At 69.7% G+C, this 56,490-nt stretch carries 55 protein-coding genes and 1 tRNA gene (1 of these 56 only partly in view); 20 read left to right on the top strand and 36 right to left on the bottom strand.

Annotation, left to right across the window (positions count from 1 at the left end; all coding sequences use genetic code 11):
- Together meaB and AU194_RS19590 are read right to left on the bottom strand one after the other, a co-directional pair.
- A protein-coding gene (gene meaB, locus AU194_RS19595) for a methylmalonyl Co-A mutase-associated GTPase MeaB (RefSeq protein ID WP_059090925.1) crosses the window boundary here: on the bottom strand, nt 1-14 show its beginning. 892 nt of this gene lie to the left of the window's left edge; only the first 14 of its 906 coding nucleotides appear in the window; it begins with the start codon at nt 12-14; its stop codon lies off the left edge, out of view.
- Between the two features lie 27 nt (nt 15-41).
- Nucleotides 42-1,193: a thiolase family protein gene (locus AU194_RS19590; RefSeq protein WP_059090924.1), complete on the bottom strand. Its 1,152-nt coding sequence runs from the start codon at nt 1,191-1,193 to the stop codon at nt 42-44.
- 78 nt (nt 1,194-1,271) lie between these two features.
- Between AU194_RS19590 and AU194_RS19585 the strand changes: the two genes are divergently transcribed.
- Both AU194_RS19585 and AU194_RS19580 read left to right on the top strand, forming a co-directional pair.
- Entirely contained in the window at nt 1,272-2,036 is a 765-nt protein-coding gene (locus AU194_RS19585) for an SDR family NAD(P)-dependent oxidoreductase (protein WP_059090923.1), read from the top strand.
- Entirely contained in the window at nt 2,033-2,782 is a 750-nt protein-coding gene (locus AU194_RS19580) for an SDR family NAD(P)-dependent oxidoreductase (RefSeq protein ID WP_059090922.1), read from the top strand. Before AU194_RS19585 ends, AU194_RS19580 begins: the two co-directional genes overlap by 4 nt.
- An 11-nt stretch (nt 2,783-2,793) precedes the next feature.
- On the opposite strand, the gene AU194_RS19575 is transcribed toward AU194_RS19580, so the two are convergent.
- From AU194_RS19575 to AU194_RS19560, 4 genes are read right to left on the bottom strand one after another with little or no spacing between them, the layout of a single operon-like run.
- Nucleotides 2,794-3,561 (bottom strand): enoyl-CoA hydratase/isomerase family protein, encoded by a 768-nt coding sequence (locus AU194_RS19575; protein WP_059090921.1) that lies wholly within the window; start codon nt 3,559-3,561, stop codon nt 2,794-2,796.
- A 29-nt stretch (nt 3,562-3,590) separates the two neighbouring features.
- Entirely contained in the window at nt 3,591-4,682 is a 1,092-nt protein-coding gene (locus AU194_RS19570; RefSeq protein WP_059090920.1) for an acyl-CoA dehydrogenase family protein, read from the bottom strand.
- A complete protein-coding gene (locus tag AU194_RS19565; protein ID WP_059090919.1) occupies nt 4,669-5,484 on the bottom strand; it encodes an acyl-CoA dehydrogenase family protein in 816 nt (271 codons plus the stop codon). The genes AU194_RS19570 and AU194_RS19565 overlap by 14 nt, the downstream gene beginning before the upstream one ends.
- Complete coding sequence (locus AU194_RS19560; protein ID WP_059090918.1) at nt 5,462-6,865, bottom strand: class I adenylate-forming enzyme family protein; 1,404 nt, start codon at nt 6,863-6,865, stop codon at nt 5,462-5,464. The genes AU194_RS19565 and AU194_RS19560 overlap by 23 nt, the downstream gene beginning before the upstream one ends.
- A gap of 124 nt (nt 6,866-6,989) precedes the next feature.
- On the opposite strand from AU194_RS19560, the gene AU194_RS19555 reads away from it, so the two are divergent.
- On the top strand, nt 6,990-7,295 hold the full coding sequence (locus AU194_RS19555) for a 2Fe-2S iron-sulfur cluster-binding protein (protein WP_059090917.1): 306 nt from the start codon (nt 6,990-6,992) through the stop codon (nt 7,293-7,295).
- Here AU194_RS19555 and AU194_RS19550 read toward each other — a convergent pair.
- The 4 genes from AU194_RS19550 to AU194_RS19535 all read right to left on the bottom strand — a co-directional run bounded on the left by AU194_RS19550 (nt 7,283) and on the right by AU194_RS19535 (nt 11,358).
- The gene (locus AU194_RS19550; protein ID WP_059090916.1) at nt 7,283-8,329 is read right to left on the bottom strand and encodes a CaiB/BaiF CoA-transferase family protein; all 1,047 of its coding nucleotides are present in this window, start codon (nt 8,327-8,329) and stop codon (nt 7,283-7,285) included. The two genes, AU194_RS19555 and AU194_RS19550, sit on opposite strands and share 13 nt — an antisense overlap.
- A complete protein-coding gene (locus tag AU194_RS19545) occupies nt 8,326-9,282 on the bottom strand; it encodes an LLM class F420-dependent oxidoreductase (protein WP_059090915.1) in 957 nt (318 codons plus the stop codon). Before AU194_RS19545 ends, AU194_RS19550 begins: the two co-directional genes overlap by 4 nt.
- A gap of 84 nt (nt 9,283-9,366) precedes the next feature.
- Nucleotides 9,367-9,765, bottom strand: coding sequence for a cobalamin B12-binding domain-containing protein (locus tag AU194_RS19540; RefSeq protein WP_059090914.1), 399 nt, complete (start codon nt 9,763-9,765; stop codon nt 9,367-9,369).
- Nucleotides 9,766-9,780: 15 nt separating this feature from the next.
- The gene (locus AU194_RS19535) at nt 9,781-11,358 is read right to left on the bottom strand and encodes a methylmalonyl-CoA mutase family protein (protein ID WP_059090913.1); all 1,578 of its coding nucleotides are present in this window, start codon (nt 11,356-11,358) and stop codon (nt 9,781-9,783) included.
- A gap of 212 nt (nt 11,359-11,570) precedes the next feature.
- Between AU194_RS19535 and AU194_RS19530 the strand changes: the two genes are divergently transcribed.
- From AU194_RS19530 to AU194_RS19505, 6 genes are all read left to right on the top strand, one after another.
- Nucleotides 11,571-12,422 (top strand): NAD(P)-dependent oxidoreductase, encoded by an 852-nt coding sequence (locus AU194_RS19530; protein WP_059090912.1) that lies wholly within the window; start codon nt 11,571-11,573, stop codon nt 12,420-12,422.
- Nucleotides 12,419-13,933 (top strand): class I adenylate-forming enzyme family protein, encoded by a 1,515-nt coding sequence (locus tag AU194_RS19525; protein ID WP_059090911.1) that lies wholly within the window; start codon nt 12,419-12,421, stop codon nt 13,931-13,933. The genes AU194_RS19530 and AU194_RS19525 overlap by 4 nt, the downstream gene beginning before the upstream one ends.
- Nucleotides 13,930-14,232 (top strand): hypothetical protein, encoded by a 303-nt coding sequence (locus AU194_RS19520; RefSeq protein WP_059090910.1) that lies wholly within the window; start codon nt 13,930-13,932, stop codon nt 14,230-14,232. The genes AU194_RS19525 and AU194_RS19520 overlap by 4 nt, the downstream gene beginning before the upstream one ends.
- A gap of 13 nt (nt 14,233-14,245) precedes the next feature.
- Nucleotides 14,246-15,697: an adenylate/guanylate cyclase domain-containing protein gene (locus tag AU194_RS19515; protein ID WP_059090909.1), complete on the top strand. Its 1,452-nt coding sequence runs from the start codon at nt 14,246-14,248 to the stop codon at nt 15,695-15,697.
- A 70-nt stretch (nt 15,698-15,767) separates the two neighbouring features.
- Nucleotides 15,768-17,078, top strand: coding sequence for an MFS transporter (locus tag AU194_RS19510; protein WP_059090908.1), 1,311 nt, complete (start codon nt 15,768-15,770; stop codon nt 17,076-17,078).
- A gap of 41 nt (nt 17,079-17,119) precedes the next feature.
- Nucleotides 17,120-18,409, top strand: a complete 1,290-nt coding sequence (locus AU194_RS19505) for an MFS transporter (protein ID WP_059090907.1) — start codon at nt 17,120-17,122, stop codon at nt 18,407-18,409.
- Here the strand turns inward: AU194_RS19505 and AU194_RS19500 are convergent.
- From AU194_RS19500 to AU194_RS19475, 6 genes are all read right to left on the bottom strand, one after another.
- On the bottom strand, nt 18,406-19,479 hold the full coding sequence (locus tag AU194_RS19500) for a phosphotransferase (protein ID WP_059090906.1): 1,074 nt from the start codon (nt 19,477-19,479) through the stop codon (nt 18,406-18,408). The two genes, AU194_RS19505 and AU194_RS19500, sit on opposite strands and share 4 nt — an antisense overlap.
- Nucleotides 19,476-20,678, bottom strand: a complete 1,203-nt coding sequence (locus AU194_RS19495; RefSeq protein WP_059090905.1) for a cytochrome P450 — start codon at nt 20,676-20,678, stop codon at nt 19,476-19,478. Before AU194_RS19495 ends, AU194_RS19500 begins: the two co-directional genes overlap by 4 nt.
- A gap of 85 nt (nt 20,679-20,763) precedes the next feature.
- Nucleotides 20,764-21,705, bottom strand: a complete 942-nt coding sequence (locus tag AU194_RS19490) for a LacI family DNA-binding transcriptional regulator (RefSeq protein WP_157576247.1) — start codon at nt 21,703-21,705, stop codon at nt 20,764-20,766.
- Between the two features lie 52 nt (nt 21,706-21,757).
- Complete coding sequence (locus AU194_RS19485) at nt 21,758-23,086, bottom strand: MFS transporter (RefSeq protein ID WP_059090903.1); 1,329 nt, start codon at nt 23,084-23,086, stop codon at nt 21,758-21,760.
- 45 nt (nt 23,087-23,131) lie between these two features.
- Nucleotides 23,132-23,599 carry a DUF309 domain-containing protein gene (locus AU194_RS19480; RefSeq protein ID WP_157576241.1) on the bottom strand — a complete coding sequence of 156 codons (468 nt, stop codon included), beginning with the start codon at nt 23,597-23,599 and terminating at the stop codon, nt 23,132-23,134.
- Nucleotides 23,600-23,653: 54 nt separating this feature from the next.
- Nucleotides 23,654-23,737, bottom strand: a tRNA-Leu gene (locus tag AU194_RS19475).
- Between the two features lie 73 nt (nt 23,738-23,810).
- Here AU194_RS19475 and AU194_RS19470 point away from each other — a divergent pair.
- Together AU194_RS19470 and AU194_RS19465 are read left to right on the top strand one after the other, a co-directional pair.
- Entirely contained in the window at nt 23,811-24,182 is a 372-nt protein-coding gene (locus AU194_RS19470) for a hypothetical protein (protein WP_059090901.1), read from the top strand.
- On the top strand, nt 24,179-24,538 hold the full coding sequence (locus AU194_RS19465) for a DUF3817 domain-containing protein (protein WP_059090900.1): 360 nt from the start codon (nt 24,179-24,181) through the stop codon (nt 24,536-24,538). Before AU194_RS19470 ends, AU194_RS19465 begins: the two co-directional genes overlap by 4 nt.
- Here AU194_RS19465 and AU194_RS19460 read toward each other — a convergent pair.
- From AU194_RS19460 to clpS, 12 genes are all read right to left on the bottom strand, one after another.
- A complete protein-coding gene (locus tag AU194_RS19460; RefSeq protein WP_059090938.1) occupies nt 24,516-26,408 on the bottom strand; it encodes an MFS transporter in 1,893 nt (630 codons plus the stop codon). The genes AU194_RS19465 and AU194_RS19460 overlap by 23 nt on opposite strands.
- 53 nt (nt 26,409-26,461) lie before the next feature.
- Nucleotides 26,462-27,064, bottom strand: coding sequence for an RdgB/HAM1 family non-canonical purine NTP pyrophosphatase (gene rdgB / locus AU194_RS19455; RefSeq protein WP_059090899.1), 603 nt, complete (start codon nt 27,062-27,064; stop codon nt 26,462-26,464).
- Complete coding sequence (rph, locus tag AU194_RS19450) at nt 27,061-27,843, bottom strand: ribonuclease PH (RefSeq protein WP_059090898.1); 783 nt, start codon at nt 27,841-27,843, stop codon at nt 27,061-27,063. The genes rdgB and rph overlap by 4 nt, the downstream gene beginning before the upstream one ends.
- A 25-nt stretch (nt 27,844-27,868) precedes the next feature.
- Nucleotides 27,869-28,642 (bottom strand): cyclic nucleotide-degrading phosphodiesterase, encoded by a 774-nt coding sequence (locus AU194_RS19445; RefSeq protein WP_059090897.1) that lies wholly within the window; start codon nt 28,640-28,642, stop codon nt 27,869-27,871.
- Nucleotides 28,643-28,729: 87 nt separating this feature from the next.
- Nucleotides 28,730-29,536 (bottom strand): glutamate racemase, encoded by an 807-nt coding sequence (gene murI / locus AU194_RS19440; RefSeq protein ID WP_059090937.1) that lies wholly within the window; start codon nt 29,534-29,536, stop codon nt 28,730-28,732.
- Nucleotides 29,537-29,556: 20 nt separating this feature from the next.
- Nucleotides 29,557-30,243 (bottom strand): rhomboid family intramembrane serine protease, encoded by a 687-nt coding sequence (locus tag AU194_RS19435; RefSeq protein ID WP_059090896.1) that lies wholly within the window; start codon nt 30,241-30,243, stop codon nt 29,557-29,559.
- A complete protein-coding gene (locus AU194_RS19430; protein ID WP_059090936.1) occupies nt 30,234-31,205 on the bottom strand; it encodes a cysteine synthase in 972 nt (323 codons plus the stop codon). Before AU194_RS19430 ends, AU194_RS19435 begins: the two co-directional genes overlap by 10 nt.
- 2 nt (nt 31,206-31,207) lie before the next feature.
- A complete protein-coding gene (locus AU194_RS19425; protein WP_059090895.1) occupies nt 31,208-31,489 on the bottom strand; it encodes a MoaD/ThiS family protein in 282 nt (93 codons plus the stop codon).
- A 13-nt stretch (nt 31,490-31,502) separates the two neighbouring features.
- On the bottom strand, nt 31,503-31,916 hold the full coding sequence (locus AU194_RS19420; protein ID WP_059090894.1) for a Mov34/MPN/PAD-1 family protein: 414 nt from the start codon (nt 31,914-31,916) through the stop codon (nt 31,503-31,505).
- A gap of 5 nt (nt 31,917-31,921) precedes the next feature.
- The gene (locus tag AU194_RS19415; protein ID WP_059090893.1) at nt 31,922-32,950 is read right to left on the bottom strand and encodes a P1 family peptidase; all 1,029 of its coding nucleotides are present in this window, start codon (nt 32,948-32,950) and stop codon (nt 31,922-31,924) included.
- A complete protein-coding gene (locus AU194_RS19410; RefSeq protein ID WP_059090892.1) occupies nt 32,947-33,531 on the bottom strand; it encodes a DUF2017 domain-containing protein in 585 nt (194 codons plus the stop codon). Before AU194_RS19410 ends, AU194_RS19415 begins: the two co-directional genes overlap by 4 nt.
- A gap of 13 nt (nt 33,532-33,544) precedes the next feature.
- Nucleotides 33,545-33,856 carry an ATP-dependent Clp protease adapter ClpS gene (clpS, locus tag AU194_RS19405; protein ID WP_059090891.1) on the bottom strand — a complete coding sequence of 104 codons (312 nt, stop codon included), beginning with the start codon at nt 33,854-33,856 and terminating at the stop codon, nt 33,545-33,547.
- Nucleotides 33,857-33,891: 35 nt separating this feature from the next.
- On the opposite strand from clpS, the gene AU194_RS19400 reads away from it, so the two are divergent.
- Genes AU194_RS19400 through AU194_RS19390 form a run of 3 tightly spaced genes read left to right on the top strand, consistent with a single transcriptional unit; the run spans nt 33,892 to nt 38,679 of the window.
- On the top strand, nt 33,892-35,211 hold the full coding sequence (locus AU194_RS19400; RefSeq protein WP_082698715.1) for a nicotinate phosphoribosyltransferase: 1,320 nt from the start codon (nt 33,892-33,894) through the stop codon (nt 35,209-35,211).
- On the top strand, nt 35,208-37,205 hold the full coding sequence (locus AU194_RS19395; protein WP_059090889.1) for an ATP-dependent DNA helicase: 1,998 nt from the start codon (nt 35,208-35,210) through the stop codon (nt 37,203-37,205). The genes AU194_RS19400 and AU194_RS19395 overlap by 4 nt, the downstream gene beginning before the upstream one ends.
- A gap of 40 nt (nt 37,206-37,245) precedes the next feature.
- The gene (locus AU194_RS19390; protein WP_059090888.1) at nt 37,246-38,679 is read left to right on the top strand and encodes a hypothetical protein; all 1,434 of its coding nucleotides are present in this window, start codon (nt 37,246-37,248) and stop codon (nt 38,677-38,679) included.
- 3 nt (nt 38,680-38,682) lie between these two features.
- Here the strand turns inward: AU194_RS19390 and AU194_RS19385 are convergent, their stop codons facing one another.
- The gene (locus AU194_RS19385) at nt 38,683-39,525 is read right to left on the bottom strand and encodes a hypothetical protein (RefSeq protein WP_059090887.1); all 843 of its coding nucleotides are present in this window, start codon (nt 39,523-39,525) and stop codon (nt 38,683-38,685) included.
- On the bottom strand, nt 39,522-42,104 hold the full coding sequence (glgP, locus tag AU194_RS19380; RefSeq protein WP_059090886.1) for an alpha-glucan family phosphorylase: 2,583 nt from the start codon (nt 42,102-42,104) through the stop codon (nt 39,522-39,524). The genes AU194_RS19385 and glgP overlap by 4 nt, the downstream gene beginning before the upstream one ends.
- A 173-nt stretch (nt 42,105-42,277) precedes the next feature.
- Here glgP and AU194_RS19375 point away from each other — a divergent pair, with 173 nt between their 5' ends.
- On the top strand, nt 42,278-44,374 hold the full coding sequence (locus AU194_RS19375; protein WP_059090935.1) for an alpha-1,4-glucan--maltose-1-phosphate maltosyltransferase: 2,097 nt from the start codon (nt 42,278-42,280) through the stop codon (nt 44,372-44,374).
- 7 nt (nt 44,375-44,381) lie between these two features.
- Nucleotides 44,382-46,658 carry a 1,4-alpha-glucan branching protein GlgB gene (gene glgB / locus AU194_RS19370; protein ID WP_059090885.1) on the top strand — a complete coding sequence of 759 codons (2,277 nt, stop codon included), beginning with the start codon at nt 44,382-44,384 and terminating at the stop codon, nt 46,656-46,658.
- A gap of 71 nt (nt 46,659-46,729) precedes the next feature.
- Here the strand turns inward: glgB and AU194_RS19365 are convergent, their stop codons facing one another.
- The 3 genes from AU194_RS19365 to AU194_RS19355 are packed head-to-tail and all read right to left on the bottom strand — an operon-like array spanning nt 46,730 to nt 49,262.
- Nucleotides 46,730-47,629 (bottom strand): tetratricopeptide repeat protein, encoded by a 900-nt coding sequence (locus AU194_RS19365; RefSeq protein ID WP_059090884.1) that lies wholly within the window; start codon nt 47,627-47,629, stop codon nt 46,730-46,732.
- A gap of 13 nt (nt 47,630-47,642) precedes the next feature.
- The gene (locus tag AU194_RS19360) at nt 47,643-48,026 is read right to left on the bottom strand and encodes a DUF3817 domain-containing protein (RefSeq protein ID WP_059090883.1); all 384 of its coding nucleotides are present in this window, start codon (nt 48,024-48,026) and stop codon (nt 47,643-47,645) included.
- 54 nt (nt 48,027-48,080) lie between these two features.
- Nucleotides 48,081-49,262 carry an acetyl-CoA C-acetyltransferase gene (locus AU194_RS19355; protein ID WP_059090882.1) on the bottom strand — a complete coding sequence of 394 codons (1,182 nt, stop codon included), beginning with the start codon at nt 49,260-49,262 and terminating at the stop codon, nt 48,081-48,083.
- A gap of 93 nt (nt 49,263-49,355) precedes the next feature.
- On the opposite strand from AU194_RS19355, the gene mce reads away from it, so the two are divergent.
- Nucleotides 49,356-49,832 (top strand): methylmalonyl-CoA epimerase, encoded by a 477-nt coding sequence (gene mce, locus AU194_RS19350; RefSeq protein WP_059090881.1) that lies wholly within the window; start codon nt 49,356-49,358, stop codon nt 49,830-49,832.
- Between the two features lie 4 nt (nt 49,833-49,836).
- Here the strand turns inward: mce and AU194_RS19345 are convergent, their stop codons facing one another.
- Nucleotides 49,837-50,133: a hypothetical protein gene (locus tag AU194_RS19345; protein WP_059090880.1), complete on the bottom strand. Its 297-nt coding sequence runs from the start codon at nt 50,131-50,133 to the stop codon at nt 49,837-49,839.
- Between the two features lie 17 nt (nt 50,134-50,150).
- Complete coding sequence (nucS, locus tag AU194_RS19340; protein WP_059090879.1) at nt 50,151-50,822, bottom strand: endonuclease NucS; 672 nt, start codon at nt 50,820-50,822, stop codon at nt 50,151-50,153.
- Between the two features lie 50 nt (nt 50,823-50,872).
- On the opposite strand from nucS, the gene AU194_RS19335 reads away from it, so the two are divergent.
- Entirely contained in the window at nt 50,873-52,477 is a 1,605-nt protein-coding gene (locus AU194_RS19335; protein ID WP_059090878.1) for an adenylate/guanylate cyclase domain-containing protein, read from the top strand.
- Here AU194_RS19335 and AU194_RS19330 read toward each other — a convergent pair whose 3' ends face one another.
- Complete coding sequence (locus AU194_RS19330) at nt 52,478-54,295, bottom strand: fatty acyl-AMP ligase (RefSeq protein WP_059090877.1); 1,818 nt, start codon at nt 54,293-54,295, stop codon at nt 52,478-52,480.
- A gap of 116 nt (nt 54,296-54,411) precedes the next feature.
- On the opposite strand from AU194_RS19330, the gene AU194_RS19325 reads away from it, so the two are divergent.
- Nucleotides 54,412-55,896 carry a DNA-3-methyladenine glycosylase 2 family protein gene (locus AU194_RS19325; RefSeq protein WP_197417674.1) on the top strand — a complete coding sequence of 495 codons (1,485 nt, stop codon included), beginning with the start codon at nt 54,412-54,414 and terminating at the stop codon, nt 55,894-55,896.
- Nucleotides 55,893-56,393: a methylated-DNA--[protein]-cysteine S-methyltransferase gene (locus tag AU194_RS19320; RefSeq protein WP_059090875.1), complete on the top strand. Its 501-nt coding sequence runs from the start codon at nt 55,893-55,895 to the stop codon at nt 56,391-56,393. Before AU194_RS19325 ends, AU194_RS19320 begins: the two co-directional genes overlap by 4 nt.
- Nucleotides 56,394-56,490: the final 97 nt, after the last annotated feature.

The raw sequence follows: 56,490 nt of genomic DNA, 5'->3' as shown, positions 1-56,490 counted from the left end.
TCGTCTACGTCCATGGGCACCCCAGCCTAGGCGTCACCGACTCAACTGCCGGGCACTTCGATCACGGTCGCGGAGCCCATCCCGCCGCCGGCGCACATGGCCGCCACCCCGACACCACCACCGCGGCGGCGCAATTCGTGCACCAGCGTGACCAGCATGCGGGCGCCGGTGGCGGCCACGGGGTGGCCGAGCGAGCAGCCGCTGCCGCTGACGTTGACCTTCGCGGGGTCGATGTCGAGCATCTTGACCGTCGCCACGCACATCGCGGCGAACGCCTCGTTGATCTCGAACAGGTCCACGTCCGCGATCGAGATCCCGGCCCGTTTCAGCGCTTTGGGGATCGCCTCGACGGGCGCGAGTCCAGTGAACGCGGGGTCGACGCCGACCGAGGCCCAGGCGCGCACCGTGCCGAGCGCGGGCAGGCCGAGCCGGTCGCTGGCGAGGGCCAGTACCGCGGCACCGTCGTTGGCGCCGCAGGCGTTCCCCGCGGTGATCGAGAAGCCCTCGATCTCCGGGTGCAGCGGTTTGAGGGCGGCGAGCTTCTCGAGGCTGGTGTCGCGGCGCGGGTGTTCGTCGGTGTCGAAGACGCCGTGGGGCGTGTCGATGGGGACGATCTCCTCCTTGAAACGCCCCTCGTCGATGGCCTGGATCGCCTTGCGGTGCGAGTCGAACGCCCACTGGTCCATCTCCTCGCGGCTGACCCCGGCCCGCACCGCGGCGTTCCACCCGACCGTGATCGACATGTCCATGTTCGGGGCGTCGGCCCGGTCGGGATGGGTGGGCGGGAACCAGTCGAGCACCGCGGCGTCCTTGGCGCTGTTCGCGCGCCGGGTGAAACGCGGTGAGGTGGAGGCGGAGTTGACGCCGCCTGCGATCACGAGGTGATCCATACCGGCGCGGATTCCGGCCGCGGCGCTCTGCACGGCGGCCTGGCCTGCCGCGCAGTGCCGGTTGTTCGACAGCCCGGGTACCGACGTGAGACCGGCGGTGATGGCGGCGTGACGGGCGATGACGCCGCCGCCGTAGAGGCCTTCGCCGAGGACGACGTCGTCGATCTGGGCCGTGGGGAGGTCATCGGCGGCGGCTCTCACGACGTGCTCGGCCAATTGGTAGGCGTCCGTGTCGCGGAGGGTGCCTTTCATCGCGGTGCCGATGGGCGTGCGCAGCGCGCTGACGATGACGGCTTCAGGCATGGATTGACTCCGTTTCGGCGACGTATGAGAATACTATTCTCTCAGCACGAGAGTCTTAGTTGCAAGAAGGGGAACCGTATGCAAATCGTCGGCAGCTCAGCGATCGTCGTCGGAGGTGCTGGTGGGCTCGGTGAGGCCACCGTGCGCCGGTTGCAGACCGCCGGTGCCAAGGTGGTCGTCGCCGATCTGGCCGACGAGAAGGGCGCCGCACTCGAGAAGGAACTCGGCGTGCGGTACGTGCGGACCGACGCGACCTCCGAGGAGTCCGTGAACGCCGCGATCGCCGAAGCCGAAGCGCTTGCGCCGCTGCGCATCTCGGTGGACACCCACGGCGGACCCGCGAGCGGCGGACGGCTGATCGGCAAGGACGGCTCACCGCTGGACCTCGACGGTTTCAAGAAGACCGTCGAGTTCTACCTGACCGCGGTGTTCAACGTGATGCGGCTGACAGCAGCGTCGATCGCGAAATCCGAGCCGCTCGAGGAGGGCGGGCGCGGGGTCATCATCAACACCGCGTCGATCGCCGGCTACGAGGGTCAGATCGGCCAGCTGCCGTACTCGGCGGCCAAGGGCGGTGTGCTCGGCATGACACTGGTCGCCGCACGCGACCTGTCTCCGTTGGGAATTCGGGTGTGCACGATCGCGCCGGGCACCATCAACACCCCGGCCTACGGCAAGGCCGCCGACCAGTTGGAGCAGTACTGGGGTCCGCAAGTGCCGTTCCCGAAGCGGATGGGCCGCTCGACCGAGTACGCCCAGCTGGCGCAGAGCATCGTGGAGAACGACTACCTCAACGGCGAGATCATCCGCCTCGACGGGGCGCTGCGGTTCCCCCCGAAATGAGGTCGCTCGAGGGTCGGGTCGCCTTCGTCGCCGGTGCCAGTCGAGGTATCGGCGCGACGGTGGCCAAGGCCCTTGCCGCCGACGGCGCCGCGGTGGCGGTGGCGGCCCGCTCGGAGACCGAGGGCAGGCTGCCGGGGACCATCGGTTCGGTCGCCGACGCGATCACCGCCGCGGGCGGGCGCGCACTGCCGGTCGCGTGCGACGTCACCTCTGAGGCGTCGGTCGAAGCCGCTGTCACGCAGACGGTTTCGGAGTTCGGCGGCATCGACATCCTGGTGGCCAACGCCGGGGTGCTGTGGCTGGGACCCATCGAGTCCACCCCGCTCAAGCGGTGGCGACTTTGCCTCGACGTCAACACCACCGGCGTCTTCCTGGTGACCAAGGCCGTCATCCCGCACGTGCGGGCGCGCGGCGGTGGCTCGCTGATCGCGGTGACCACCACCGGGGTGACCATGACCGATCAGGGCGCGAACGCCTACTGGGTGTCCAAGGCCGCCGCCGAACGGCTCTACCTCGGCCTGGCCGCCGATCTGCGCGCCGACAACATCGCGGTCAACTGCCTGAGCCCGTCGCGGGTGGTGCTCACCGAGGGCTGGCAGGCCGGCGGGGCCGGGATGGAGATCCCACCGGAGATGGTCGAACCGCCGGAGGCCATGGCCCGCGCGGCGGTGCTGCTGGCGGGCCAGGACGCCGGCGGTATCACCGGCACGGTCCAGCGCTCCGAGGAGCTGATCGCCTCGCGTTGACTTCGCGTGAGTCAGTTCTTCTTGGCGTTGAGCTTCGTCACGATCGTGCGGAAGTCCTCGGTCAGGAACGACTGCTCCTCGGCGTTGTTCGCGTAGTCGAGGCTCGCCAGCACGGCCCGCTCGAGATGGATGTTGAGCAGCCGCTTGGTGGCCTCCAGCGCCTGGCGCGGCATCTGCATCATCTTCTCGGCGCACGCGATCGCCTCGCCCACCGGATCATCGACGATGTGGTTCGCCAGGCCCAGCTCCGCTGCCCGCTGCGCGGGGATGCGGGTGCCGGTCATCGCGAATTCCTTGGCCAGCAACAGGCTGATGTGCAACGGCCACGTCAGCGGACCGCCGTCGGCGGCGACCAGGCCCACCTGCACGTGCGGATCGGCGAAGTACGCCGTCGGCGCCATGTAGACGATGTCGCTCAACGCGACCAGGCTGCAGCCCAACCCGACGGCGGGCCCGTTCACCGCGGCCACCACCGGGATCCGGGTGCGGCACATGCCCAGCACGATCTCGCGGCCGTGCAGGATCGTCTTGCGCCGCAGCTGCGCATCCCCGGCCAGTTCCTCGAGGTAGGCGAAGTCGCCGCCGGCCGAGAACGCCCGTCCCGCACCGGTGATCACCGCGGCGCGGGCGTCGAGGTCCTCGTTCAGTTGCGGCCACAGCCGCGCCAGACCGCAGTGCAGTGAATCGTTGACCGCGTTGAGCGCATCCGGGCGGTTGAGGGTGATGATCCGCAGCGGCCCGTCCGCCGTCACCTGGATCTCGTCCGGCATGTCGTACATACAAACTCCTCTGCTCTTCGCGCGAGCGCTCATCGCACTCCCAGGCCCAAGATTCTCGACGCGATGATGTTCTTCTGGATCTGCGACGTCCCACCCATCACGCTCTGCGCGCGGCTGTAGAGGTACGCGCTGAGCAGGTCCGGATCCTTGGTGCCGCTGACCGCGAGCGCGGCGTGCCCGACGGACTGTTCGGTCCACGTCATCAGCAGCTTGTCCAGCGAGCCCTGCGGGCCGTGGGTGATGCCGTCGAGTTGTTCGGACAGCCGCCGCCGCACATGCAGGCGCAGCATCTCGGCCTCCACCGCGGCCCAGACCAGATCCTCCGGCGGTCTGCCGTCGACGCGGGCGGCCATCTGGCGCACCAGTTTTCCGTACCGGGCGGAGTATCCGAGCGTCGAGGGTTCGCGTTCGTGGCTGACCACGGTCATCGCCAGCGCCCAGCCCTCCCCCGGTGCGCCGATCATCTGGTCGGCGGGTACCACGGCGCCGTCGAACGCCACCTGGCCGAATTCGGTGGTGACGCCGTTGATCATCTTGAGCGGCCGCTGCTCGATCCCGGGCTGGTGCATGTCGACGATGAACGCCGAGATGCCCTTGTGCCGCTTCACGTCCTTGTCGGTGCGTGCGAGCACCAGACACCAGTCGGCGATGTCGGAGTAGCTGGTCCAGATCTTGTGGCCGTGGATGAGGTAGTTGTCGCCGTCGCGGGTCGCCGTGGTGGTCAACGACGCGAGATCCGATCCGGCGCCGGGCTCGCTGAAACCCTGGCACCAGCGTTCGGTGCCGTTGATCATCCCGGGCAGGAACCGTTGCTGGAGTTCCTTACTGCCGTGGTGGCCGAGGCCGACGACGAGGTAGCCCAGGCTCGGGCGCGGCGGTGCGCCGGCCCGGGCGAGTTCCTCGTCGACGATGACGTCGTACACCGGGGGCAGGTCCTGCCCGCCGAACTCGCGGGGCCACGACGTGCCGAAGAACCCCGCGCTGTACAGGGCCCGATGCCACTCCCCCTGCCGGGTCCAGTAGTCGTCGCCGGAGACCGCGAACTGTCCGGCGTTGTCGGCCAACCAGTTCCGCAGCCTGTCGCGGAAGGCGGCCTCTTCGGGTGAGTCACGAAAATCCAAGATCGATGTCCTCCAGACGTACCGGCCACAATTCGCTCGAAGTCAGCACACGTCGCAGGTACACGTGCGCAAGGCATTCCCAGGTGTTGCCGATGCCGCCGTGCACCTGGATCGCGGTTTCGCAAACGGTACGGGCGGCGCGGGCGCAGTAGAGCTTGGCGTAGCGGCCCGCGCGCACCGCCTCGGCGCCGGGTAGTTCGTCGACGGCCCAGGCGGCGTGGCGCTGGATCGACACCGATCCCTCGATCAGCGCCAGGCCCTCGGCGAGCAGATGCGCGACGGCCTGGTAGGAGCCGATCGAGTTGCCGTACTGCTCGCGCACTTTCGCATAGTCGACGGCCAGCGCGTGCGCACCGCGGGCCGCGCCGAGGATGTCGGCGGCCGTCGTCGCCAGCGCCAGCGCGTGCCACCGCTGCGCATCCTCGGAAGAGAGCTCCGCGAGCTCGGCCGGCGACTCGGCGACTCCCGCCGCACTCGCGGTCAGGTCCACCTCGCTCGTGCTGTCGGCCGGCGTCGAGGGGGCGCGCCCCAGCAGCCTGGCAAGATCGTCCGACAGGGCGGGGCCCAGGAACGGCACGTCGACCAGGCCGCGGCCGAATTCCTCGGCCACCACGGCGACTTCGACGCCCGAGGCGCCGTCGGACCGCAGCGCCCGCCAGCCCGTCGACTCGACGGTCCTCTCCAGGCGCGCCCGCCTAGCCTCGTCGGCCAGGTCGGCGACCGACCCCGGCCCGAGATCGTCCGCGAGTTTGGCTGCGGCGTCGCGTAATTGCTGTTGTTCAGCGCTCAGGCGTACATCCATGCTGCTCCTTCAGCACTCGGCGCAGAACCTTCCCGGAAGGTAAGCGCGGTATGGCCGGGACGAACACGACCCGGCGGGGACGTTTGTACGAGGCCAGCCTCTCGGCGACCAGCTCGATCAACTCCTCGGCGGTGACGTCACCGATGACGCTGACGGCGGCGACCACGGCCTCACCGTCGACCGGATGCGGTTCGCCGAACACCGCGCAGTCCTCGACCGCGTTGTGGCCGTGCAGGACGGCCTCGATCTCGGCGGGCGCCACCTGGAAGCCACGGACCTTGATCATCTCCTTGGAGCGGTCGGTGATGCGCAGCCAACCGTCGGCGTCGAGGCGTCCGACGTCGCCGGTGCGGTACCAGCCGTCGGCGAACGCCGCCGCCGTCGCCGCCCGCGGCAGGTAGCCCGCCATCACCGAATCCGAACGCACCTGAATCTCCCCGACCTCGTCGGGCCCCACCGGCGTCCCGTCGTCGAGAGAGACGATCCGCACCCCTACACCGGGCACCGGCCTGCCGACGGTGTCGAGCCGGGCGCCGGCGACCGGGTTGGCGGCGATGACCGGCACTTCGGTGGTGCCGTAGGCGGCCACCCACCGCACCCCGGCCCGCCGGGTCACCTCGTCGGCGACGCTCGTGGTGACCGGCGTGGCGCACCACATGACGTAGCGCAGCGAAGACAGGTCGTAACTCTCGAGTTTCGGGTGCGCGGCGAGCGCGAGCGCGATCGGAGCGACGGCCATCTCGATGGTGATCCGGTCGGCCTCGATGTGGTGCAGCATCGTGTCGATGTCGAGGCGGGGGTGCAGGCGGATCCACGTACCCGTCTCGAGCGCCATGACGATGTTGAGCAGTCCGAGGATGTGCGACGGGGGCGTCATGATCTGCATCCGGTCGGCGGCCGACAACTTCAGCGCATCGCGCCAGTGCTGGACCGCGACCGCGAACGCCCGGTGCGTGTGCCGCACCGCCTTGGGCATCCCCGTCGTGCCCGAGCTGAACACGAACAGCGCATCGGAATCCGTTTCGGGCGAATCGAATTCGCGACGCCCCGGTGCGACGGGTTCGTCGAGGTGCAGCATCGGCATGTGCTCGGCGAGGACGGGGTGGTCGCCGACGGCGAAGCCGGGCCGGGTCAGCTGCAGTGCGTGGGCAACCTCGGTGTGCTTCCACGCCGGGCTGATCAGCACCGCCGCCGCGCCGAGATGCCAGATGCCGCGCAGGGCGGCGACGAATTCTGGGCGGTTCGACGACATGATCGCGACCCGGTCCCCCGCGCGGACCCCGCGCAGCTCCAGGGCCGTAGCCATCCCGCCGGCGAGGGCGTCGAGATCGGCGAGTGTGTACTCCCGATCGCCGAATGCGAGGGCAGCGGCATCGGTCATGCCTCGGCCATCACTCACCGCCGCCGGACCCTCCTGGACGCCGTAAACTGCTCTTGAGAAGAGCCTATCATTTCGGGAGAATAGAGTTCTCCGTTTATCAGAATCATCATGCCGAAGGAGTCACATGACGGCCGAACCGATGTCCGCGACGCCTGCCGCGGAGGTGACCATCGTGCTCGACCGCAAGACGGTGACGGTGACGCCGGCGGCCGGTGAAACGCTGCTCGAGAGCGCCCGCCGGGCCGGGATGGCGCCGCCGTTCTCGTGCGAGGCAGGCAACTGCGGCACCTGCATCGCCAAGCTGACCGAGGGCACCGCCACCATGCGGGTCAACGACGCGCTCGATGACGACGAGGTGGCCGACGGGTATGTGCTGACCTGCCAGGCGGTGCCGGACACCGCGCGGGTGGCGGTCACCTACGACGACTGACCGGTCTCCGGCTGTGGAAACGGCGGCGGCGGACGGTAATCCGGTTCGTAGCCGGCGATGTGGATCGGGCTGCCCACCAACCGGAACTCACCGGCGGTGACCAAAACCTCGGGGGTGCGCTCGAGCGCGTCGGGTAGGTCCCGCACGGCCGCGGCCGGAATCCCCAGCGCCCGCAGCCGGGTCTCCCACCCCGCCGCGGTGTCCTTGCTCAACGCGGCGGTGACGAGCGCGAGCACCTCGTCGCGGTGCGCCGCCCGCTCCGCCATCGTCGGATAGCCCTCGATGTCGGCCTCCGCGGCGAACGACCGCCAGAACCCGTCGTGGGTGACGAACAGCGCGAGGTACCCCTCGGCGGTCGGAAACAGTTGCGCGGGAACGTAGAACGAGTGGGCGCCGTTGGGATGACGGCGCGGCGCCACCCCGTCGTTGAGGTAGGCCGCGGCGCGGTAGTTCAGCTGCGAGAGCATCACATCGCGCAACGACACGTCGACCTGACCGCCGCGACCGGACACGATCATCGCCAGCAGCCCGAGCGCGGCGGTCAGCCCCGTCGAGTTGTCGGCGGACGAGTAGCCGGGCAGCGTCGGCGGACCGTCGGGGTCTCCGGTCATGGCTGCGACGCCGGTCGCCGCCTGGATCACGTAGTCGAACGCCGGGTCGTCGCCGCCGTCGAGGCCGAAGCCCGTCATCGCGACGCAGACGATCTTCGGATTGAAGCGCCGCAGGTTCTCGAAGGTGAGCCCGAGTTTGCGGATCACCGACGGCTTCATGTTCACCAGCAGCGCATGGGATTCCGCAACCAGCTCACCGAGACGGCGTTGTCCGTCGTCGGACTGCAGGTCGAGGCAGATGCTGTCCTTGTTGCGGTTCAGGCTGGCGAAGTAGCTGTCGCTGACCTGCCGGGAGATCTCGCCGCCGGGCGGCTCGATCTTGACGACCTCGGCGCCGAGGTCGGCGAGCATCATCGTGGCGTAGGGGCCGGCGAGCATGACGCCGACCTCGAGGATGCGGATGCCGGCGAGCGGTCCGCTCATCGTATTGATTTGGCGAGCTCGGCGATCACCTCACGCGTCCGGTACTTCGAGGCGATCAGTTCGTCGCGGGTCTCCCCGATCGGCAGCAACCGCACCGACAGATCGGTCACGCCGGCGTCGGCGAACTGCTTGAACCGCGCCAGAATCGAATCCTCGTCACCGGCCGCACACAGGTCGCCGACGTTGCGGGCGTCGCCGCGGTCGAGCAGGCGCTGGTAGTTCGGCGACGTCTCGGCCTCGGCGAGGATGCGGTTGGCCCGCTCCTTGGCCGCATCGATCTCAGAGTTGGCGCACAGGCACACCGGGATACCGGCGACGATCCGCGGCGCCGGACGCCCGGCGTCGGCGGCGGCCTTGGTGATCTTCGGCGCGATGTGCTCACCGATCGCCTTCTCGTCGGCCATCCACAGCACGGTGCCGTCGGCGAGCTCCCCCGCCAGCTGCAGCATGACCGGTCCGAGCGCGGCCACCAGCACCGGCATCGGCGTATCCGCTTGCAGCACAGTCGGATTGTGCACGGTGAACGAGTCGTTCTCGACATCGACGTCACCGGGACCCGCCAGCGCGGTGTTGAGCACCTCGAGGTAGTCGCGGGTGTAGGCGGCGGGTTTGTCGTACGGCAGGCCCAGCATGTCCCGCACGATCCAGTGGTGCGACGGGCCGACGCCGAGCGCGAGGCGCCCCGCGGCCACCGCATGCACCGACAGCGCCTGGCGCGCCAGCGCGATCGGGTGCTGGGCCTGCAGCGGCACCACGGCCGTGCCCAGTTCGATGCGCGAGGTGTGGGCGGCCATCAGGGCGACCATCGTGAGGCAGTCGAAGTCGTTGGGCACCTGCGGCATCCACGCGGTGTCCATTCCCGCGGACTCCGCCCATTCGATGTCTGAGACGAGTTTGGTGACCTTGCGCGCCATGTCGCCGCGTTCGGCGCCGATCATCACACCGAGTCTCATGTCAGCCTTCCCTCGCCGAACGTGCGGTCAGTGCGAAAATCCGGCCGAGTTGTCGCAGTACGCGCACGTTCGGCGACGGCCGGGTCACTGCGCCACCTCACCGGTCAGCTTGCGCACCTCGGTGACCAGCGTCTCCAACGGTGTGCCGGTCGGGAACACCGCCGCCGCACCGGCTTCCAGCAGCTTCGGCACGTCGGCCTGCGGGATGGTGCCACCGACCACGACGGCGATGTCACCGGCGTCGGCGGCCCGCAGCGCATCGACCGTACGCCGGGTCAGCGCGAGGTGCGCACCGGAGAGGATCGACAGCCCCACCAGCGCGACGTCCTCCTGCAGCGCGATCGAGACGATGTCCTCGATGCGCTGGCGGATCCCGGTGTAGATGACCTCGAAGCCGGCATCGCGCAGCGTACGTGCCACGATCTTGGCACCACGGTCATGGCCGTCGAGGCCGGGTTTCGCGACGAGAACTCGAGTGGGCATCAGAACACCCCCTTTCTAGAAGACGACAGGCTGCTGGAACTCGCCCCACACCGCTTTGAGCGCCGAAACCATCTCCCCCACCGTGCAATACGCGTTCGCGCAGTCGATCAGCTTGTGCATCAGGTTGTCGTCACCTTCGGCCGCACGGGAGAGGGCGGCCAACGTCGCGGCCACCGCATCGGGGTCGCGTTCGGCCTTGACCTTCGACAGCCGCTTGAGCTGCAGATCGCGGCCCTCCGCGTCGAGTTCGTAGGTGTCGATGTCCGGGGGCGGTTCGTCGGTGACGAACGTGTTCACCCCGACCACCGGGCGTTCACCGGACTCGATCTCCTGGTGGAGCTTGTACGCCTCGTCGGCGATCAGACCCTGCAGATAGCCGTCCTCGATCGCACGGACCATCCCGCCGTGGGTCTCGAGGTCGTGCATGATCTCGATGATCTTGGCCTCGGTGGCGTCGGTCAGCGCCTCCACGAAATAGGACCCGCCGAGCGGATCGGCCACCCGGGTCACCCCGGTCTCGTAGGCCAGGACCTGCTGGGTGCGCAGCGCCAGCGTCGCGGACTCCTCGCTGGGCAACGCGAACGGTTCGTCCCACGCCGCGGTGAACATCGACTGCACCCCGCCGAGCACCGACGCCATCGCCTCGTACGCGATCCGCACGACGTTGTTCTGCGCCTGCGGGGCGTAGAGCGACGCGCCGCCGGAGACGCAGCCGAACCGGAACATCGACGCCTTGTCGGTGGTCGCGCCGTAGCGCTCCCGCACGATCGTGGCCCAGCGGCGCCGCCCCGCACGGTATTTCGCGATCTCCTCGAAGAAGTCGCCGTGGGTGTAGAAGAAGAACGAGATCTGCGGGGCGAACTTGTCGATCGACATCCGGCCGCGCTCGACGACGGTGTCGCAGTAGGTCACCCCGTCGGCGAGCGTGAACGCCATCTCCTGCACCGCGTTGGCGCCGGCGTCGCGGAAGTGCGCACCCGCCACCGAGATCGCGTTGAACCGCGGCACCTCCGCGGCGCAGAACTCGATGGTGTCGGCGATCAACCGCAGCGACGGCTCCGGCGGCCAGATCCACGTCCCGCGGGAGGCGTACTCCTTGAGGATGTCGTTCTGGATGGTGCCGGTGAGCTTGCTCCGCGGCACGCCGGACTTCTCGGCGGCGGCGACGTAGAACGCCAGCAGGATCGCGGCGGTGCCGTTGATGGTGAAGCTGGTGCTGATCTTGTCCAGCGGGATGCCGTCGAACAGGATCTCCGCGTCGGCCAGCGTATCGACCGCAACGCCGACCCGGCCGACCTCCTCGCCGTACTCGGGATCGTCGGAGTCGTATCCGCACTGCGTGGGCAGGTCCAGCGCCACCGACAGGCCGGTGCCGCCCTGTTCGAGCAGGTAGCGGTAGCGGCGATTGGACTCCTCCGGCGTACCGAAACCGGAATACTGCCGGAAGGTCCACAACTTGCCGCGGTATCCCGATGCGAAGTTGCCGCGCGTGAAGGGATAGGTGCCCGGCGCGGGGGGTTCGCCGTCCCGGTCGTCGGGCCCGTAGACGGGCTCGAGCGGGAGGCCCGAGGAAGTCTGTACGCGGTCGCTCATCGTTGGATAACGTACTTGCAAAAAATGAGAATGCCAATACCGGAACCGGGAAGGCGCCGGGCTCGACGCACGTGGCGGGGGTTCCGGGCCGCATCGCGGGACACCGGGAGACCCCGCACCCCACCTGCGTCGCTGAGTGCGACACAATAGATGGATACGTCACTTGCAGAAAATGAGAATGGCAATACCATCGAGACGAGTCGAGGAGGCCCATGCCCAGCGAAGAAGGGATGACCAGCCCGCGCACGCTGGCTGATCGCACCCTGGTGGTGTCCGGCGGCAGTCGCGGCATCGGCCTGGCCATCGCGCTCGGCGCGGCGCGCCGCGGCGCGAACGTCGTGCTGCTGGCCAAGACCGCCGAACCGCACCCCAAACTGCCGGGCACGGTGCACACCGCCGTCGCCGAGGTCGAGGCCGCAGGCGGCAAGGGCGTCGCCGTGGTCGGCGACGTCCGCAAGGAAGACGACGTGGCGCGCGCGGTCGCCACGGCGGTCGAGCACTTCGGCGGCGTCGACATCTGTGTCAACAACGCCAGCGCCATCGCCACCGAGCCGACCGAGTCACTGTCGGCCAAGAAGTTCGACCTGATGATGGACATCAACGTCCGCGGCACCTTCCTGCTCACCAAGGCGTGCCTGCCGCATCTGCGCGAATCGTCGAACCCGCACGTGCTGACGCTGGCCCCGCCGCTGAACATGAACCCGCACTGGTTGGGCGCGCATCCGGCGTACACGCTGTCGAAGTACGGGATGACGCTGCTGTCGCTGGGCTGGGCCGCCGAGTATCCGGGCATCGCGTTCAACTGCCTGTGGCCCGAGACCTACATCGCGACCGCCGCGGTCGCGAACATCGGCGCCGACGCCCTCGAATCCGCGCGCGATCCGCAGATCATGGCCGACGCCGCGGTCGAGATCCTGTCGCGGCCCGCGGGCGAGACCACCGCGCAGTGCTTCATCGACTCCGAAGTGCTCGCTTCGGCGGGTGTGACCGACCTGTCCCGCTACGGTGGTGGGGACAACCCCACCCTCGACATCTTCGTCGACGAAAAAGTGGACAGGCCATGAGTATCTCGCTGCTGCTGGAGATGTCGATCTCCGCGGATCCGGACCGCACCGCGGTGGTGTCCGACGATCTGCGCCTCTCGGTCGCCGACCTGTCCGCACTCGCCGACGGCGGCGCCGGGGTCATCGCCGCCTCGGGGGCCGCGCACGTCGCCTACGTCGGCACCGGCGGCGCCCTGCTGCCGCTGCTGCTGTTCGCCTCCGCACGCGCGGCGATCCCGTTCACCCCACTCAACTACCGACTGAGCCGCGACGGTCTGCACGAACTCATCGCCCGACTGCCCGACGCGCTCGTGATCGCCGACGCGGAATACCGCGACGTCGTCACCGGTGCGGGCAAGCAGGTGATGGATTCCGAGGAGTTCCTCGCCGCCGCACGCACCGCCGAACCCGCGGCCGAGTTCGCCGACCCCGACGCGGTGGCGGTCGTCCTGTTCACCTCCGGCACCACATCGCGGCCCAAAGCCGTTGAGCTGACCCACAACAACCTCACCAGCTATGTGACGGGCACCGTGGAGTTCGCCTCCGCCGATCCCGACGACGCGGCGCTGATCTGTGTACCGCCGTACCACATCGCGGGTGTGGGCGCGGCGATGTCGAACCTGTACGCGGGCCGGAAGATGGTGTACCTGCGGCACTTCGACGCCCGCGAGTGGATCCGGCTGGTCAGCACCGAAGGCGTCACCACCGCGACCGTGGTGCCCACGATGCTCGACCGGATCGTCTCGGCGCTGACCGAAGAACCGGTGGACCTGCCGACGCTGCGCAACCTCGCCTACGGCGGCTCCAAAGTGCCGCTGCCGCTGGTGCGCCGGGCCCTGGAACTGCTGCCCGGCGTCGGCTTCGTCAACGCCTACGGGCTCACCGAGACCAGTTCGACGATCGCGGTGCTCGGACCCGACGACCACCGCGCCGCACTCGCCGCCGACGACGCGGCCGTCGCGCGCAGGCTCGGTTCGGTCGGCCAGATCGTGCCGGGTATCGAAGTGCAGATCCGCGCCGAGGACGGCACCGTCCTCGGTCCCGGTGAGACCGGAGAGCTGTTCGTGAGGGGTGAACAGGTCTCGGGCCGGTACACCGACATCGGATCCGTTCTCGACGCCGACGGCTGGTTCCCCACCAAAGACGTTGCCTCCCTTGACGACGAGGGCTACCTGTTCATCGGCGGCCGTTCCGACGACACCATCATCCGCGGCGGGGAGAACATCGCGCCCGCCGAGATCGAGGACGTGCTCGTCGAACACCCGCATGTCCGCGACGTCGCCGTCGTGGGGCCCGAGGATCCGCGGTGGGGACAGATCATCGTCGCGGTGGTGGTGGCCGCCCCGGGCACCGACCCCGCCGCCGACGAGCTGCGCGCCCACGTCCGCAAGCACCTGCGCGGATCCCGCACCCCCGACCGGGTGGTTTTCCGCGACGAGCTGCCCACCAACCCCACCGGCAAGGTGCTGCGCCGCGAACTGATCCGTGAATTCCACGCCGCCGCCGACGAGCCCACGAAGGAGCCCGCATGATCAAGAACGGCACCCGCCTGCAGAGCCAGGTCTGTGACACCCAGGTGATCGTGGTGCGCAGCGCCGACAGCCTCGACGATCTCCGCGCCGGCGGTGCGCCGATGGTGCCGCTGGACGGCCAGAAGGCGTCCGACCTGACCATCGATCCCGCGCTGTCCGACGGCAACGTGATGGGTAAGCGTTACGTCGACGACAACGGCGCCGAGGTCCTGGTGACCAAAGCCGGTGCGGGCACCCTGTCCATCGGCAGCACCCCGCTGAACCTCAAAGAGGCCAAACCCCTTCCCGCCAGCGACTGACACCGCCCGGCGGGTGCGCGCCAGGTACACCGCGGGTCTGGCGGTCGCGTTCCTGCTGACCGCCGCCGAGGTCACCGCGATCGTCGTCACGCTCGGTGTCGAGCGGGTCGCGGGCGCGCAGGTGCTGCTGACCACGCACAACCTGGTCGCGGTGGCGACCCTGTTCGTGGCGGGCGCGCTGATCACGACGACCGGTGGCGCCGTCGCACTCGCACCCGCATTCCGGCGCTGGGCCGAGGGGCGACGTCCGGGCGACCGTCCGGGTCCTGCGCTGAACGTCACCGCGCGGCTGTCCACGGTGCTGCTCGCCCCCTGGGCCGTGGCGGTCGCCGTCCTCGTCGCCCTCAACCAACGGGCCGGTTCCGAACCGCTCGCCGTACTCGTCACGGCCGCGATGTTCGGCGGCACCGCGACGGTCTGCACCGGATTCCTGTTCACCCAGCGCACCCTGCGCCCGCTGATGGCCGTGCTGACCCCCGAGGTGGCGCACGCCGAATCCGTACCCGGCGTCCGGGGGCGGCTGATCTTCATGTGGATCGTGTGCATCGCGCTGCCCGGCGCGGGCATCGTGGCGCTGGTGACGCTGCGACGGTTCGGCGTGCTGGCCGGGGACGCCGCGGCGATCGACCTGCCGGTGCTGGTGCTCGCGCTGGTCGCCGTGCTGCTCGGCCTGCGCACGATGATCGTGGTGTCCCGGTCGATCTCGGACCCGGTCCGCGACGTGGTCGAGGCGATGGGCGAGATCGAGCGCGGCGGCGCCGGGCGGCTCGTCGACGTCTACGACCGCTCCGAGATCGGGCATCTGCAGAGCGGATACAACCGCATGGTGCTCGGCCTGCGGGAACGCGACCGCCTGCGCGACCTGTTCGGCCGTCACGTGGGGCCGGAGGTGGTGCGCCGGGCCGAGGAGGCGACCGGCGGGCAGGGCGACGTGCGGGAGGTGGCGGTGCTCTTCGTCGATCTGGTGGGGTCGACACGGCTGGCGACCGCACGGGAGCCGCAACGGGTCGCCGAACTGCTCAACGACTTCTTCGGGATCGTCGTCGCCGTGGTCGACGAGGCGCACGGGCTCATCAACAAGTTCCAGGGCGATGCCGCGCTCGCGGTGTTCGGCGCACCGCTGGCGATCGACCGTCCCGCCGACGCCGCCTTGGTCGCCGCGCGCACGCTGGCCGCCGAGTTACGCTGCAGACCGCTGGATTTCGGTATCGGCGTCTCCGCGGGCCCGGTGTTCGCCGGCAACATCGGCGCGGAGAACCGCTACGAGTACACCGTGATCGGCGACGCGGTCAACGAGGCCGCCCGCCTGGCCGACCACGCGAAGTCCTCCGACGCCCGGGTGCTGTGCTCGGGGGCGGTCTCCGAGCGCGCCGACCCGCGGGAGCGCAGCCGCTGGACCGCCTGCGGGGAGGTCGTCCTGCGCGGCCGGCCGGCCCCGACGCCGATCTTCGCCCCGCTCACCTAGGCGGTTAGCTCGGCACAAGATCGGGAATGCTCGAACCCACTGAGGTCGACGTCGCGATCGAGGAGTAGCCATGGCCACCATCGACGGACAACGCCACCGCGAGGCGCAACCGCTCGAAGTGCGGCGCGCAGTGCGCGGTGCGGCGATCGGCAACACCGTGGAGTGGTTCGACTTCGCCATCTACGGATTCCTCGCCACCTACATCGCCGACAAGTTCTTCCCGACCGCCGACGACACCGCCGCACTGCTGAACACCTTCGCCATCTTCGCCGCGGCGTTCTTCATGCGGCCCCTCGGCGGCTTCTTCTTCGGACCGCTCGGCGACCGGATCGGCCGCCAGAAGGTGCTGGCCCTGGTCATCCTGTTGATGTCGGCGTCCACGTTCGCCATCGGTCTGCTGCCGAGTTACGACGCGATCGGCGTCGCGGCACCGCTGTTGCTGCTCCTGCTGCGGTGTGTGCAGGGCTTCTCCGCGGGAGGCGAATATGGCAGCGGGGCATGCTATCTCGCCGAGTTCGCCCCCGACCGGCACCGCGGTTTCGTGGTCAGCTTCCTGGTCTGGAGCGTGGTCGTCGGGTTCCTGCTCGGCTCGATCACGGTCACCGTGCTGGAGACCGTGCTGAGCGAACCGGCGATGGACTCCTACGGGTGGCGCATCCCGTTCCTCATTGCGGGCGTGCTGGGCGGTGTCGGCCTCTACATCCGGTTACGCCTCGGTGACACACCGGATTTCGAGGAGCTCAAGGAATCGGGTGAGGTGTCGGCCACCCCGCTGCGGGACGCGGTGAAGACGTCGTGGAAGCAGATCCTGCAGATCGCCGGGCTGGTCATCATCCACAACGTCGGCTTCTACACGGTGTTCACCTACCTACCGAGCTACATGACCGAGACGCTCGGCTTCACCAAGACCGACTCGTTCGTCTCGATCACCGTGGCCAGTGTCGTGGCTCTGGTGCTGATCCTGCCGCTGGGCGCGCTGTCGGACCGCCTGGGACGCAAACCGTTGCTGATCGCGGGCGCTGTCGGCTTCGCGGTGTTCGCCTACCCGTTGTTCGCGCTGTTCAAGACCGGGACGCTGCTGGGCGCGATCGCCGGACATGCCGGACTGTCGGCACTGGAGGCGGTGTTCGTCGCGGGCTCACTGGCCGCGGGCGCCGAACTGTTCGCCACCCGGGTGCGCTCGAGCGGATACTCGATCGGCTACAACACCTCGGTGGCGTTGTTCGGCGGCACCGCACCGTATGTCGCGACCTGGCTGACCGACCGCACGGGTAACGACCTCGCCCCCGCCTACTACGTGATCGTGGCGGCCGTCGTCTCGCTGGCCACGATCCTGACGATGCGCGAGACCGCGAATCGTCCTCTGCGCATGCGGGTGTGAGGAACCTTGCCCGGCCGCGGATCGGCCGATAATGTCCACCCATGGCAGCCACCGGTGCGACCGCCGCAGTGAGGACGTCGCCGCTGCGGGTCGCGTCGGCGAGCTTCATCGGGACAACCGTCGAGTACTACGACTTCCTGATCTACGGCACCGCCGCCGCGCTGGTATTCCCGAAGCTGTTCTTCCCCGAGGTGTCCGCCGCGACCGGACTGCTGTTGTCGTTCGCGACGTTCGGCGTCGGCTTCGTCGCCCGCCCGCTCGGGGGAATCGTGTTCGGCCACTACGGCGATCGCATCGGCCGCAAGCGGATGCTGGTGTACTCGCTGCTCATCATGGGCGTCGCCACGGTGTTGATGGGCGCGCTGCCCACCTACGCGCAGATCGGTGTCGCCGCGCCGATCCTGTTGACGTTGTTGCGGTTGGCGCAGGGCTTCGCGGTCGGCGGTGAGTGGGGCGGCGCGACGCTGATGGCGGTCGAACACGCCGACGCCGACCGCAAGGGGCTCTACGGCGCGTTCCCCCAGATGGGCGCCCCGGCGGGGACCGCGACCGCGACGCTGGCGTTCTTCCTGGTCTCCCTGCTGCCCGACGACCAGTTTCTGGCCTGGGGGTGGCGGATTCCGTTCCTGGCCAGCGCCGTACTGATCGCGATCGGGCTGGCGATCCGGCTCACGCTCGCCGAGAGTCCCGACTTCGCCGCCGTGCAGGCCCGTGCGGCGGTGGTCCGCCTGCCGATCGCGGTGGCGGTGCGGCGGCACTGGCGGCAGATCCTGCTCGTGGCGGGCGCGTATCTGTCGCAGGGGGTGTTCGCCTACATCTGTGTCGCCTATCTGGTCTCCTACGCCACCACTGTCGCCGGAATCGACCGCACAGCAGCCCTTCTCGGTGTCTGCGTCGCGGCCGTGGTGGCGGTCGTGATGTATCCGGTGTTCGGCCGGGTCTCCGACGCCGTCGGGCGCAAACCGGTCTTCCTCGCGGGCGTCGTGGCCATGGGAGTCTCGGTGCTGCCCGTGTTCGCGCTGATCAACACCGGCAGGCCAGGACTGTTCCTACTCGCCGTGGTGCTGGTGTTCGGGTTCGCGATGGCTCCGGCCGCCGGCGTGACCGGGTCGCTGTTCAGCCTCGTGTTCGACCCGGATGTGCGCTACAGCGGTGTGTCCCTGGGCTACACGCTCTCAGCGGTGGTGGGATCGGCGTTCGCGCCGACCATCGCGACGGCGCTCTACGCCGCGACGCACTCGAGCAACTCGATCGCCGCGTACATGATCGGGGTGTCGGTGATCTCCGCGGTGTCGGTGTGCCTGCTGCCCGGCCCGTGGCGGCGCGGTTAGGTGTCGATGTCGGCGATCGCCTCGCTGGTCTGCAGGTCGGCGTAGGCCGCCGAATACCGTTGCGCCAGTGCGATCGCGATGTCGGGGCGCTGCCACAGCTCCCCCGCGCTCGCGGTGCACATCCACAGTGTCAGCCCGTGCGCCACCGACGCCCGGTAGCGCAGCCAGATCTCCCCGAGGGACGGCAGTTCGTCGGCGGGCAGGCCCAGTGCGTCGCGGTACTCCTCGAGCAGGTGGCGTTCGCTGCTGCGCCGGTCCTCGACAGTCAACGCGCCCTGCAGGAAGTAGCCCAGGTCCAGCGACCAGTTGCCGCGGCGGGCGACCTGCCAGTCCAGGAAGCCGACCTCACCGTCGGGCAGCAGATAGGTGTTGCCGATGTGCGGATCGCCGTGCAGCAGCGTCTGCGGCGCCTTGGTCAGGCTGCGGATGTAGGGCTTCCAGATGTCGTCGATGAGTTCGCCGATGGTCAACGCCAGCACCGCGTCCGGGGCGTCGTCGCCGAGGCGCTTCTGCGCTTCGGACAGCGGTGCGGCGCCCATCCCGTCCCAGGGGACGAACGGTTCCAGCCAGTCCAGCGCGGGTTCCTCGAGAACCCTTGTCCCCCAATACTTGCCGTGCATCCGCGCCAGACCCCGCACACCCGTCGCGGCCTGTTCGACGGTCAGCGGGCGCGTCGCATCCCGCGGATCGGCGTCGCGGGCGGTGAGGTCCTCCATCACCAGGATGAAGTCCTCGGCCACCTCGTCGATCAGCGCGGTGTACACGGTCGGGTGTTCCAGCGGCAGGTCCACGCGTGAGGTGAACAGCCGCGGTTCGTGGAAGAGCCCGCTGGTCAGCCGGACCAGGTCACGGTGCGCCGGATCGACCGCCTTGACGAACACCGTCTGCGGCCCCGAACCCGCGGAATAGCCCAGGCGCAGCCGGGCCCGCCGGTTGGTGCCGTCGTCGCGCAGCTCGACCGTGACCGTGTCGACGACCGCATCGGGGTGGTGCGCCGACAGTGCGGCCGTCATCCAGTCGGGGGTGATCTCGTCCCAGTCCTTCGGGACGACGAGCGCGGTGGCGGTCACCGCAAGATCGCCGGCATCAAATCCCAGCCCCGCACAGTCGACGTCGGCGACAGTGCGGCGTTGGCCATGTCGACGTCCCACTCCGGGAACCGCTTGAGGATCTCCTCGATCGCGATCCGGCCTTCCAGCCGGGCCAGCGCCGAGCCGAGGCAGTAGTGCGTGCCGACACTGAACGCGAGGTGCTGACGCGGTTCGCGGTGGATGTCGAAAACGTCGCCGTCGGGCGGGAATTGGCGATGGTCGCGGACGGCGGCGCCGATCAGCATCATCATCACGCTGCCCTCCGGGACGACCTGCCCGTGGATCTCGATGTCGCGGGTGACGTAGCGCGCCACATGCGGGGCCGGCGGTTCGAAGCGCAGCAGCTCCTCGACCGCCTGCGGGATGAGAGCGGGGTTCTCGACCAGTTCGCGCCGCTGGTCGGGATGTTCGGCGAGGACCTTGGCCGCCCACCCGATCAGGCGCGTCGTGGTCTCGTTCCCCGCGCCGGCCACCACGTTGAGGTAGACCAGCAGTTCCTCGCGGCGCAGCCGGCGGACGGTACCCGTCTCGTCGGTGAACTCGACGTTGAGCAGTTCGGTCATGATGTCGTCGGACGGATTGTCCTTCCGCCAGTCGATGTAGGCCTCGAAGACCTCCCCGGTGACCATGCCCTGTTCGGCCGCCGACATGAGTTTGCCCGCCTCGGTGCGCAATTGGGCGTTGCCGTAGTCGCGGATCATCTCCTGATCGTCTTCGGGGATGCCGAGCAGCGAGCTGATCACCTTCATCGGCATCTGCGCTCCGAAGTCGGTGATGAAGTCGAAGCCGTCCGCGCCGACGAGCGGATCGAGGCTCTGCGCGCAGAACTCGCGGATCTTGGGTTCGAGCGCGTTGATCTTGCGCGGGGTGAACATGCGCGCGAGCAGTTTGCGGTGCACGTCGTGGATCGGGGGGTCCTCGAAGATCACCGTGCCCGGCGGGATGTCGATGTTGGCCTTGATGAGTTCGACGATCGCACCGCGCGCCGAACTGAACGTCTCGTGGTCGACCAGCGCCTTGCAGACGTCGTCGTAGCGGCTCACGGCGTAGAAGTCGTGCTGGGCGTTGTAGTACAGCGGCGCCTCTTCGCGCAGACGCTTGAACATCGGGTAGGGGTCGGCATTGAGTTCGACGTCGTACGGGTCGAAGTACACGTCGGGGCTGGCACTCACGGTCACGGTAATCCGCCTCTCTGTACGCGAGAGGCAGCTTACACGCGTAAGCGTGGCCGGAAGCAACAAATTTCGGTTTGGATGTAACGCCTCAAGTGGAGGCGCGCTGGATCAACCGGGCCATGTCGCGGCTGTTCGGCTGGTACTCGACGGGGTAGCCGAGTTCGGCCATCATCGCCGCGACAGCGAAGTCGACGATCTCCTTGGCGTCGAAGCCGACCGAGGTCAGCGGCGGACCGCTCACCGCGCCGAGGGGGCGGGCGTCGACCCCGATGACCGCGAGGTCGTCGGGGCACCGCAGCCCGGCCGCGCGCAGCCCGTGCAGCACCACGAACGCCGTCTCGTCGCTATCCGCGCACACCGCGGTGACACCCGCGTCGACCCATCCGCGTACCACCGCGGCGGCGTTGCTGCCGTCGGTCGCGACGGTGCCGACCGCGAGTTCGGGCAGTCCGCACTCGCGGACGGCTGCCTGCAGCCCGGCCAGCCAGTAGTCGCCGAGCGGGCGCAGTTTGTCGACGTCGGAGTAGGCGAACGCGAATCTGCGATGGCCCCGCTCCTGCAGGTGCGAGACGCGCAGCGCGCCGATGGACAGGTGCAGATCGCCGAGGGCCCGCAGCTGCGCGCTGCCGACGTGGATCTGCGGGATGCCCGCGGCGTCGGCGGCGGCCAGTGCGGCACCGGTCAGGGGGAAGACGCTGGTGACGGCGACGGGGTTGAGGTCGTTGATCGCATCGACGACGTTGCGGTCGTCGTCGGTCTCGAACTGCAGCGACAGCACGATGCCGTGGCGCGCCAACGCCGTCGTCAGCCTGCTGCCCACCTCCATGGGCAGCTCGCCGAGCGCGATGCGGGGCACGATGTAGAGCACGACGCCGCTGCCGCCCACGGCGAGGTTGCGCGCGGCCAGGTTCGGCCGGTAACCCAGCGTCTCGGCGGCCTTGCGGACCGCATCCCGGGTCTTCGGTGAGATCCGTTGGCTCTCAACATTGTTGAGGACGTAGCTGACGGTCGCGGTCGACACGTTGGCCATGCGGGCCACGTCGGCCTTCGTCGGCCGCGCCGCTCCCCTACCGCTCACCCGCTCATCGTCGCACGTCAGCGGCCGTGGTCGCGGCCAGCGGCCGACCGGCGGACTCCCGCAGCGTCAACAGCGTCGCCAACGACACGACCGCGGCGACGATGAGGTACAGCGCCGGGGCCAGGTTGTTCTCCGTGGAGGCGGTCAGCCAGGTGACGACATAGGGCGTCGTCCCGCCGAACGCCGCGACCGAGACGTTGTAGCCGATCGAGAACCCGCTGTAGCGCACCCGGGTGGCGAACAGTTCCACGCCTGCGGTGACGGCGGTCGAGACGTACACCGACTCGATGGCGGCCAGCACGCAGTGCGCGGTGATGGCCGCCGCGAGCGACCCGGAGTTCAGCAGCAGGAACAGCGGGTAGGCCAGGATCACGAACGCCACCGCGCCGCCGATGAGCAGCGGGCGCCTGCCGATGCGGTCGCTGAGTGCGGCCAGCGGCAGGATCAGCACCAGCGCGACCAGGCTGGCCAGCGACATGGACACGAACGACGCGGTCTTGCCGAACTCCAGCGTCTTGATGAAGTAGGTCGGCAGGAACGTGAAGACCACGTAGTAGCCGACGTTGAACACGATGAACAGCCCGATCACCTGCAGGATGGGCCGCCACGCGGTGGTGGCCGCCTCGCGCAGCGGCGACGCCGCGACACGGTCGGTCTCCGATAGCGCGGCGAACTGCGGGGTGTCGTCGAGGCGTAACCGGATGTAGAGGCCGACCAGGCCCAGCGGTGCGGCGATCAGGAACGGGATGCGCCAGCCGTAGCTGTCCATCGCCGCGGCGGGCAGCAGCGCCTGGAGCACCGTGACCGTGATCGAGCCGAGCAGGAAGCCGACGACCCCGGACCAGGCGATGAACGTGACCGTCAGACCGCGGCTGCGGTCCCGGGCATATTCGGCGAGATACACGGCGCCGCCGCCGTATTCGCCGCCCGCGGAGAAGCCCTGCAGACAGCGCAGGAACAACAGCAGCAGCGGTGCGGCGACGCCGATGCTCGCGTAGGTCGGCAGCAGGCCGATGCCCAGCGTGGCCGCCGACATCAGCAGGATCACCACGGCGAGCACGCGTTGGCGGCCGATGCGGTCGCCGAGGGGGCCGAACACGAAGCCGCCGAGGGGCCGCATGAAGAACGCCGCGGCGAAGATCGCGAACGTGTTGAGCAGTGCGGCGGTGTCGTTGCCCGCGGGGAAGAACTTCGCGGCGATGAACGTCGCGAGGAATCCGTAGATGGCGAAGTCGAACCATTCGACGGCGTTGCCGATCGACGCGCCGGCGACGGCCTTGCGGATGGCCGCCGGGGCGGCAGCGGATGCGGGAGCGGATATCTGACTCTCCATGGCGAGAGCGAGCTTATCGCTTAACCGCGTAAGCAAGCGGGCGTTTCAGCGGGTGAGCGGGGGGCGCAACCGGTCGGTGGGGATGTCGCGCGCCGCGTCGAGGTCGGCCTGCAGCGTCTCGGCGTAGGCGATCAGCCCGGCGACGTCGACGCTGTAGCGCGCCGGGGCGTCGGCCAGCCGGTCGGTCGCGCGGCGCAGCAGCGCGCGGGCGCCGTCGGGGTTGCCGCGCTGGATGTGGGTGATCCCGACCATCAGCTGCGCGAGGCCCTGCCATAGCGACCGTTCGTCGTCGGGACCGTCTTTCCACGCCGCCTCGAGCACCTCGTGGGCGTGGAAGGCGCGGCCGTCGTCGACGAGTTCCTGCGCGTAGACCAAAGATTCGGCCGGGGGCAGGTGCAGATCGTCGGGGATGCGCGGCACCCCCTCGCTGCCCGGCGGCAGCGGGCGGCCGAGTGCGTCGCGGGGGCGGCTGTTGCGGGGCCGGCCCGTCTCGTCGCGGTCACGCATAGGAATGCAGCCTGTGCAGAAGTGTCACCAGGCCATGGTGCCTGGCCGGTGACACAGGAGTGCGGACGGAGGGACTCGAACCCCCACGCTCTTTCGAGCACGGACACCTAAAGACCGCGCGTATACCAGTTTCGCCACGCCCGCAGCGTCGCCATCGTACCGTCCCGGCTCTCCCGCGCGGTTCGTCGACCCGAGGACCAGGCGGTACCGTGGAGCCGTGTCCACTACACGGCGTAGGAGACCAGCGCTGATCCTGCTGGTCGTGGCGGCCGCAGCCGGCTGCCTGGCGCTGGCGTGGTGGCAGTGGACCCGCTGGGAGTCGACGACGGGCTCGTTCCAGAACCTCGGCTACGCGCTGCAGTGGCCGATGTTCGCGGGTTTCTGCGTCTACGCGTACTACAAGTTCGTCCGGTACGAGGAGGCGCCGCCGGAACCGCGCGCCACCGTCACCGAGATCCCCGCCGACCTGCTACCGGAACGGACGACGCAGACCTCCCCCGCCCCCGACGACGACCCCGCGCTGCGCGAGTACAACGCCTACCTCGCCGAACTCGCCGAAGCCGACAACGAAGGCAGGACCACACCATGACCGCACCGGAGACGCCCGATACCGCGCCCGCCGGGGTGTCGATCGAGACGATCGCCAAGGCGGTCCGCAACTACCGCATCCTGGCCTGGGCGACGGGCATCTGGCTGATCGTGCTGTGCGCCGAGATGGTGCTCAAGTACATCGTCAAGGTGGACTGGCCGTTCCTGTGGATCGTCGCGCCCATCCACGGCTGGGTGTACTTCGCCTACCTGTTGTTCACCGCCAACCTCGCGGTCAAGGTGCGCTGGCCCATCGGCAAGACCATCGGGGTGCTGCTGGCGGGCACCATCCCGCTGCTCGGCATCATCGTCGAGCACTACCAGACCAAGAGCCTCAGGGAGCGCTTCGGCGTGTGACGCCGCGGTGCGCCTCGTCGATGTCGTCGGTCAACCGCGTCACGTAGCCGACCAGCGCCGAGACCTCCGCGTCGTCCCACGTGCCGACCGCCCGGCGCAACCCCGCCACCTTGTGAGAGCGCTGCCGCCACAACCGATCCCGGCCGGTGTCGGTGAGCGCGAAGCGCGGGGTACGCCCCGACCACGCGGGTGCGCTCTCCTCGATGACCGGTGCGACGAGGCCGTCGCGCAGCATCACGAACGCCTCACTGCTCACGGTCCCGGGGTCCACGCCCAGCGCGTCGGCGATCTCCTCGACCGACGCCGCGCCCACCTCGTCGAGGTGTGACAGCAGTACATAGGTCCGGCGGGATACGAACGTCCCGTCGGCGTAGGTGCCCAGCGCCGAATGCCGCCCGAGCCGGGTCAGCACGGCCTCGAGGTCGCGCACCGGGGGCTCCGCCTCGGGCTCGGCCGCACGGGCCACCGCGGGTTTCGGGATCGCCAACGCGATCAACCCGGCGACACCCGCGGCGCACGCCGCGATGATCAGCGCGGTGTGGAAACCCTCCAGCGACGGCAGCACCCGGCCGCCGAGCGTGGTGGTCATCGCGGCCAGCACCGCCCCCATCACCGCGCTCGAGATCGACGTGCCGAGCGACCGCGCCAACGCGTTGATCCCGTTCGCGGCCGCGGTCTCGGCCACCGGGACCGCCGCGTTGATCAGCGCCGGGAGCGAGGCGAAGGCGAACCCGACGCCGACGCTGATCAGCACGTTGAGGAGCAGCACCTCGACGGGGCTGTCCAGGAGCCACAGTCCGGCGACGTAGGAGGCCGCGATGATCGCGCATCCCATGACGAGCGTGATGCGGGGTCCGGTCACCGCGGCGACGCGGGCGGCGATCGGGGCGGAGACCATCATCGCCAGGCCGCCTGGCGCCATCCACAACCCGGCGTGCAGCATCGACTGCCCGAGCCCGAACCCGGTCTCGGTCGGCAATTCGAGCACCTGCGGCGCGACCAGCGACAGCGCGAACAACCCGAACCCGACGCCGACCGAGGCGAGGTTGGTGGTCAGCACCGGCCGCCGGACCGTGGTGCGCAGATCGACGATCGGCGCCGGGGTGCGCAGCTGCCACCAGCCGAACACCGCGAAGATGATCGGCGACGCGGCGAACAGGCCGAGCGTCGTCGCGCTGGTCCAGCCCCACGTCTGCCCCTTCGAGATCGCCAGCAGCAGGGTGGTCAGCCCGCCGGCCAGGCCCAGTGCGCCGAGTAGGTCGACCCGTTCGGAGGACCGCGACCCGACCGGCGGTACGAGCACTGCGAAGGCGAGCAACGCCGCGGCGCCGAGGCCGGCGGCGAACCAGAACAACACGTGCCAGTTGAAGTTCTGCGCGATCACCGCCGACAGCGGCAGGCCCAGCGCCCCGCCCACGCCGAGTGACGCGCTCATGATGCCCATCGCGGATCCGACCCGGTCGGCGGGGACGGCCGCGCGCAGGACGCTGATTCCCAGCGGGATGATCGGCATGCCGAAGCCCTGCAACCCGCGGCCGACGATGACCGGGATCAGCGAGGTGCTCAGCGCGGCGGTCACCGATCCGACGGTCAGCAGCGCCGCGCAGGTCATCAGAATCGGTTTGGGACCGTAGATGTCGCCGAGCCTGCCGAACAGCGGGGTCGCGACGGCCGCGGTGAGCAGTGTCGCGGTGATCGCCCACGACGCGTTGGCCGGACCGGTCTGCAGCAGCGTCGGCAGTTCGGGGATGAGCGGGATGATCAGTGTCTGCATCAGCGACACGCTGATGCCTGCCGCGGCGAGCACGGCGATGAGCACGTTCGGACGCACCCGAGGCGCCACCGTCGTCTCCCCACCATGCCGAGCCACGACGGGGATGCTACCCATTAGGTTGTCTATCTAAAACTCGCGTGGGCGTGACGTCAGCCGGCGAGCGCACGCAGCGCCGGGACCAGCTGCGCGAGCGCCCGCCCGCGATGGCTGGCGGCGTCCTTTTCGGCCGGCGTCAACTCGGCCGCGGTGCGGTCGCCGCCGTCGGGCAGGAAGACCGGGTCGTACCCGAAGCCACCCTCCCCGCGCGGCGCCCGCACGATCGCGCCCCGCCACTCGCCCCGCACCACGACCTCCCGGTCGCCGTCGACCAGCGCGCACGCGGACACGAAGGCCGCGCCCCGCCGCTCGTCGGGCACATCGCGCAGTTGGGCGAGTACCAGTTCGGTGTTCGCGGGATCGTCGCCGTGGGCGCCGGACCACCGCGCCGACAGCACCCCGGGCATCCCGTTGAGCGCGTCGACCTCGAGACCCGAATCGTCGGCGACGGCAGGCAGACCGGTCGCCCGGGACGCGTCCCGCGCCTTGGCCAGCGCGTTCTCCTCGAACGTCGCCCCCGTCTCGGGCGCCTCGTCGAACGGCGCGACGTCGTCGAGCGACAGCAGCGTCAGCCCCGACACCCCAGCGGCGTCGAGGACCCGGTGCAGTTCGGCCAGCTTCTTGCGGTTGCGGCTGGCAACGAGTAGCTCGGTCAGCTTCCGAACGCCTTCTTCGGTGGCGACGTCGGCTCCGGCAACGTCCCCGGATACGGCGCCTCCAGGGCTTCGCGCTGGACGACGAACAACTGCTCACACGACGCCATCGCCAGGTCGAGGAGTTTGTCGAGTGTCGAGCGCGGGAACGTCGCCCCCTCGCCGGTGCCCTGGATCTCGACCAGCGTGCCGGTGTCGGTGGCCACGACGTTCATGTCCACCTCGGCGCGCGAATCCTCGGTGTAGGGCAGATCGACCCGGACCCGGCCGTCGACCACGCCCACGCTGACCGCCGCGATCGCACACGACAGCGGCCGCGGATCGGACAGTTTCCCCGCGGCCGACAGGTAGGTCACCGCATCGGCCAGCGCGACGTACGCGCCGGTGATCGCCGCGGTGCGGGTGCCGCCGTCGGCCTGCAGCACATCGCAGTCGATGGCAATCGTGTTCTCCCCCAACGCATTCAGGTCGATGCACGCACGCAGCGACCGGCCGACCAGCCTGCTGATCTCCTGGGTGCGCCCACCGACACGGCCCTTGACCGACTCGCGGTCGGAGCGGTCGTGCGTGGCCGCGGGCAGCATCGCGTACTCGGCGGTGAGCCAGCCCTGCCCCGAACCCTTACGCCAGCGCGGGACCCCCTCGGTGACGCTGGCCGTGCACATGACCCGCGTCTCCCCGAACTCGACCAACACCGAACCGGCGGGATGGGAGGTGAAACCGCGGGTGATGCGGACCGGCCGCAACTCGTCGTCAAGCCGACCGTCTTCTCGTCTGGACACGCGCCAACCCTATCGGGTGGGTCCGTCAGCGCTTGGTGATGTCGAACGACTCGTTGGCGACCACCGCGTGCACCGGGCCGTCGAACTCCGCCTTGGCCTCGCTGATCACATCCTCACGCGACGTCCACGGCGGGATGTGGGTCAGCAGCAGTTCCCCGACACCGGCTTGGGCTGCCGCCCGGCCCGCCTCGGTGCCCGACAGGTGCAACCCGGGCGGGCGGTCCGATGAATGCGTCCACGACGCCTCGCACAAGAAGACGTCGGCGCCGCGTGCGAGTTCGATCAGCGGATCGCAGAACCCGGTGTCGCCGCTGTAGACGAACGTCGCACCGGAGGGATCGGTCAGCCGCATCCCGTAGGACTCCGTCGGGTGACACACCAGCCGAGGCAGCACCGTCAGCGAACCGATCTGCACCGCGTGGTTGTCCGACCAGTTACACACCTCGAAGATGTCGGAGATGTCGTCGATCTCGCCGCCCTCGGGTGAGGACGCGGCACCCAACCGGGACCAGGTGTTGGCCGGGCCGTAGACCACGCCGCGATCGGTGGCGGGGGTCGGGTGATAGCGCCGCCACACGAACAGCCCCGGCAGATCGAGGCAGTGGTCGGCGTGGAGGTGACTCAACAGCACGTGCACCGCGTTGGGATCGGCGTGGCGCTGCAGGGCGCCGAGGACACCGCCGCCGAAATCGAGCACCAGCGGCGGGGTGTCGGGAGCGGTGACGAGGTACCCGGACGCCGGCGAATCAGGCCCGACGACACTGCCGGAGCAACCGAGTACGGTGATTCGCACGCCCACTAGCTTGCCATGCCCAATCCGCCCTTGACGAAAACATGGCCGGTTTGTCACAGCCTTGCTGCGGCGCCCATTCGCCCCACGGCGGGGTCACGCATCGATGCGACGCTGCACCGGGCGCACCCCGTCCAGGCTCGGCCCGAGGAACCGTGCCGCCAGGGTGGTGAAAGCCGTTGGATCGCCGGTGGATTCGAACACCCGCGTGGCCGGGGCGGCCGAATGCGGGCGCAGCAGATCGAGTTCGGTGAGGACCCGCAGCAGATCCTTGGCGGTCTCCTCGGCGCTGGAGACCAGCGTGACGTGGTCACCCATCGCGAGCTGGATCAATCCCGAGAGCATCGGATAGTGCGTGCAGCCGAGGACCAGGGTGTCGACGTCGGCGCGCTGCAGGGGTTCGAGGTAGCCCTCGGCCATGCCGAGGACCTGACGGCCGCTGGTGACCCCGCGTTCGACGAAGTCCACGAACCGGGGGCAGGCCACCCCGATGACCTCGGTGTCGCGGGCGGCGGTGAACGCATCCTGGTAGGCGCCCGACGCGATCGTCGCCGCGGTGCCGATGACGCCGATGCGGCCGTTGCGGGTGGCCGCCACCGCACGCCGCACCGCGGGCAGGATGACCTCCACCACGGGCACCGGGGCGTAGCGTTCGCGGGCGTCGCGCAGGCACGCCGCCGACGCGGTGTTGCAGGCGATCACCAGGGCCTTGACGCCGCGGCCGACCAGATCGTCGCCGATGGCCAGTGCGTGGGCGCGCACCTCCGGGATCGACAGCGGGCCGTAGGGTCCGTTGCCCGTGTCGCCGACGTAGACGATGTCCTCGTCGGGCAGTTGGTCGATGATCGCGCGGGCCACGGTGAGCCCGCCGACCCCGGAGTCGAAGATCCCGACCGGACGCATCCGGTCGTCGGTCGCGTCGGTCACGGCAGCGGGTACGGCGGCGCGCTGCGCGACCGGCGCAGTTCGCGTGCCTTCCGTTCCGGGCTGGACAGCAGGTAGGCGGCGATGATCCCGGCGACCGCACCGCACAGGTGGCCCTGCCAGGACACGCCGGGGGTGCCGGGCAGCACGCCGAACAGGATGCCGCCGTAGAAGAACAGCACGATGACGCCGACGACGATCTCCCACACCTTGCGGGTGAAGAACCCGAACACGATCAGGAATGCGAGCCACCCGAAGATCAGCCCCGAGGCGCCGATGTGGTTGGCCTCGCAGCGCACCCCGACGTACGGGCAGTGCGCGCCGATGTTGCCGATCAGCCAGGTGCCAAGGCCGCCGAGGATCCACACGATCGCGGTCGCGTAGATGAACCGCGACAATCCGGCCAGCGTCATCAGGAAGCCGAGGACCAGCGCCGGGCCGGTGTTGGCGACGAGGTGCTGCCAGTTGGCGTGCAGCAGCGGCGCCCACAGCACACCCCACAGCCCGTCGGCCTCCAGCGGCCGGATGCCGTTGTCGTCGAGGCGGTGGCTACCCAGCGAATCGAACAGCTCGATGACGTACAGCAGCACGACGAAGCTGACGATCGTGACACCGCCGACCACCCAGGCGGGCCGCTTCTGCTGCGGCGCAGGAGTAGCGGCGGGATACCCGGGGCTCACGCCCATAGCTGCCCTTCCAACGCGTCTTCGGCGTCGTCCAGGCTACCGGCGTACGCACCGGTCGAGAGGTACTTCCAGCCGGCGTCGCAGACCGTGAACGCGATGTCGGCGCGTTCACCCGCCTTGACGGCCTTGGCGGCCATGCCGAGGGCGGCGTGCAGGATCGCTCCGCTCGACACACCCGCGAAGATGCCCTCCTTGGTGACCAGCTCCCTGGTGCGTTTGATCGCGTCGAATGAGCCGACCGAGAACCGGGTGGTCAGCACCTCCGGGTCGTACAGCTCGGGGATGAACCCCTCGTCGATGTTGCGCAGCGCGTACACCCCTTCGCCGTAGCGGGGTTCGGCGGCGACGATCTGCACGCCCGGCACGTGTTCGCGCAGGAACCGGCCGGTGCCCATCAACGTTCCGGTGGTGCCCAGACCGCCGACGAAGTGGGTGATCTCGGGCAGGTCGGCGAGCAGTTCGGGCCCGGTGCCGTAGTAGTGCGCATCGGCGTTGGCGGGGTTGCCGTACTGGTAGAGCATCACCCAGTCGGGGTTGGCCGCCGCGAGTTCCTTGGCGTGGGCGACCGCGGTGTTCGAACCGCCCTCGGCCGGGGAGAAGATGATCCGCGCGCCATAGAGCTCGAGCAGCTGCCTGCGCTCGATCGAGGTGTTCTCCGGCATCACGCAGATCATCTGGTAGCCCTTGAGCAGGGCGGCCATCGCGAGCGAGATCCCGGTGTTGCCGCTGGTGGGCTCCAGGATCGTGGCACCGGGCGCCAGCAGCCCGTCGCGTTCGGCCTGTTCGATCATCCGCAGCGCGGGGCGGTCCTTGATCGACCCCGTCGGGTTGCGGTCCTCGAGTTTGGCCCACAGCCGCACATGCGGTCCGTTGTCGTCGTCATCCCAGCGCGGCGAGAGCCGCGGGCAGCCGACCAGCGGCGTGTTACCGAGGGCCTCGAGCACCGAGTCGTATCGCGCCAAGGTCACCCACCTGCCACGGCGGGCAGGATCGTCACCGAATCCCCGTCGGAGATCGTGGTCTCCAGCCCGCCCGAGAAGCGCACGTCCTCGTCGTTGACGTAGATGTTGACGAACCGGTGCAGCTTGCCCGGCTTGTCGGGGTCGACGAGCCGTTCGGAGATGCCGGAGTAGTTCGCCTCGAGATCGCTGATGACGTCGGCGAGCGTGGCGCCCGACGCGCTGACACGCTTCTCGCCCTTGGTGTGGGTGCGCAGGATGGTCGGGATGGACACAGTGACAGCCATGGGTTTCCTTCTCTCAGTACTGCTCGACGATGGTGACCGGCTCTTCGATGACGACACCGTCGACGATCCGGTAGCTGCGTAGTTCGTAGTCGTCCGGGTCGCGGGTGGACACCAGCACGTAGTGCGCATCGGGTTCCTGCGCCAGCGAGATGTCGGTGCGGCTGGGATAGGCCTCGGTGGCGGTGTGCGAGTGGTAGATCACCACGGGCACCTCGTCGGCTTCGTCCATGGCCCGCCACACCTTGAGCTGTTCCATCGAGTCGAACCGGTAGAACGTCGGCGACCGCTCGGCGTTGAGCATCGCGATGTGCCGCTCCGGCCGGTCCGAACCCTCGGGACCGGCGAGCACACCGCAGGCCTCGTCGGGATGGTCGGCGCGGGCATGCGCCACCATGGCGTCGACCAGGTCGGCGCGAATCGTCAACAAAGTTCTCACTCCCTTCCGAACGCTCCGGGCAACAGGTCCCGGTACGTCGGTATTCCGGCCGCGCTCTCAGCGGCCAGCACGCCGACCATCACCGCGCGGGCCAGACAGTCCGCCGCGGCCGCGCCGATCTCGGTCATCAGCGGCACCTCGGGCGTCATCGACGCCGGGGTGGTCGGGTCCGGTGGCACCTCGACCGCACCGGTGGCCAGCGCGAACACCGTATCGCCGTCGAGCGGGGTGTGACACGGCCGCAGGGTGCGGGCCAGCCCGTCGTGGGCGGCCACCGCGACCCGGCGGCAGCCGGCCGGGCTCAGCGCGGCGTCGGTGGCGACCACGGCGATCGTGGTGTTGAGCGGGCTGAGCTCCTGGTGGCGCCCCGCGTAGGCGGCGATCTGGTCGGCGGGCGGTTCGACGAGACCGAACTCACGCCGGTACTCGGCCATCCACGGCAGCCCGGTGGTGGTATCGAACGCCTCACCGGCGGAGTTGACGACGACGATCGCCCCGACGGTCACCCCGGAGTCCAGGCGGATCGAGGCCGTTCCGACGCCGCCCTTGAGCACACCGGCGCGGGCGCCGACCCCGGCGCCGACCGTCCCGACCGCCACTTCGGTCCCGGCGGAGGCGGCCGCGGCGTACCCGAACTCGGCCGTCGGCCGGCACGCCCACCCGCCGACGGGCAGATCGAAGATCACCGCCGCGGGCACGATCGGGACGGTCCCCCCGTCCAGGGCCACCCCGCGACCCTGCTCCTCGAGGAAGGTCATCACGCCGTCGGCGGCGGCCAGCCCGTAGGCGCTGCCGCCGGTGAGCACGATGGCGTCGGCGTGGCGGACCGAGTTACTCGGGTCCAGCAGATCGGTCTCCCGGGTGCCGGGCGCACCGCCGCGGCCGTCGACCGCGCCCACGGTGCCGGGCGGGGTGAGCACGACGGTGGTGCCGGTGGCCCAGCCGCTGCCGAGTTCGGCGTCGGCGTCGAGGCGGTCGTGCTGGCCGACGCGGATGCCCGCGACGTCGGTGATGGATCCGCTCATCGCAGCGGCTTCCCGATCAGGCTGAGCACCAGATACTCCTGCAGCACCGTCAACCACTGATACACGTCGACGTGCCCGGCCATCGGATGGTCGGCGGGCAGGTCGTCGAGGCCGGCGTCGATGTCGAGCATCGTCCCCAGCGCCAGCCGGACGTCGTTCACGGCGGCGGCCCAGGCGTGCGCATCGTCCTCGCCGAGTTCGAAGCGGCCGCCACCGGTGGGCAGGGTGTCCAGAACCCGTTGCGCCGCATCGCGTTTGGCGGCCAGGATCTCGGGTTCGTGCAGGCTGCGCAACGCGCTGTTGAGGCTCTCGGCGGTGCCGGAGCCTGCGGGGTGCTCGGTCGCCGCGCGGAAGAAATCCGGCAGCAACCGTTTCATCGTGGCGTCCTGCGGCGGCGTGGAGTGCCCGGTGCGCATCCCGGTGATCTCCTCGAGTTCGTCTGCGGGAGCCGATGATTCGCGTTCGTCGAGCATACCCTTGACCGAGGTCACCAGACTCTGCAGCAGCGCCGCCTCATGCGGTTCCAGCGCCGACCGGAACCTCGCGCCGTCGGGGGTCTGCACACGCTTCCATTTGCGCACTCCAGCGGCCTCGTCAGCGATCCTGCTGCATGGTCGCCCACAGGCCCGCCGCATGCAGTTTGGCCACGTCGACCTCCATGGATTCCCGGCTGCCCGCCGACACGACGGCCTTGCCCTCGTTGTGCACCTGGAGCATCAGCTTGGTGGCGTGCGGTTCGCTGTAGCCGAACAACTTCTGGAACACATAGGTCACGTACGTCATGAGGTTCACGGGATCATCCCAGACGATCGTGACCCAGGGGGAATCGGTGGCCTCGTCCTGCTGGGGCACCGTAGCCACGTCGCGCTGCTCGCGGGTACCCGGGGCTTTCGCCGGTGTGACCATGTCGCCAGGATACCGGGGGCACCTCACCGGTTACGGTGGCAGCTGTGACAGCCGCGCTGCTGACCGACAAGTACGAGCTGACGATGCTGGCCGCGGCACTGCGCGACGGCACCGCCCATCGGCGCGCGACGTTCGAGATCTTCGCCCGCCGGCTCCCCGAGGGCCGCCGCTACGGCGTGGTCGCCGGCACCGCGCGGTTGGTCGAGGCGTTGCGCGACTTCACCTTCGACGACACGGCACTCGCCGCGGTCGGCACCTTCCTCGACGACGAGACCGTGAACTACCTCGCCGGCTACCGCTTCCGCGGCGACATCGACGGCTACCCCGAGGGTGAGCTGTACTTCCCCGGCTCGCCGGTGCTGTCGGTGCACGGCACCTTCGCGGAATGCGTGCTGCTCGAGACGCTCGCGCTGTCGATCTTCAACCACGACTGCGCGATCGCCGCCGCCGCGGCGCGGATGGCCGGGGCCGCCGCGGGCCGCGCGCTGATCGAGATGGGGTCGCGGCGCACCCACGAAGAGGCCGCCGTCGCCGCCGCGCGGGCCGCCTACCTGGCCGGATTCGCCGGCACCTCGAATCTGGAGGCGCAGCGCCGGCACGGGGTGCCCGCGCTGGGCACCAGCGCCCACGCGTTCACGTTGCTGCACACCACCGGGGACGGTCCCGACGAGGTGGCCGCGTTCCGCGCCCAGGTCGAGGCGCTCGGCGCGGGCACCACCCTGCTGGTCGACACCTACGACATCACCGCGGGCGTGGCCAACGCCGTCGCGGTGGCGGGCCCCGAACTCGGGGCGGTGCGCATCGACTCCGGTGACCTCGGCGTACTGGCCCGGCAGGTCCGCGCCCAACTCGACGGCCTCGGCGCCACCAAGACCCGGATCGTGGTGTCCGGCGACCTCGACGAGTTCGCGATCGCCGCGCTGCGCGCCGAACCCGTCGACATCTACGGGGTGGGCACCTCGCTGGTGACCGGATCCGGTGCGCCGACGGCGGGTATGGTCTACAAACTCGTCGAGGTCGACGGCATCCCCGTCGAGAAACGCAGTACGCACAAGACATCCCAGGGCGGCCGCAAACACGCCGCGCGGGTGGCCAAACCGTCCGGCACCGTCGTCGAGGAGATCGTGCACCCGTTCGACGAACCCGCGACCGCACCATCCGGTCATGACCTGCGGCCCCTGACGGTTCCGCTGGTGCGGGCGGGCGAACCGGTCGCCGACCTCGATCTGGCCGCCGCGCGCGAGCGCGTCGCCGCCGGGCTGCGCAGCCTGCCGTGGGACGGGCTCAAACTCTCCCGCGGCGAACCCGCCATTCCGACCCGCGTGCTCGCCCCCGCCGGGCACTCCCGGCAGTGACCAAGACCCGCGCGAACTCGAACGCGCCCGTCACCGATCTGCTCGCCGCCGCCGTCGCGGCCGTCGGTGGTGCCGAACGCTCCGGTCAGGTGCAGATGGCCGAGGCCGTCGCACGCTCCTTCGGCACCGGTCAGCACCTGGCGGTGCAGGCGGGGACCGGCACCGGCAAATCGCTGGCCTACCTGGTGCCCGCGATCGCCCACGCGATGACCGCCGCCGACCCCGTCGTGGTGTCGACCGCCACGATCGCCCTGCAGCGCCAACTCGTCGATCGGGACCTGCCTCGACTGGCCGACGCGCTGGCCCCGTCGCTGCCCCGCAAACCGAAGTTCGCGTTACTCAAGGGGCGCGGAAACTACTTGTGCCTCAACAAGATCCACAATGGGACCACCGGCATCGGCGATGCGCCCGACGACCGGCCGCAGGAGGAACTGTTCGACGCGGTGGCCGCCACCGCGCTCGGCCGCGACGTGCAGCGGCTGACCGCGTGGTCGTCGGACACCGAGACCGGTGACCGCGACGAACTGCGTCCCGGTGTGCCCGACCGGTCCTGGCGGCAGGTGAGCGTGTCGGCCCGCGAATGCATCGGCGTCTCGCGCTGCCCGTACGGCACCGACTGTTTCGCCGAGAAGGCCCGCGCGAAGGCCGCCGACGTCGACGTCGTGGTCACCAACCACGCGCTGCTCGCGATCGACGCGATGTCCGACGCCGCGGTGTTGCCCGAACACAGCGCCGTGGTGATCGACGAGGCGCACGAACTCGCCGACCGGGTGACGTCGGTGGCGACCGGGGAGCTGTCGGCCACCTCGATGGGGGTGGCCCACCGCCGGGTCGCCCGGCTGGTCGACCCGGAACTCGCCGAACGGCTCGAGGCCGCGGTCGCGACGGTGTCCTCGGCGATCCACGACGGCACCCCCGGGCGCATCGACCGCCTCGACGACGAACTGGCCACCTACCTGACCACGCTGCGCGACGCCGCCGACCGGGCCCGCACCGCGATCGACACCGCGCCCAGCGATCCGAAGGCCGCCGCGGCGCGCACCGAGGCGGTGACCGCGCTGACCGACGTCCGTGACACCGCCGAGCGGATCATCGACTCGTTCGTCCCCGCCATCCCCGACCGCCACGACGTGGTGTGGCTGGACCACGAGAACGGCCCGTCCGGTTCGGTCAGCGCGATCCTGCGGGTCGCGCCGCTGTCGGTGGCCGGCCTGCTGCGCACCCGGCTGTTCGAACACGCGACGACGGTGCTGACCTCGGCGACGCTGACGGTCGGCGGCAACTTCGAGGCCATGGCCCGCGCCTGGGGGCTGGCCGACACCAAGTGGCAGGGCATCGATGTCGGGTCACCCTTCGAACACGCCAAGGCCGGGATCCTCTACGTCGCCGCGCACCTGCCGCCGCCCGGGCGCGACGGCACCGGATCGGCCGAACAACTCGCCGAGATCGAGGCGCTGATCACCGCCGCGGGCGGCCGCACCCTCGGCCTGTTCTCCTCGATGCGCGCGGCCAAGGCCGCCGCGGAGGTGATGCGGGAGCGCCTCGACACCCCGGTGCTCTGCCAGGGCGAGGACACCACCTCGGCGCTGGTGGAGCGCTTCGCCGACGATCCGCAGACCTCGCTGTTCGGCACGCTGTCGCTGTGGCAGGGCGTCGACGTGCCGGGCCCGTCGCTGTCGCTGGTGCTCATCGACCGGATCCCGTTCCCGCGGCCCGACGATCCGCTGCTGACCGCCCGGCAGCGGGCGATCACCGCGCACGGCGGCAACGGGTTCATGTCCGTGGCCGCCTCCCACGCCGCGCTGCTACTGGCCCAGGGTGCGGGCCGGCTGCTGCGCCGCATCGACGACCGCGGGGTGGTCGCGGTGCTGGACTCCCGGATGGCCACCGCCCGCTACGCCGGTTATCTGCGGGCCTCGCTGCCGCCGTTCTGGGCGACCACGGATCCGGTGCGGGTGCGCGCCGCCCTGGAACGGCTCCGCGCCGACGCCTGACCTCACTATCCTTTCCAGCGAAGTGACGGGAGGCGCCAGCATGAGCCGACGGCGGGTGTGGTGGGCCGCGATCCTCGCCTCGGCGCTGGTGGCAGGATGTTCGACCACCCTGCAGGGCCGCCCCGTCTCGGTGTTCGACGATCCGTTCCGCGTGGCCGGGATGGCCGCGACCGACGGTCCGACGGGGCTGCGCCCCGACGCCGAGGACCCCAGCCGCGACGTCACCGACACCGACGGCGGCGACATGGACGCATTGGCCGCCGCCGCGGTGAGCGACATCGAGGAGTTCTGGGCGCAGGCGTTTCCGGAGACCTTCGACGGTGCGGAGTTCACCCCGGTCGACGCGCTGGTGTCCTGGGATTCCGACAGCTACGACGGCGTCTTCTGCGGCGCCGACACCGTCGGCCTGGTGAACGCCGGTTTCTGCCTGCCGGAGAACACCATCGGTTGGGACCGCGGGGAGTTGCTGCCCGCGTTGCGCGCCGCCAACGGCGACATGGGCGTCGCGCTGGTGCTCGCCCACGAATACGGCCACGCCGTCGGACACCAGGCGGAGCTCAACAAACGCGGCACCCCGGTGCTGGTCGCCGAACAGCAGGCCGACTGTTTCGCCGGCGCGTACATGCGCTGGGTGGCCGAGGGGTCCTCGCCGCGGTTCACGCTGAGCACCGGCGAGGGCCTCAACGGGGTGCTGGCGGCGGTCATCGCCTTCCGCGATCCGCTGTTCAGCGAGGGTGACGACCTGTCGGGGCTCAACGAACACGGGTCGGCGTTCGAACGGGTGTCGGCGTTCCAGTTCGGCTTCACCGACGGACCCGCCTCTTGCGCGGCGATCGACCTGCGCGAGATCGGCCAGCGCCGCGGCGATCTGCCGGTGCTGCTCCCCGAGGACCAGACCGGCGAACTGCCGGTGACCACCCAGTCGGTGCGCGACGTCGTCGACGCGTTGAACGGCGTCTTCCGGCCCGCCCGCCCACCGGAACTCGACTTCACCGCCGCGAACGCCGACACCTGCCCCGACGCGCGGCCGAGCCCACCGGTGTCCTACTGCCCGGCCACCAACACCCTCGTCGTCGACCTGCCCGCGCTGGAGGAGATGGGCGCACGGCAGGAGTTCGTCGACACCAACGGGTTGGCCACCGGCGACAACACCGCCTACTCGGTGCTGATGTCGCGCTACCTGCAGGCCGTCCAGCACGAGCGCGAGCTCGACCTCCACACCGCCGAGGCGGCGCTGCGCACCGCATGCCTGACCGGAGTGGCCACCACGGCGCTGTCCCGGGAGACCGCTCCCGGCAACGGCATCGTGCTCACCGCGGGCGATCTCGACGAGGCGGTGTCGGGGATCCTCACCAACGGACTGGCCGCAGGCGACGTCAACGGCGATTCGGTGCCGTCGGGGTTCTCCCGGATCGACGCATTCCGCGTCGGGGTGCTCGGCGACGAGCAGCGGTGCCTGGCCCGGTTCCCCTAGCCCTCAGTCCGGGACGCGGACGACGAATCCGGACTCCAGCGCCGCCCACAGCGCCCCGTCGGGACCGATGGCCAGCCCGTGCGGTTCGCTGCCGCGTGGGAGGTCGAAGGTCTCCACCTCACCGTCGAAGCCGATGCGCGCCAGCTGATCGGCACCCCAGAGGCTGACCCACACGCCGCCGGACGGATCGGCCACCACCGCATGGGGTTTCCCGGGCATGTCGATCTCCTGCAGCGCCCCGTCGAGCGGGATCCGCCCCAGCTTGTCGGCGAGGATCTCGGTGAACCAGATCGCGTCGTCGTGCGTGGCGGTGATACCCACCGGACCGGCGCCGCGGGTCGGCAGCTCGCGGATGGTCAGCCCGTCCGCCGGATGCAGCCTGCCGATCGCGCTGCCCGCATTCAGCGTGAACCACAGTGCGTCGTCGGGGCCGCGGGTGATCATCGACGGCGTTCCGCGTGCCGACGCCTCGCCGCTGACCTCACCGTCGACGGTGATCCGCCCGATGCCGCCGACGCCCATCTCGGTGAACCACAGCGCCCCGTCGGCGCCGACGCAGATCCCGAACGGCGCACTGCCCTCTCCGAGCGCGAACTCGGTGAGCTCACCCGCGGTGGTGATGCGGCCGATGCGGTCGTCGCCGTTGCGGGTGAACCACAGCGCGCCGTCGGGGCCCGAGGTGATCAGCGACGGCCGCGAACCCTCGGCCACCGGGAAGCGGTCGACGGCGCCGTCGGCGCCGACCCGGGCGATCGCCCCGTCGTGGACGAGGGTCACCCACATCGCGCCGTCGGCGCCCGCGGCCAGCGCGTACGGTCCGCCGCCGATCTGCCGGACCAGGCTCACGCCAACGTGACCAGGCCGAGCTCGTTGTCGGCGGCCAGCAGCCGGTGGTGCGGCAGCACCCGCACGGTGTAGCCGACCGGACCGGCGACGGGCAGCGGTGTCGTCGTCGTGTAGACCTGCCTGCCGTCGTCGGTGGCACCGGTGTGCGCCATCGGCACCGTCAGCGGATCGAGCAGCGTGTCGCCGGCGTCGACGCGCCCGAGCACCGCCTGCACGGACACCTCGTCGGGCTGCAGCCCGGCCAGCGCCACCGTCGCGGTCAGCGTCAGCTCGGAGTTGAGCAGCGGGGTGTCGGGCAGCCCGGAGCTGTCCACCTCGGTCACCTCGACCTTCGGCCACGCCTTCTGCACCCGGCGCCGGTAGTCGGCCAGTTCGGCGGCCGCACCGTACGCCGAACCGTCTGCGTCGGCGACGGTCCGGCGCAGCGACTGCGCGGCCGGCGCGTAGTACTTCTCGGTGTAGTCGCGCACCATCCGCGAGGCCAGCACCTTCGGGCCGAGCGACTTGAGCGTGTGGCGGACCATCTCGACCCAGCGGATCGGGATGCCGTGTTCGTCGCGCTCGTAGAACTTCGGTGCCACCGACTGCTCGACGAGGTCGTAGAGCGCGGCGGCCTCCAGATCGTCGCGGCGGTTCTCGTCGGCGAGGCCGTCGGCGGTCGGGATCTCCCACCCGTTCTCCCCGTCGAACCACTCGTCCCACCAGCCGTCGCGGATCGACAGGTTCAGCCCGCCGTTGAGCGCGCTCTTCATCCCCGACGTGCCGCACGCCTCGAGCGGGCGCAGCGGATTGTTCAACCACACGTCGCAGCCGTAGTACAGCTGCCGCGCCATCGACATGTCGTAGTCCGGCAGGAACGCGATGCGGTGCCGCACCTCGTGGCGGTCGGCGAACCGCACCACCTGCTGGATCAGCGCCTTGCCGCCGTCGTCGGCCGGGTGGGATTTCCCCGCCACGATCAGCTGCACCGGCCGCTCCTTGTCGAGCAGCAGCCTCTCCAGCCGCGCCGGATCGCGCAGCATCAGCGTCAACCGCTTGTAGGTGGGCACCCGGCGGGCGAACCCGATGGTCAGCACATCGGGATCGAAAGCCGTTGCGATCCAACCCAATTCGGCTTCAGCGGCACCCCGCTCGAGCCACGATCTGCGCACCCGCACCCGGACGTCCTCGACGAGCGCCTTGCGCAGCTGCGACCGGATCCACCACAGGTGACCCGGGTCCACCTCCTGCAGCCGCTCCCAGGCGTCGGTCTCGCGCAGCTGCGCCAGATCGTGTGTGCCGAGCAGTTCGCGACCCAGTTCCATCCACTGCGGCGCCGCCCACGTCGGCGCGTGCACACCGTTGGTGATCGACCCGATCGGCACCTCTCCCGGGTCGAAACCCGGCCACAGTTCGTTGAACATCTCGCGGCTGACCCGTCCGTGCAGCAGCGAGACCCCGTTGGCGCGCTGCGCCAGCCGCAGCCCCATGTGGGCCATGTTGAACTTCGACGGGTCGTCCTCGGCACCGAACCCGACGATGCGGTCCAGCGGGACACCGGCGAGCAGATGCGACTCCCCGAAGTACCGCTTGATCATCTCCACCGGGAACCGGTCGATACCCGCGGGCACCGGGGTGTGGGTGGTGAACACCGTCGAGGACCGCACCACCGTCAGCGCGGTGTCGAAATCCAGTCCGGCGTCGATGAATTCGCGGATGCGCTCCACACCGAGGAAACCGGCGTGGCCCTCGTTCATGTGGAACACCTCCGGGGCGGGCAGGCCCTCGATCTCGGTGAACGCCCGGATGGCCCGCACGCCGCCGATCCCGGCGAGGAGTTCCTGTTTGATCCGGTGTTCCTGGTCGCCGCCGTAGAGGCGGTCGGTGACTCCGCGCAGATCGTGGTCGTTCTCCGGGATGTCGGAGTCGAGTAGCAGCAGCGGGATCCGCCCGACCTGCGCCACCCACACCCGCGCGCGCAGTGTGGCGTCCTCGGGCATCGCCAGTTCGACGAGGACCTGCTCGCCCGCGGCGTCGGTGAGCAGGCGCAGCGGCAACCCCTGCGGGTCGAGCGACGGATAGTTCTCGTGCTGCCAGCCGTCGGCGGTCAGCGACTGCCGGAAGTAGCCCGAGCGGTAGTACAGGCCGACGGCGATCAGCGGCAGGCCCAGATCCGACGCCGACTTGAGGTGGTCGCCGGCGAGGATGCCCAGACCGCCGGAGTAGTTCGGCAGCACCTCGGCGACGCCGAACTCCATCGAGAAGTAGGCGATGCCGTTGGGCAGTTCCGCGCCGTTCTCGAGCTGCTGCTGGTACCACAGCGGCCGCGCCAGGTAGTCGTCGAGATCGGCGGCCAGCCCGTCGAGGCGGCGCACGAAGGATTCGTCGCGGGCGAGTTCGTCGAGCCGGCGCGGCGAGACCCCGCCGAGCAGTGCGACCGGATCGCAGCCGATCTGCTGCCACAGTTTCGGGTCGATGTCGGCGAACAGATCCTGGGTCGGTTTGTCCCATGACCAGCGGAGGTTGACCGAAAGCCGCTCCAGCGCGGCTAGCCGGTCGGGAAGGTGGGCTCGGACGGTGAACCTGCGCAGGGCTTTCACGCGACTCAACCTTACTGACTCCGCCAACCCGTGCAGCGTCTCGGTGATTGGTCGGCCTGCTTCGGGTTGGGTCGCGCACTACGGTGGGTATAGGGCGCGGAGACACATAACGAACCGACACAGTGGCCGCAACGACGACGATGACGGCCGCGAAGACAGTCAGAGGAGTGGTGGTGGCCGGCCGTATCGGAATCGACGACGTCGCGCCCGTGGTATCCGGTGGCCGGTATCCGGCCAAAGCGGTGGTCGGTGAAGTGGTGCCGGTCCGGGCGACGGTCTGGCGGGAAGGCCACGACGCCGTGTCCGCCACGCTTGTGGTCCGCTATCACGGCACGAGCTATCCCGAACTCGGCGACGCCCCCGTCGGCCGGGTCACCGCCGATCGGGCGCCGCAGGCCGTGCCCATCGAGGAAGTGGTGACGCCCGCACAGCGGGTCAAACCGCAGACCCTGCCGATGAGCCAGGGCCGCACACCGGATGTCTTCCACGGCCAGTTCGTGCCCGACGCGGTCGGGTTGTGGACCTACCGGGTCGACGGCTGGGGCGATCCGATCGCGACGTGGCGTCACAATGTCACGGCCAAACTCGACGCCGGCCAGAGCGAGTCCGAACTGGACAACGATCTGCTCGTCGGCGCCCGGCTGCTCGAGCGCGCGGCGACCGGCGTCCCCCGCCAGGACCGCTACCCGCTGATCGAGGCCTCCGAGCGGCTGCGCACACCCGGCGACCCGTACTACCGCGCGGGCGCGGCACTGGCCGCGGACGTGACCGCGCTGCTCGATCAGTATCCGCTGCGCGAATTGGTCACCCGCGGCGAGCAATACGGCGTCTGGGTGGACCGTCCGCTGGCGCGTTTCGGCTCCTGGTACGAGTTCTTCCCCCGCTCCACCGGCGGCTGGGACAGCCAGGGCAACCCGGTGCACGGCACGTTCGCGACCGCGGCCAAGGCGCTGCCCCGCGTCGCCCGGATGGGTTTCGACGTGGTGTACCTGCCGCCGATCCATCCGATCGGCAAGGTGCACCGCAAGGGCCCCAACAACAGCGTCACCGCGGGGCCGGGCGACGTCGGATCCCCGTGGGCGATCGGCAGCGACGAGGGCGGGCACGACGCGGTGCACCCGGATCTGGGCACCATCGACGACTTCGACGAGTTCGTCACCGCGGCCCGCAACGAGGGTCTGGAGGTCGCGCTCGATCTGGCGCTGCAGTGCGCACCGGACCATCCGTGGGCCAAGGACCATCCCGAGTGGTTCACCGTGCTGCCCGACGGCACCATCGCCTACGCGGAGAACCCACCGAAGAAGTACCAGGACATCTACCCGCTCAATTTCGACAACGACCCGACGGGTCTGTACCTGGAGGTGCTGCGGGTCGTCCGGTACTGGATCTCCCACGGCGTCAAGGTGTTCCGGGTCGACAACCCGCATACCAAACCACCCAACTTCTGGGCGTGGCTGATCGGGGAGATCAAGAACGAGGACCCCGACGTACTGTTCCTGGCCGAGGCGTTCACCCGGCCCGCTCGGCTGTACGGATTGGCGAAACTCGGCTACACACAGTCGTATACGTATTTCACGTGGCGGACGTCGAAGAGCGAGCTGACAGAGTTCGGCGAGGAGATCGCCGAACACGCCGACTACGCGCGGCCCAACCTGTTCGTCAACACCCCCGACATCCTGCACGAGAGCCTGCAGCACGGCGGGCCCGGCATGTTCGCGATCCGGGCGGTGCTCGCCTCGACGATGAGTTCGGTCTGGGGCGTGTACTCCGGATACGAACTGTTCGAACACCGTCCGGTGCGCGAGGGCAGCGAGGAGTACCTGGACTCCGAGAAGTACCAGTTGCGCCCCCGTGACTTCGATGCCGCACTGGCCGATGGTGAATCGCTCGAACCGTTCATCACACGGCTCAACGAGATCCGGCGCGTCCACCCCGCACTGCACGAGCTGCGGACCATCCGGTTCCACTACCCCGACAACGACGCGATCCTGGCCTACAGCAAGTTCGACCCGACCACCGGTGACCAGGTGCTCGTCGTCGTGACGCTCAACCCATTCGGGCCCGAAGAGGCCACAGTGTGGTTGGACATGGGCGCATTGGGAATGGAGCCCTACGACAGGTTCTGGGTCCGCGACGAGATCACCGGAGAGGAATACCAATGGGGGCAGTCGAACTACGTGCGCATCGAGCCCGCACGGGCGGTCGCGCATGTGCTCAACATGCCCCAGGTGCCCGCAGACCGACGACTCAACCTACTGCGTAGGGAGTGACACGCACATGGCCAACACCGAGCGACTGACCGACACCACCGTGACCGCCAGCCCGCAGCTGCGGCCGCACACCGCCGACCTCAACCGGCTACTCGCCGGTGAGCACCACGATCCACATTCGATCCTCGGCGCCCACGAGTACGACGACCACACCGTGATCCGGGCCTACCGTCCGCACGCGGTCGAGGTCGCCGCCGTCGTCGGCGGGCAGCGCCACGTCTTCACCCACCTCGAGGCCGGCCTGTTCGCGGTGACCCTGCCGTTCACCGGGCTGATCGACTACCGCCTCGAGGTCAGCTACGACCACGGGGGCGAACAGCCGCACATCCACCGCACCGCCGACGCGTACCGGTTCCTGCCCACGCTCGGCGAGATGGATCTGCACCTGTTCTCCGAGGGCCGCCACGAACGGCTGTGGGAGGTGCTCGGGGCGCATCCGCGCAGCTTCGAAACCCCCGACGGGGTGGTCGAGGGGGTGTCGTTCGCGGTGTGGGCGCCCAACGCCAAGGGTGTGCAGCTGATCGGCGACTTCAACCATTGGGAGGGCAACGAGGCGCAGCTGCGCGTGCTCGGCTCCACCGGGGTGTGGGAGCTGTTCTGGCCGGACTTCCCGGTCGACGGGCTCTACAAGTTCCGCATCCACGGCGCCGACGGCGTGGTCAGCGAGCGCGCCGATCCGATGGCGTTCGCCACCGAGGTGCCGCCGCAGACGGCGTCGCGGGTCACCAAGAGCACCTACAGCTGGTCCGACGACGCGTGGATGACCGAGCGCGCGGCGAAGAATCCGGTGTTCGAACCGATGAGCACCCTCGAGGTGCACCTCATGTCGTGGCGGCCGGGGCTGTCCTACGTCGAGCTCGCCGACCAGCTGACCGAATACGTGCTCGGCAACGGTTTCACGCACGTCGAGATGCTGCCGGTGGCCGAGCATCCGTTCGGCGGATCGTGGGGCTACCAGGTCACCTCGTACTACGCGCCGACGTCACGGCTGGGCTCCCCCGACGAGTTCCGCTACCTGGTCGACCGGCTGCACCAGGCCGGTATCGGGGTCATCGTGGACTGGGTGCCCGCCCACTTCCCCAAGGACTCGTGGGCGCTGGGCCGGTTCGACGGCACCCCCCTCTACGAACACGCCGACCCGCGGCGCGGTGAGCAGTTGGATTGGGGCACATACGTTTTCGACTTCGGCCGGGCCGAGGTCCGCAACTTCCTGGTGGCCAACGCGCTGTACTGGCTGCAGGAGTACCACGTCGACGGGCTGCGGGTCGACGCCGTCGCGTCGATGCTCTACCTGGACTACTCCCGCCCCGAGGGCGGATGGACGCCGAACGTCTACGGCGGCCGGGAGAACCTGGAGGCGGTGCAGTTCCTGCAGGAGATGAACGCCACCGTGCACAAGGCCAGCCCCGGCATCGTGACGATCGCCGAGGAGTCGACGTCGTGGCCGGGTGTCACGCGCCCGACCAACCTCGGCGGGCTCGGCTTCTCGATGAAGTGGAACATGGGCTGGATGAACGACACGCTGGCGTTCGTCAGCCGTGACCCCATCCACCGCAGCTACCACCACCACGAGATGACGTTCTCGATGCTGTACGCGTTCAGCGAGAACTATGTGCTGCCGATCAGCCACGACGAGGTGGTGCACGGCAAGGGCACGTTGTGGGGCCGGATGCCCGGCGACGACCACCGCAAGGCCGCGGGTGTGCGCCAGCTGCTGGCCTACCAGTGGGCCCACCCCGGTAAGCAGTTGCTGTTCCAGGGCCAGGAGTTCGGCCAGCGCGCAGAGTGGTCCGAGGAACGCGGCGTCGACTGGTACCAGCTCGACGAGCAGAGCTACTCGACCGGCATCCTGCGGATGATCTCGGACATGAACGGCATCTACACCAGCCACCGCGCGCTGTGGTCACACGACACCAGCCCTGAGGGCTACTCGTGGATCGACGCCAACGACTCGGCGAACAACGTGCTGAGCTTCCTGCGCTACGGCGACGACGGTTCGGTACTGGCGTGCGTGTTCAACTTCTCCGGCTCCGAGCACAGCCAGTACCGGCTCGGGTTGCCGCACGCGGGGACCTGGCGCGAGGTGCTCAACACCGACGCCACCGACTACAACGGCGCCGGGATCGGCAATTACGGCGCGGTGCAGGCCACCGACGACCCGTGGCACGGACGGCCCGCGTCGGCGGTCATGGTGCTGCCGCCGCTGTCGGCGCTGTGGTTCGAACCGGTGCCCGCCGAGGCGCCCGTCGAACAGGAACCGCCGACGGCCCCACCCCTGTCCTGACCTGCGTTGACTCTGCGCCCAGGGCGTCGCTCACTCGAGCTTTCGCGCCCTGAGCGCAGAGTCAGCGGCTGTCAGTAGAGGGCGTTGGCGAGGTTGCGCCGGCCAGCGATGACCTCGGGGTCGGCCGGGTCGAACAGCTCGAACAGTTCGATGAGCCGGGTCCGCACCCGGGTGCGGTCGTCGCCCGCGGTGCGCTTGACCAGAGCGATCAACCGGTCGAACGCGGCGGACACCTGCTGCTGGAGGATCTCGACGTCGGCCGCGGCGAATGCGGCGTCGACGTCGCCGGGGGCGGCGTCGGCGACGGCCACCGCATCGGGGCTCTGCGTCGTGGCGCGCTGCAGGAACACGATCTGGCGGACCGCGCCCTTGGCCTCCACGTGGTTCGGGTTCGCGTCGAGGATCGCCTGGTAGGCGCTCAGCGCGGCGTCGAAGTCGCCGTTGTCGAGGTGGGCGCGCGCCTGGGCGACCTCGGGGTCGACCTGCTCGGGCTGATCCGGATCCCCGGAGCCCGACAGCTTGCCTGCCGTCGCCTCGAGCAGGGAGTCGATCCAGCGGCGCAGCTGATCGGCCGGCTGCGGACCCTGGAAACTCGAGATCGGCTGACCCCCGGCGAGGGCGACCACCGTCGGCACCGCCTGCACGCCGAACATCTGCGCGACGCGCGGGGTGGTGTCGACGTTGACCGTCGCCAGCGACCACTTGCCTGCGTCGGCGGCGGCCAGGTCCGCGAGCGTCTGCCCCAGCGCGACGCTGGAGTCGCTGCGCGGAGACCACAACAGCACGACGACAGGTACCTGACTCGACCGGATCAGCACCTCGGCTTCGAGGTTGGCCTCGGTCACCTCGACACCGCCGGGGCCACCCGCCCCGGCGGGTCCGGCCGACTCGGCGGCGGGACGTTGCTTGAGCGCGGACAGATCAACCGCACCGGCCAGCGCCGGCCCGATGGAAGGTCGTGGACGTGTCACGCAGACAAGTCTGTCACGTTGTTTCGGGTGCCGGGTGACCCGGCCGAGCGAGCGCCGGACGAGTGTTGGCGGCACCCATCCGACCGGTGCGATCGGCCCATATGAGGAAGATCACAGTGCCGAGCGGCACGATGCTCGCCACCCCGGCCAGCAACCATGTGCCCAGCCGCCAGCGAAGGCTGAACCCGGCCAACAGCGCCACCGCGACGAACGCCACGAACACCGCGCCGTGGGCCGGTCCGAAGATCTTGACCCCGATCTCGGTGCTCGGGCTGCCGAGGTACTTGAAGTACATCCCGAGCAGCAGGCCCACCCAGCTCACCGCCTCGAGCAGACCGACGAGATGGAGCCAACCGATACGGCTACGCAGATCGAGAACGCCAGACATGGCCGCCATTGTGCCCGAAAACGCGCGCCTTTACTACAAGCCGTCGTAGACGACGCTGCGAGGTCAGGGCCGCCGCAGGATCAACGCGTCGCCCTGGCCGCCGGCACCGCACAGCGCGGCGACCGCGTAGCCGGAGCCCTTGCGAGCCAGCTCGAGCGCGGCGTGCAGCGTGATCCGGGCGCCGGACATGCCGATCGGATGGCCGATCGCGATGGCCCCGCCGTTGGGGTTCACCTTGTCGGGGTCGACGCCGAGCTCGTTGGTCGAGGCCAGCGCGACCGCGGCGAACGCCTCGTTGAGCTCGATGACGTCGAGCTGATCGACGGTGATGCCCTCCTTGGCGATCGCCTTCTTGACGGCGTTGGCCGGCTGGCTCTGCAGCGTGGAGTCGGGCCCGGCGACCACGCCGTGCGCACCGATCTCGGCGAGCCAGGTCAGGCCCAGCTCCTCGGCCTTGGCTTTGTTCATCACCACGACGGCGCAGGCGCCGTCGGAGATCTGGCTCGCCGAACCGGCGGTGATGGTGCCGTCCTTGCGGAACGCCGGCTTGAGCCCGCCCAGCGATTCGGCGGTGGTGTTGGCGCGGATGCCCTCGTCCTCGGCGAACTCCAGCGGATCGCCCTTGCGCTGCGGGATCGACACCGGGACCACCTCGTCGGCGAACACGCCGTCCTTCCACGCGGCGGCGGCGCGCTGATGCGACTGGGCGGCGTACTCGTCCTGCTGGGCGCGGGTGAACTTGTCGACGTCGTTGCGCTGTTCGGTGAGCGCGCCCATCGGCTGATCGGTGAACACGTCGTGCAGACCGTCGTAGGCCATGTGGTCGACCGCGGTGAAATCGCCGTACTTGTAGCCCGAGCGGCTGTTCATCAGCAGGTGCGGCGCCTGGCTCATCGACTCCTGGCCGCCGGCCACCACCACGTCGAATTCACCGGCGCGGATCAGCTGATCCGCCAACGCGATCGCGTCGATGCCCGACAGGCACATCTTGTTGATGGACAGCGCGGGCACATCCCACGGGATGCCCGCGCCGACGGCGGCCTGACGGGCGGGCATCTGCCCGGCCCCGGCGGTGAGTACCTGGCCCATGATCACGTACTCGACGGCCGACGGCGCGACACCGGCCTTCTCGAGCGCGGCCTTGATCGCGATGGCGCCCAGATCGGTGCCGGAGAAATCCTTCAGCGAACCCATCAGCTTGCCCACCGGGGTGCGGGCCCCAGCAACGATCACCGACGTCGTCATCACTACCTCCAGACAGGTTTCGGGCGGTTCCGGCGGGGCTATACAGCGGACCAGGAGTATTCGGAACCGATGCCGTTAGGTTACCTTTCAGCTATGACTGCCGACCAAATCGATGCCCGGCCCGCCCTGGTCACCGCGTTGGTGACCGCGATCGACCACGTCGGGATCGCGGTGCCGGATCTGGACGCGGCGATCAAGTGGTACCACGACCACCTCGGCATGATCGTGCTGCACGAAGAGGTCAACGAGGAGCAGGGCGTCCGCGAGGCCATGCTCTCGGTGCGCGGCGCCCCGGTCGGCAGCGCGCAGATCCAGCTGATGTCCCCGCTGGACGAGAACTCGACCATCGCGAAGTTCATCGACAAGCGCGGCCCCGGCCTGCAGCAGCTGGCCTACCGCACCAGCGACATCGACGCGCTCAGCGAGCGGCTGCGCGAACAGGGTGTCCGGTTGCTCTACGACGCACCCCGGCGCGGCACGTCGAACTCGCGCATCAACTTCATCCATCCCAAGGATGGCGGCGGTGTGCTGATCGAGCTCGTCGAACCGGCCGCCGACGGCGAGCACTGATCACCTAGGACCATCTCCGCGTCGGGCTCCTGGTGCCCCGGTGCGTCCAGCACGGCGTGTGCCAGTGCCTGCGGTCCTCGACCGCCGTCGGCCCCGCATCGGCCGGCCACACCACCACATGCGCTGTGCCGGGCCGGATCTCGTGATCGCAGCCCGGGCAGCGGTAGGTCTTCGTGGCGCGGGAGCCCGCCACGGGCCGCACTTCGTAGTCGTAGCCGTCGGGTCCGGTCTCGATACGTCGCTGCTCGAACACTCCCGCGAGCGGACGCGTCCGCCGCGGCGGGGGACGGCGTCTGGGCATACCAGCAGTCTAGGGGTTCAGAACAACCGGAACTCGTCGCTGTCCATACCGCGCATCTTGTCGTAATCGAGTATGAGACAACGGATTCCGCGATCGGTGGCGAGTGTGCGGGCCTGCGGTTTGATCTGCTGGGCGGCGAACACCCCGCTCACCGGCGCCAGCAGCGTGTCACGGTTGAGCAGTTCGAGGTAGCGGGTGAGCTGTTCGACGCCGTCGATCTCGCCGCGGCGTTTGATCTCCACGGCCACCGAACGGCCGGACTCGTCGCGGCACAGCAGATCCACCGGACCGATCGCGGTCATGTACTCGCGGCGCACCAGCGTGTAGCCCGCACCCAGCAGTTCGACGTGTTCGGCGAGCAGCTTCTGCAGATGGGCCTCCACCCCGTCCTTCACCAGGCCGGGGTCGACGCCGAGCTCATGGCTGGAGTCGTGCTCGATGTCCTCGACGGTGATCCGCAACTGCTCGCCGGCTTTGTTCTCCACCACCCACACCGGGTGGGGGTCACCGGCCTGCTCGGTGAGCCGGCACGGCGGGCTCATCCAGTTCAGCGGTTTGTACGCCCGGTCGTCGGCGTGGACGCTGACCGAGCCGTCGGCCTTGATCAGCAGCAGTCGGCGGGCGGAGGGCAGATGGGCGGTCAGCCGGCCGACGTAGTCGACCGTGCACTGGGCGATGACGAGACGCACCCGCTCAACATTAGGGTCTGCGAACCCGCGCAAATTAGGCTGTCGGCACAATGAACGCCAAGTCGAGCGTGACGCAGCGGATGGGCCGGGTCCTCGAGGCGATCACCCGGCAGAGCGGGCACATCGTCGATACGCCCGATTACGGCTCCTGGCTGCTGGGCAAGACCTCCGAAACCCAGCACCGCCGCCGGCTGCGCATCCAGATCATCCTCACCACGTTCGTGCTGGTCGCCAACTTCATCGGCATCGGGATATCGCTGCTCGTCGTCACCGTGACGTTCCCGGTGCCGAGCGTGTTCGACGGCGACGTCTGGTGGATCACCTGGATCGTGGCGCCCTCCTACATCCTCGCCGCGCTCATCGTCGGGGTGATCTGGGCGACGCTGCGCGTCATCAACAACGTGCGCTGGGCTATCGAGGAGCGCGCTCCCACCCGCGACGACCAGCGCAACACCTTCTACTCACCGTGGCGGCTGACCCGTGTGATCCTCGTGCTGTGGGGCGTCGGCGCGGTGGTGATGACGACGCTCTACGGCTTGGTCGAGACCAACTTCATCCCGAAGGTCGCGCTCGGCATCGTGTTCCCCGGCCTGGTGGTGTCGGCCAGCTGCTATCTGTTCACCGAGTTCGCACTGCGCCCGGTCGCCGCGCAGGCGCTGGAGGCGGGCCGCCCACCGCGCCGCCTCGCACACGGCATCATGGGCCGCACCATGCTGGTGTGGACGGTCGGTTCCGGCGTGCCGGTGCTGGGCATCCTGCTCGCGGCGTTGATCACGCTGTCGCTGAAAAACCTGTCCCCCACCCAGTTCGCTGTCGCGGTGATGATCCTCGCGCTGTTCGCGCTCGTGTTCGGCTGGGTGCTGATGTGGCTGCTGTCGTGGTTGACGGCCACGCCGGTGCGGGTGGTGCGTTCGGCGCTCAAACAGGTCGAGGAAGGCAACCTCGAGTGCGAGCTGGTGGTCTTCGACGGCACCGAACTCGGTGAGCTGCAACGGGGTTTCAACAAGATGGTCGAGGGGTTGCGCGAACGTGAGCGGGTGCGCGATCTGTTCGGCCGCCACGTCGGACGCGACGTCGCGCTGGCCGCCGAGAAGCAGCAGATCGAACTCGGCGGCGAGGAACGCCACGCCGCGGTCGTCTTCGTCGACATCATCGGGTCGACGCAACTGGTCACCAGCCGCCCCGCGGTGGAGGTCGTCGAACTGCTCAACCGCTTCTTCAAGGTGATCGTCGAGGAGGTGGACCGCCACCGCGGCCTGGTCAACAAATTCGAGGGCGATGCGGTGCTGGCGGTCTTCGGGGCGCCGGTCGGCCTCGACCACCCCGAGGACGAGGCGCTCGCGGCCGCGCGGACGATCGCCGAACGCCTGGCCGACGAGGTGCCCGAATGTCAGGCCGGCATCGGCGTGGCGGCCGGTCAGGTGGTGGCGGGCAACGTCGGCGCCAAGGAGCGGTTCGAGTACACCGTGATCGGCGAGCCGGTCAACGAGGCCGCCCGGCTGTGCGAACTCGCCAAGACCGTGCCGCACCGACTGGTCGCCTCGTCGGACACCGTGGAGGCCGCCACCGACTCCGAACGCCCGCACTGGGCCCTCGGCGACACCGTGACGCTGCGCGGCCACGACGAACCGACCCGCCTGGCGCTGCTGGCCTGATCAGGCCCCGCGCAGGGTCCCGTCGAGGTACTCGGCGCGGCAGGCCCGCCGGGCCAGCTTGCCGCTCGTGGTGCGCGGTATGGCGCCTGCGGGCACGAACCGCACGTCGGCGACGTCGATGCCGTGCGTTGCGCGCACCGCGGCGCGGATCGCCGCCGCGGCGGCTGCCGGGTCGGCGCGGCGCGTGCCCGACGCCCGCTCGGCGATGATCACCAGCTGCTCATCGGGCACGGTGAACGCGGTGGCGTGGCCGCGCCGCACAAGGGGCGACGCCTCCGCCGCCGTGGCTTCGATGTCCTGCGGATAGTGGCCGCGGCCCTCGATCACCACCAGGTCGGCCAGTCGGCCCGTGACGTAGAGCTCCCCGTCGAGGTAGGTGCCGAGGTCGCCGGTGCGCAACCAGTGCGCGTCACCCGCCACTCCATCGGTGTGGGTGCTCACCCCCGGTGTGATTGCGGCGCAGAATCTTTCGCGGGTCTCCTCGGGCCGACCCCAGTAGCCGCGGCCGATGTTGTCGCCGTGCAACCAGATCTCGCCGACGGATCCGTCGGGCAGTTCGCGACCGGAGTCCGGGTCGACGATCGCGGCCCACTGACTGCGGGCGACCTGACCGCACGACACCTGCGGCACAGCGCTTTCGGCGTCGGCGGGGACGATGACCGCCCGCCCGCGGGTGAGGTGGTCGCGGTCGACGTGCACCACCGATGCGCACGCCGACGGGGCGATCGTCGAGACGAACAGGGTCGCCTCGGCGATCCCGTAGGAGGGTTTGAACGCGGTCGCGGGCAACCCGTGCGGCGCGAACGCCGCGGTGAAGGTCTCGATGGCGGCCATGGATACCGGTTCGGATCCGATGATGAGGATGACGTTGCCCAGGTCGACGTCCTCGTCGTCGTCGGGCAGCCCGCGCTGGGCGGTCCACTCGTAGGCGAAGTTCGGGGCGGCGGTGACGACGCGGCCGCGGCGCGATTCGTCGGACAGGGCGCGGATCCACCGCTGCGGGCGCCGCAGGAACGCCGTCGGCGACATCAGCGTGGAGTGCCCGCCGTAGACCGCGGGGAAGCCGATCATCGACAGACCCATGTCGTGGAACAGCGGTAACCAGCTGACGCCGTGGGTGTTTCGGTCCAACAGGTCGATGGACAGGATCATCTGCAGCAGGTTGGTGCCGACCGCGCGGTGGGTGATCTCCACGCCGACCGGCGGCCGGGTCGCACCGGAGGTGTACTGCAGGTGCGAGACGTCGTCGACGTCGATCGGGGTGTCGACGAAGGCCTCCCCCGCCGCATCCGGGATCTCGTCGATCACCACGACGTGCGGCCGCGGGAGGTCGGTCAGGTCGGCGAGGAACTCCTCGACGGCGGCCACCGCCGCCGCGGTGGTGAGCACTACGGTCGGGCGGGCGTCGCCGAGTGCGGTGTGCAGGCGTTCGGCGTGCCCCTGCAGTTCGGGGGCGAACAGCGGCACCGCGATGGCGCCGGCCTTGATCGCGGCGAAGAATCCGGCGATGTAGTCGAGGCCCTGGGGGGCCAGGATGGCGACGCGGTCCCCGCGCGCGGACAGTTCCTGCACCCGGGCGCCGATCGCGCGCAACCGCACGCCGAGTTCGGCCCAGGTGAGTTCGACGGCGCGGACGTCGTCGGCGCCGGTGTGGTCGAGGTAGCGGTAGGCAACCGCGTCGCCGACCGCGGCGATGTTGCGGTCGATGAGCGAGATCAGCGTGACACCCGGCGGCAGAACGATATTGCCGTCGGCGTCCAGGCAGTCCTCGATCCTGAGCAGTCCGTCGTGAACCATCTCTCCGGTACTGCCGCTCATGCCGTCGAGTTTAGGTAAGCGCATGGCGGCCGGAGGCTCTCGCCGGATGTGTGGTCGGCCACGCCCATGTCCGTTTTCCGCCGGTGGTGTCAGGGGCGGCGTGTAAGGCTGAGGGCATGTTCGACGACTTCGACCGCTGCTACCGGGCCGTGCAGTCCAAGGACGCCCGGTTCGACGGTTGGTTCGTCACCGCGGTGCTCACCACGCGGATCTATTGCCGCCCGAGTTGTCCGGCGCGGCCGCCGTTCGCCCGCAACGTCCGGTTCTACCCGACGGCGGCGGCGGCCCAGGCGGCGGGTTTCCGTGCCTGCAAACGGTGCAGGCCCGACGCGTCTCCCGGCTCGCCGGAGTGGAACGTTCGCGGTGACGTGGCAGCCAGGGCCATGCGGCTGATCGCGGACGGCACCGTCGACCGCGAAGGCGTCACGGGGTTGGCCGCCCGGCTGGGCTACACGACGCGTCAGCTGCAGCGCATCCTGCAGGCGGAGGTCGGTGCGAACCCGCTGGCGCTGGCGCGGGCGCAGCGTGCCCAGACCGCGCGGGTGCTCATCGAGACCACCGAGCTGCCGTTCTCCGACGTCGCGTTCGCCGCCGGGTTCTCGAGCATCCGGCAGTTCAACGAGACAGTCCAGGCGACGTTCGACGCGCCACCGACGGCGCTGCGGGAACGGTCGCGACACCGGTTCGGCGCCGCCGGGGCGGGTGTCCTGGCGTTACGCCTGCCCGTGCGGGCGCCGTTCGCCGCGGAAGGCGTGTTCGGGCATCTGGCCGCGAGCGCGATCCCCGGAGTCGAGGAGTTCCGCGACGGCGCGTTCCGGCGCACGCTGCGGCTGCCGCACGGGACGGGCATCGTGGCGCTCACCCCGCTGCCGACCCACGTGGACTGCGCCCTGCACCTCGACGATCTGCGGGATCTGTCCAGCGCCATCGCCCGGTGCCGCCGCCTGCTCGACCTCGACGCCGACCCGCAGGCCGTCGTCGACGTCCTCGGCGCCGACGCGGAGCTGGGCGCGCTGGTCGGCAAGGCGCCCGGCCAGCGCATCCCCCGCACGGTCGACGAGGCCGAGCTGGCGGTCCGCGTCGTGCTGGGCCAGCAGGTCTCGCTCAAGGCTGCGCGTACCCATGCCGCACGCCTGGTCGCCAGCTACGGGCACCCGGTCAGCGATCCGCACGGTGGGCTCACCCACGTGTTCCCGAGCGTCGAGGAGCTCGCCGACATCGACCCCGCACATCTGGCGGTGCCGCGGAGCCGGCAGCGTACGGTGCGGGGCCTGGTCGCGGCCCTGGCGAGCGGGGCGGTCCGGCTGGACCCGGGGTGCGACTGGGATGAGGCGCGACGGCAGCTGCTCGCCCTACCCGGTATCGGACCATGGACGGCAGAGATGATCGCGATGCGTGCGCTCGGAGACCCCGACGCCTTCCCCGTCACCGATCTCGGCGTGCTGACCGCGGCCCGGCACCTCGGGCTGCCCGATGATCCCCGCGCCCTGACCGACCGCAGTACCCGATGGCGCCCCTGGCGGGCGTACGCGACCCAGCACCTGTGGACGGCGCTCGACCACCCCGTCAACGATTGGCCCCCGAAGGAGGTCCCCCAATGACGATCCGCTACTGCACGCTCGACAGCCCGGTCGGCATGCTCACCCTCGCGGGCCGCGACGGCCGGCTCATGCACCTGCGCATGACCGATCAGACGTACGAACCGAGCCGGGAAGGCTGGGAACCCGACCCGACAGCGTTTCCGGACGCCGTCGAACAACTCAGCGCGTATTTCGCCGGCGAGCTGACGACGTTCGATCTGCAGCTCGACCTCGTCGGGACCGCATTCCAGCGCCGCGTGTGGGAAGCCCTGCTGACCATTCCCTACGGGCAGACCCGGTCGTATGGGGAAATAGCGCGGCAGATCGACGCACCGGGCGCCTCACGTGCGGTCGGATTGGCCAACGGCCACAATCCGATCAGCATCATCGTGCCGTGCCACCGCGTGATCGGCTCGAATGGCAGCCTGACCGGATATGGCGGCGGAATCGAGCGGAAGAAAATCCTGCTGGGAATGGAAAAACAATTCCATTCGGCCGTTCCCACGCTATTCGATTGATCCGAAAAGGCTTTGAACGCGGAAATGCCGCGGCCCTCCGGTTGGTGTCGGAGGGCCGCGGTTAAAGGGTGTTCGGCGGTGTCCTACTTTTCCACCC

The sequence above is a fragment of the Mycobacterium sp. GA-2829 genome (genome assembly GCF_001499965.1).
GTDB lineage: Bacteria > Actinomycetota > Actinomycetes > Mycobacteriales > Mycobacteriaceae > Mycobacterium.
The sequence above is the reverse complement of the archived record's forward strand: the minus strand, read 5'-3'. Positions and strand labels throughout refer to the sequence as shown.

What these genes read in the sequence shown, in the direction of transcription:
- AU194_RS19590 (WP_059090924.1), bottom strand. Translation starts at nt 1,193, where the DNA reads ATGCCTGAAGCCGTCATCGTCAGCGCGCTGCGCACGCCCATCGGCACC.
- AU194_RS19585 (WP_059090923.1), top strand. Translation starts at nt 1,272, where the DNA reads ATGCAAATCGTCGGCAGCTCAGCGATCGTCGTCGGAGGTGCTGGTGGG.
- AU194_RS19580 (WP_059090922.1), top strand. Translation starts at nt 2,033, where the DNA reads ATGAGGTCGCTCGAGGGTCGGGTCGCCTTCGTCGCCGGTGCCAGTCGA.
- AU194_RS19575 (WP_059090921.1), bottom strand. Translation starts at nt 3,561, where the DNA reads ATGTACGACATGCCGGACGAGATCCAGGTGACGGCGGACGGGCCGCTG.
- AU194_RS19565 (WP_059090919.1), bottom strand. Translation starts at nt 5,484, where the DNA reads ATGGATGTACGCCTGAGCGCTGAACAACAGCAATTACGCGACGCCGCA.
- AU194_RS19560 (WP_059090918.1), bottom strand. Translation starts at nt 6,865, where the DNA reads ATGACCGATGCCGCTGCCCTCGCATTCGGCGATCGGGAGTACACACTC.
- AU194_RS19555 (WP_059090917.1), top strand. Translation starts at nt 6,990, where the DNA reads ATGACGGCCGAACCGATGTCCGCGACGCCTGCCGCGGAGGTGACCATC.
- AU194_RS19550 (WP_059090916.1), bottom strand. Translation starts at nt 8,329, where the DNA reads ATGAGCGGACCGCTCGCCGGCATCCGCATCCTCGAGGTCGGCGTCATG.
- AU194_RS19545 (WP_059090915.1), bottom strand. Translation starts at nt 9,282, where the DNA reads ATGAGACTCGGTGTGATGATCGGCGCCGAACGCGGCGACATGGCGCGC.
- AU194_RS19540 (WP_059090914.1), bottom strand. Translation starts at nt 9,765, where the DNA reads ATGCCCACTCGAGTTCTCGTCGCGAAACCCGGCCTCGACGGCCATGAC.
- AU194_RS19535 (WP_059090913.1), bottom strand. Translation starts at nt 11,358, where the DNA reads ATGAGCGACCGCGTACAGACTTCCTCGGGCCTCCCGCTCGAGCCCGTC.
- AU194_RS19530 (WP_059090912.1), top strand. Translation starts at nt 11,571, where the DNA reads ATGCCCAGCGAAGAAGGGATGACCAGCCCGCGCACGCTGGCTGATCGC.
- AU194_RS19525 (WP_059090911.1), top strand. Translation starts at nt 12,419, where the DNA reads ATGAGTATCTCGCTGCTGCTGGAGATGTCGATCTCCGCGGATCCGGAC.
- AU194_RS19520 (WP_059090910.1), top strand. Translation starts at nt 13,930, where the DNA reads ATGATCAAGAACGGCACCCGCCTGCAGAGCCAGGTCTGTGACACCCAG.
- AU194_RS19510 (WP_059090908.1), top strand. Translation starts at nt 15,768, where the DNA reads ATGGCCACCATCGACGGACAACGCCACCGCGAGGCGCAACCGCTCGAA.
- AU194_RS19505 (WP_059090907.1), top strand. Translation starts at nt 17,120, where the DNA reads ATGGCAGCCACCGGTGCGACCGCCGCAGTGAGGACGTCGCCGCTGCGG.
- AU194_RS19490 (WP_157576247.1), bottom strand. Translation starts at nt 21,705, where the DNA reads ATGGCCAACGTGTCGACCGCGACCGTCAGCTACGTCCTCAACAATGTT.
- AU194_RS19485 (WP_059090903.1), bottom strand. Translation starts at nt 23,086, where the DNA reads ATGGAGAGTCAGATATCCGCTCCCGCATCCGCTGCCGCCCCGGCGGCC.
- AU194_RS19465 (WP_059090900.1), top strand. Translation starts at nt 24,179, where the DNA reads ATGACCGCACCGGAGACGCCCGATACCGCGCCCGCCGGGGTGTCGATC.
- murI (WP_059090937.1), bottom strand. Translation starts at nt 29,536, where the DNA reads ATGCGTCCGGTCGGGATCTTCGACTCCGGGGTCGGCGGGCTCACCGTG.
- AU194_RS19435 (WP_059090896.1), bottom strand. Translation starts at nt 30,243, where the DNA reads ATGGGCGTGAGCCCCGGGTATCCCGCCGCTACTCCTGCGCCGCAGCAG.
- AU194_RS19425 (WP_059090895.1), bottom strand. Translation starts at nt 31,489, where the DNA reads ATGGCTGTCACTGTGTCCATCCCGACCATCCTGCGCACCCACACCAAG.
- AU194_RS19415 (WP_059090893.1), bottom strand. Translation starts at nt 32,950, where the DNA reads ATGAGCGGATCCATCACCGACGTCGCGGGCATCCGCGTCGGCCAGCAC.
- clpS (WP_059090891.1), bottom strand. Translation starts at nt 33,856, where the DNA reads ATGGTCACACCGGCGAAAGCCCCGGGTACCCGCGAGCAGCGCGACGTG.
- AU194_RS19390 (WP_059090888.1), top strand. Translation starts at nt 37,246, where the DNA reads ATGAGCCGACGGCGGGTGTGGTGGGCCGCGATCCTCGCCTCGGCGCTG.
- glgB (WP_059090885.1), top strand. Translation starts at nt 44,382, where the DNA reads ATGGCCAACACCGAGCGACTGACCGACACCACCGTGACCGCCAGCCCG.
- AU194_RS19360 (WP_059090883.1), bottom strand. Translation starts at nt 48,026, where the DNA reads ATGGCGGCCATGTCTGGCGTTCTCGATCTGCGTAGCCGTATCGGTTGG.
- AU194_RS19355 (WP_059090882.1), bottom strand. Translation starts at nt 49,262, where the DNA reads ATGACGACGTCGGTGATCGTTGCTGGGGCCCGCACCCCGGTGGGCAAG.
- mce (WP_059090881.1), top strand. Translation starts at nt 49,356, where the DNA reads ATGACTGCCGACCAAATCGATGCCCGGCCCGCCCTGGTCACCGCGTTG.
- AU194_RS19345 (WP_059090880.1), bottom strand. Translation starts at nt 50,133, where the DNA reads ATGCCCAGACGCCGTCCCCCGCCGCGGCGGACGCGTCCGCTCGCGGGA.
- AU194_RS19335 (WP_059090878.1), top strand. Translation starts at nt 50,873, where the DNA reads ATGAACGCCAAGTCGAGCGTGACGCAGCGGATGGGCCGGGTCCTCGAG.
- AU194_RS19330 (WP_059090877.1), bottom strand. Translation starts at nt 54,295, where the DNA reads ATGAGCGGCAGTACCGGAGAGATGGTTCACGACGGACTGCTCAGGATC.
- AU194_RS19325 (WP_197417674.1), top strand. Translation starts at nt 54,412, where the DNA reads ATGTTCGACGACTTCGACCGCTGCTACCGGGCCGTGCAGTCCAAGGAC.
- AU194_RS19320 (WP_059090875.1), top strand. Translation starts at nt 55,893, where the DNA reads ATGACGATCCGCTACTGCACGCTCGACAGCCCGGTCGGCATGCTCACC.